This window comes from Paraflavitalea pollutisoli (assembly GCF_029360705.1).
GTDB lineage: Bacteria > Bacteroidota > Bacteroidia > Chitinophagales > Chitinophagaceae > Paraflavitalea > Paraflavitalea pollutisoli.
Genome location: NZ_JARKMX010000008.1, coordinates 1,271,647 through 1,329,317, shown reverse-complemented (window position 1 = coordinate 1,329,317; position 57,671 = coordinate 1,271,647). Strand labels below are relative to the sequence as shown.

General features: G+C 50.7%; 42 protein-coding genes and 1 tRNA gene (2 of these 43 only partly in view). 27 read left to right on the top strand and 16 right to left on the bottom strand.

Features of this window, described 5'->3' with window-relative positions:
* The 4 genes from P2W70_RS19095 to P2W70_RS19080 form a co-directional block, all read left to right on the top strand.
* On the top strand, positions 1 to 1,602 hold the 3' portion of the coding sequence (locus tag P2W70_RS19095; protein WP_276483109.1) for a T9SS type A sorting domain-containing protein. The gene continues 723 nt to the left of window position 1, outside the view; only the last 1,602 of its 2,325 coding nucleotides appear in the window; its start codon lies off the left edge, out of view; its stop codon occupies positions 1,600 to 1,602.
* Between the two features lie 86 nt (positions 1,603 to 1,688).
* Positions 1,689 to 2,447 carry a helix-turn-helix domain-containing protein gene (locus tag P2W70_RS19090; protein WP_276483108.1) on the top strand — a complete coding sequence of 253 codons (759 nt, stop codon included), beginning with the start codon at positions 1,689 to 1,691 and terminating at the stop codon, positions 2,445 to 2,447.
* A gap of 24 nt (positions 2,448 to 2,471) precedes the next feature.
* A complete protein-coding gene (locus P2W70_RS19085; RefSeq protein ID WP_276483107.1) occupies positions 2,472 to 3,635 on the top strand; it encodes an FAD-dependent oxidoreductase in 1,164 nt (387 codons plus the stop codon).
* Between the two features lie 98 nt (positions 3,636 to 3,733).
* Positions 3,734 to 4,300 (top strand): dihydrofolate reductase family protein, encoded by a 567-nt coding sequence (locus P2W70_RS19080; RefSeq protein ID WP_276483106.1) that lies wholly within the window; start codon positions 3,734 to 3,736, stop codon positions 4,298 to 4,300.
* 305 nt (positions 4,301 to 4,605) lie between these two features.
* On the opposite strand, the gene P2W70_RS19075 is transcribed toward P2W70_RS19080, so the two are convergent.
* Positions 4,606 to 5,034, bottom strand: coding sequence for a cupin domain-containing protein (locus P2W70_RS19075; RefSeq protein WP_276483105.1), 429 nt, complete (start codon positions 5,032 to 5,034; stop codon positions 4,606 to 4,608).
* 349 nt (positions 5,035 to 5,383) lie between these two features.
* On the opposite strand from P2W70_RS19075, the gene P2W70_RS19070 reads away from it, so the two are divergent.
* A complete protein-coding gene (locus tag P2W70_RS19070; RefSeq protein WP_276483104.1) occupies positions 5,384 to 6,268 on the top strand; it encodes a hypothetical protein in 885 nt (294 codons plus the stop codon).
* A gap of 140 nt (positions 6,269 to 6,408) precedes the next feature.
* Positions 6,409 to 6,482 (top strand) — tRNA-Pro (locus P2W70_RS19065).
* A gap of 95 nt (positions 6,483 to 6,577) precedes the next feature.
* On the opposite strand, the gene P2W70_RS19060 is transcribed toward P2W70_RS19065, so the two are convergent.
* Entirely contained in the window at positions 6,578 to 7,126 is a 549-nt protein-coding gene (locus P2W70_RS19060; protein WP_276485381.1) for a PIG-L deacetylase family protein, read from the bottom strand.
* Between the two features lie 406 nt (positions 7,127 to 7,532).
* On the opposite strand from P2W70_RS19060, the gene P2W70_RS19055 reads away from it, so the two are divergent.
* Positions 7,533 to 7,793, top strand: a complete 261-nt coding sequence (locus tag P2W70_RS19055) for a cupin domain-containing protein (protein WP_276483103.1) — start codon at positions 7,533 to 7,535, stop codon at positions 7,791 to 7,793.
* Between the two features lie 215 nt (positions 7,794 to 8,008).
* Complete coding sequence (locus P2W70_RS19050) at positions 8,009 to 8,908, top strand: FecR family protein (protein WP_276483102.1); 900 nt, start codon at positions 8,009 to 8,011, stop codon at positions 8,906 to 8,908.
* Positions 8,909 to 9,040: 132 nt separating this feature from the next.
* Here P2W70_RS19050 and P2W70_RS19045 read toward each other — a convergent pair whose 3' ends face one another.
* A complete protein-coding gene (locus P2W70_RS19045) occupies positions 9,041 to 10,456 on the bottom strand; it encodes an aldehyde dehydrogenase family protein (protein WP_276483101.1) in 1,416 nt (471 codons plus the stop codon).
* A gap of 331 nt (positions 10,457 to 10,787) precedes the next feature.
* Here P2W70_RS19045 and P2W70_RS19040 point away from each other — a divergent pair, with 331 nt between their 5' ends.
* Together P2W70_RS19040 and rluF are read left to right on the top strand one after the other, a co-directional pair.
* A complete protein-coding gene (locus tag P2W70_RS19040; protein WP_276483100.1) occupies positions 10,788 to 12,476 on the top strand; it encodes an RluA family pseudouridine synthase in 1,689 nt (562 codons plus the stop codon).
* A gap of 125 nt (positions 12,477 to 12,601) precedes the next feature.
* The gene (gene rluF, locus P2W70_RS19035) at positions 12,602 to 13,744 is read left to right on the top strand and encodes a 23S rRNA pseudouridine(2604) synthase RluF (RefSeq protein ID WP_276483099.1); all 1,143 of its coding nucleotides are present in this window, start codon (positions 12,602 to 12,604) and stop codon (positions 13,742 to 13,744) included.
* A 1-nt stretch (position 13,745) separates the two neighbouring features.
* Here the strand turns inward: rluF and P2W70_RS19030 are convergent, their stop codons facing one another.
* Positions 13,746 to 16,235 (bottom strand): tetratricopeptide repeat protein, encoded by a 2,490-nt coding sequence (locus tag P2W70_RS19030; protein WP_276483098.1) that lies wholly within the window; start codon positions 16,233 to 16,235, stop codon positions 13,746 to 13,748.
* Positions 16,236 to 16,362: 127 nt separating this feature from the next.
* Here P2W70_RS19030 and P2W70_RS19025 point away from each other — a divergent pair, with 127 nt between their 5' ends.
* Positions 16,363 to 18,228, top strand: a complete 1,866-nt coding sequence (locus P2W70_RS19025; RefSeq protein ID WP_276483097.1) for a vWA domain-containing protein — start codon at positions 16,363 to 16,365, stop codon at positions 18,226 to 18,228.
* A 153-nt stretch (positions 18,229 to 18,381) separates the two neighbouring features.
* Here P2W70_RS19025 and P2W70_RS19020 read toward each other — a convergent pair whose 3' ends face one another.
* The 3 genes from P2W70_RS19020 to P2W70_RS19010 all read right to left on the bottom strand — a co-directional run bounded on the left by P2W70_RS19020 (position 18,382) and on the right by P2W70_RS19010 (position 20,887).
* Positions 18,382 to 19,203 (bottom strand): alpha/beta fold hydrolase, encoded by an 822-nt coding sequence (locus tag P2W70_RS19020; protein WP_276483096.1) that lies wholly within the window; start codon positions 19,201 to 19,203, stop codon positions 18,382 to 18,384.
* Positions 19,204 to 19,769: 566 nt separating this feature from the next.
* Complete coding sequence (locus P2W70_RS19015; protein ID WP_276483095.1) at positions 19,770 to 20,327, bottom strand: hypothetical protein; 558 nt, start codon at positions 20,325 to 20,327, stop codon at positions 19,770 to 19,772.
* A gap of 107 nt (positions 20,328 to 20,434) precedes the next feature.
* Positions 20,435 to 20,887 carry an rRNA adenine methyltransferase gene (locus tag P2W70_RS19010; protein WP_276483094.1) on the bottom strand — a complete coding sequence of 151 codons (453 nt, stop codon included), beginning with the start codon at positions 20,885 to 20,887 and terminating at the stop codon, positions 20,435 to 20,437.
* Between the two features lie 316 nt (positions 20,888 to 21,203).
* Between P2W70_RS19010 and P2W70_RS19005 the strand changes: the two genes are divergently transcribed.
* Positions 21,204 to 21,452 carry a hypothetical protein gene (locus P2W70_RS19005; protein WP_276483093.1) on the top strand — a complete coding sequence of 83 codons (249 nt, stop codon included), beginning with the start codon at positions 21,204 to 21,206 and terminating at the stop codon, positions 21,450 to 21,452.
* 217 nt (positions 21,453 to 21,669) lie between these two features.
* Complete coding sequence (locus tag P2W70_RS19000) at positions 21,670 to 22,026, top strand: RNA recognition motif domain-containing protein (RefSeq protein ID WP_276483092.1); 357 nt, start codon at positions 21,670 to 21,672, stop codon at positions 22,024 to 22,026.
* 89 nt (positions 22,027 to 22,115) lie between these two features.
* Here P2W70_RS19000 and P2W70_RS18995 read toward each other — a convergent pair whose 3' ends face one another.
* A complete protein-coding gene (locus P2W70_RS18995) occupies positions 22,116 to 22,325 on the bottom strand; it encodes a hypothetical protein (protein WP_276483091.1) in 210 nt (69 codons plus the stop codon).
* A gap of 26 nt (positions 22,326 to 22,351) precedes the next feature.
* On the opposite strand from P2W70_RS18995, the gene P2W70_RS18990 reads away from it, so the two are divergent.
* Both P2W70_RS18990 and hxpB read left to right on the top strand, forming a co-directional pair.
* Positions 22,352 to 22,990 (top strand): aminotransferase-like domain-containing protein, encoded by a 639-nt coding sequence (locus tag P2W70_RS18990; RefSeq protein WP_276485380.1) that lies wholly within the window; start codon positions 22,352 to 22,354, stop codon positions 22,988 to 22,990.
* A gap of 18 nt (positions 22,991 to 23,008) precedes the next feature.
* Complete coding sequence (gene hxpB / locus P2W70_RS18985; RefSeq protein WP_276483090.1) at positions 23,009 to 23,686, top strand: hexitol phosphatase HxpB; 678 nt, start codon at positions 23,009 to 23,011, stop codon at positions 23,684 to 23,686.
* Positions 23,687 to 23,707: 21 nt separating this feature from the next.
* On the opposite strand, the gene P2W70_RS18980 is transcribed toward hxpB, so the two are convergent.
* The 6 genes from P2W70_RS18980 to P2W70_RS18955 all read right to left on the bottom strand — a co-directional run bounded on the left by P2W70_RS18980 (position 23,708) and on the right by P2W70_RS18955 (position 34,046).
* Positions 23,708 to 24,592, bottom strand: coding sequence for a helix-turn-helix domain-containing protein (locus P2W70_RS18980; RefSeq protein WP_276483089.1), 885 nt, complete (start codon positions 24,590 to 24,592; stop codon positions 23,708 to 23,710).
* Positions 24,593 to 24,668: 76 nt separating this feature from the next.
* The gene (locus tag P2W70_RS18975; RefSeq protein ID WP_276483088.1) at positions 24,669 to 26,297 is read right to left on the bottom strand and encodes an alpha-L-fucosidase; all 1,629 of its coding nucleotides are present in this window, start codon (positions 26,295 to 26,297) and stop codon (positions 24,669 to 24,671) included.
* 145 nt (positions 26,298 to 26,442) lie between these two features.
* Entirely contained in the window at positions 26,443 to 27,786 is a 1,344-nt protein-coding gene (locus P2W70_RS18970; RefSeq protein WP_276483087.1) for a family 43 glycosylhydrolase, read from the bottom strand.
* A gap of 13 nt (positions 27,787 to 27,799) precedes the next feature.
* Positions 27,800 to 28,981 (bottom strand): alpha/beta hydrolase-fold protein, encoded by a 1,182-nt coding sequence (locus tag P2W70_RS18965; RefSeq protein WP_276483086.1) that lies wholly within the window; start codon positions 28,979 to 28,981, stop codon positions 27,800 to 27,802.
* Between the two features lie 76 nt (positions 28,982 to 29,057).
* Complete coding sequence (locus P2W70_RS18960) at positions 29,058 to 30,845, bottom strand: RagB/SusD family nutrient uptake outer membrane protein (protein WP_276483085.1); 1,788 nt, start codon at positions 30,843 to 30,845, stop codon at positions 29,058 to 29,060.
* A gap of 18 nt (positions 30,846 to 30,863) precedes the next feature.
* Positions 30,864 to 34,046 (bottom strand): SusC/RagA family TonB-linked outer membrane protein, encoded by a 3,183-nt coding sequence (locus P2W70_RS18955; RefSeq protein WP_276483084.1) that lies wholly within the window; start codon positions 34,044 to 34,046, stop codon positions 30,864 to 30,866.
* 394 nt (positions 34,047 to 34,440) lie between these two features.
* Between P2W70_RS18955 and P2W70_RS18950 the strand changes: the two genes are divergently transcribed.
* From P2W70_RS18950 to P2W70_RS18925, 6 genes are all read left to right on the top strand, one after another.
* Positions 34,441 to 38,547 carry a hybrid sensor histidine kinase/response regulator transcription factor gene (locus P2W70_RS18950; protein WP_276483083.1) on the top strand — a complete coding sequence of 1,369 codons (4,107 nt, stop codon included), beginning with the start codon at positions 34,441 to 34,443 and terminating at the stop codon, positions 38,545 to 38,547.
* A gap of 170 nt (positions 38,548 to 38,717) precedes the next feature.
* Complete coding sequence (locus P2W70_RS18945) at positions 38,718 to 39,878, top strand: esterase (protein WP_276483082.1); 1,161 nt, start codon at positions 38,718 to 38,720, stop codon at positions 39,876 to 39,878.
* Positions 39,879 to 39,886: 8 nt separating this feature from the next.
* Positions 39,887 to 40,966: an esterase gene (locus tag P2W70_RS18940; RefSeq protein ID WP_276483081.1), complete on the top strand. Its 1,080-nt coding sequence runs from the start codon at positions 39,887 to 39,889 to the stop codon at positions 40,964 to 40,966.
* A gap of 19 nt (positions 40,967 to 40,985) precedes the next feature.
* Entirely contained in the window at positions 40,986 to 41,825 is an 840-nt protein-coding gene (locus P2W70_RS18935; protein WP_276483080.1) for a sialate O-acetylesterase, read from the top strand.
* A gap of 179 nt (positions 41,826 to 42,004) precedes the next feature.
* Positions 42,005 to 43,927, top strand: coding sequence for an alpha/beta hydrolase (locus tag P2W70_RS18930; RefSeq protein WP_276483079.1), 1,923 nt, complete (start codon positions 42,005 to 42,007; stop codon positions 43,925 to 43,927).
* Between the two features lie 99 nt (positions 43,928 to 44,026).
* A complete protein-coding gene (locus tag P2W70_RS18925) occupies positions 44,027 to 46,429 on the top strand; it encodes a glycosyl hydrolase family 95 catalytic domain-containing protein (protein ID WP_276483078.1) in 2,403 nt (800 codons plus the stop codon).
* A gap of 396 nt (positions 46,430 to 46,825) precedes the next feature.
* Here the strand turns inward: P2W70_RS18925 and P2W70_RS18920 are convergent, their stop codons facing one another.
* Together P2W70_RS18920 and P2W70_RS18915 are read right to left on the bottom strand one after the other, a co-directional pair.
* On the bottom strand, positions 46,826 to 48,061 hold the full coding sequence (locus P2W70_RS18920) for a glycoside hydrolase (RefSeq protein WP_276483077.1): 1,236 nt from the start codon (positions 48,059 to 48,061) through the stop codon (positions 46,826 to 46,828).
* 226 nt (positions 48,062 to 48,287) lie between these two features.
* Positions 48,288 to 49,793: an alpha/beta hydrolase gene (locus P2W70_RS18915; RefSeq protein ID WP_276483076.1), complete on the bottom strand. Its 1,506-nt coding sequence runs from the start codon at positions 49,791 to 49,793 to the stop codon at positions 48,288 to 48,290.
* A gap of 502 nt (positions 49,794 to 50,295) precedes the next feature.
* Here P2W70_RS18915 and P2W70_RS18910 point away from each other — a divergent pair.
* The 6 genes from P2W70_RS18910 to P2W70_RS18885 all read left to right on the top strand — a co-directional run.
* Positions 50,296 to 51,213 carry a helix-turn-helix domain-containing protein gene (locus P2W70_RS18910; protein ID WP_276483075.1) on the top strand — a complete coding sequence of 306 codons (918 nt, stop codon included), beginning with the start codon at positions 50,296 to 50,298 and terminating at the stop codon, positions 51,211 to 51,213.
* 4 nt (positions 51,214 to 51,217) lie between these two features.
* Positions 51,218 to 51,553 (top strand): nuclear transport factor 2 family protein, encoded by a 336-nt coding sequence (locus tag P2W70_RS18905; protein WP_276483074.1) that lies wholly within the window; start codon positions 51,218 to 51,220, stop codon positions 51,551 to 51,553.
* 731 nt (positions 51,554 to 52,284) lie between these two features.
* Positions 52,285 to 53,193 (top strand): DUF3347 domain-containing protein, encoded by a 909-nt coding sequence (locus tag P2W70_RS18900; RefSeq protein ID WP_276483073.1) that lies wholly within the window; start codon positions 52,285 to 52,287, stop codon positions 53,191 to 53,193.
* Between the two features lie 41 nt (positions 53,194 to 53,234).
* A complete protein-coding gene (locus tag P2W70_RS18895; protein ID WP_276483072.1) occupies positions 53,235 to 55,544 on the top strand; it encodes a multicopper oxidase domain-containing protein in 2,310 nt (769 codons plus the stop codon).
* Positions 55,545 to 56,171: 627 nt separating this feature from the next.
* On the top strand, positions 56,172 to 56,876 hold the full coding sequence (locus P2W70_RS18890) for a DUF4166 domain-containing protein (RefSeq protein ID WP_276483071.1): 705 nt from the start codon (positions 56,172 to 56,174) through the stop codon (positions 56,874 to 56,876).
* A gap of 225 nt (positions 56,877 to 57,101) precedes the next feature.
* A protein-coding gene (locus tag P2W70_RS18885) for a hypothetical protein (RefSeq protein WP_276483070.1) crosses the window boundary here: on the top strand, positions 57,102 to 57,671 show its 5' portion. 516 nt of this gene lie beyond the right edge of the window; only the first 570 of its 1,086 coding nucleotides appear in the window; its start codon is at positions 57,102 to 57,104; its stop codon lies beyond the right edge, outside the window.

Below are 57,671 nucleotides of genomic sequence, written 5' to 3'. Positions count from 1 at the left end.
ACCGACTTCCAGTATTTCCGGAATACGATGGGCTGGCCTCCGGACCTGCGTGCCAAGAATGGTTACCGCAGTGCGGTGTATCTCTATGGTTCGGGGCTGTGCACCGACAATGCGCCCAATACCGCGTTGGGTGGCTGGCAGAGTGCGATCAGCTACAATGGTACGAACTGGCCGATGGTACTGGCTTCTTATTATCCCATTTACAGTTTCGACCCGGCCTGTACCTATTCGGACCGGGTGGCGCAGCAGGGCGCGATGGTGCACGAGGGTATCCACTCCTTGCTGGCCGATCTGCCTGGTGTGAAACAATCGGCCTGGTTTCATGAAGGGGGTAATGTATGGTTGCAGCAAACGGCGGATGCACGCCGTACGAATAATTTCAGTTCGATGGGTGACCTGAATGGCACCGATTTCATTGCGCCGTTCATGCCGATCGAATGTTATTCGGGCTGGTTGCAAGATGGCAGTTTTGGGGGTCCTTCTGCCGAGGGCGTGAACCGTTATAATTCCAGTGGTCAGCAGTTGTGCACATGGCGTACGTACCTGGGTGGTCACCAGTACAGCAGTTCGTTCCCGACCTTCCTGGGTAATGTATTGGGTGATGGTGCTGTGCCCTGGATCTGGCGCAACTCGCCTACCCGTGTACTGGCAGGTATTGCTTCCGGTATCGGTACGGCGCAAACGCGTCGCCTGATCTCTGAATACCGGGCCAAGCAGGCGCTGGTGGATTTCGGTCCGTGGAAGAATGCGATACTGGCATTGCTGAATGCGCATTTTGGTCAGTCGATCGGTGCGGAATGGCAGCCATCGTGGATGACGCCGGCCGTATGGACGGCTACGCCTTATGTGGCTACGACGAATGCCAGCAACCTGCTGACACCGGAAGCGCGTACACTGCCGGGTTGGTCGGGTGCCAACCAGATACCGCTGACGGTAACCGGTAATATGGTGACGGTGAACTTTGAGCCGATCGGCGCGAATATGACCTGTCAACTGGTGTACCGCACTACAACCGGTGTGCCGGTGTACAGCCAGGTCGTTTCTTCGGGATCGCTGAGCCTGCGCCTCGATCAACCGGCTGCCAGCAATGTAGTGATCGCGGTGATCACCAATACCGATCATATCTACAATGGCGAAAGCAGCCGTACGACGAAGTATGATTATCGCCTGCGCCTGGTGACTGGTATCAGCGGGGCTGCGAATATCAATACCAAATGGTATCAGTCAGCCACCCTGGCTTCTTCGCGGATAGCCGGTGGAGAACAGCCAGGTGAGGTGGGCATCGATATGTCTAAATACTGTAACCATGCTTATCATGCCACCCGCGAGGTAGCAGCGGTTACGAGGATCATCAATCCCGACAAATTCCAGATGTATCCCAACCCGATACAGCCTACGCAACGGTTGTCGCTCGAGTTCATCAACCCTGCCAATGATAAAACGGTGATTACGATCCTGAACCTGCAGGGGGCGAAGGTATTTGAGACGACGACCAACGGTAAGAACTATATCGTTGATCCGCGCAAATTACTGCCCGGCAGTTATATCGTACAGGTGAAGAATACTTCCGGCACCAGTACACAGAAGTTGCTGGTAAAATAGCTCATTGTTTAAAGCAATGATTTGGTTAAACGGCGTGCTTTCGTGCACGCTGTTTTTTTGTGCCATTTCGGCTAATTTGCAGGGCGATGGAAGATCCCGACCTGTTGTACAAGATTGTGCCGCCGCCGGCTGCGCTCGCCCCATATGTGGAGAGTTGCTGGATGCTGGTGAACCGGGCCGGCCACGCGAAGCAGGTGGTGGTATTGCCCGATGGGCGGGTAGACCTGATGTTTGCGCGGTCTGCCAACGAGCCCTTTCATGTTCTTTTGCTGGGTATCGACAGTAACGCCTCCCAAACGGTGCTGGCGCCGGGTGCAACGCTGTTTGCGGTCAGTTTCCGGTTGCCGGCGGTGGAGTATGTGTTGCGTACTTCCATTACGCCGATCCTTCATTCGGCGGCTGTGATGCCGGATGATTATTGGGGGCTGGGCGAGGCGGCGCTGGCCGACTTCGATGGGTTTTGTGAACAGGCATTCGGGTTGATCGGTGATGCCTTACCGGCTACGCCTGATAACCGCAAGCTGGAGCTGTTTGCCTTGCTGTATGCCTCGCAGGGGGCCATCACGGTGCAGGAGCTGGCAGACAAAGTATATTGGAGTGCCCGGCAGATCAATCGCTATTTCAACCAGCAATTCGGGCTATCGCTGAAGGCCTATGCCAGTATTCTCCGTTTCCGTGCATCCTTTCCACAGATCGCCGCCGGTAAATTATTCCCCGAGGACCATTTTGCCGACCAGGCCCATTTTATCCGCGAGGTCAAGAAGTTTGCCGGGGTAACGCCCCGTGCCTTGTACAAGAATCAAAACGGCCGATTTATTCAATTCAGCACCCTGCCACGTTCCTAGCTTTGTGTCATCAATCGAATGATTATGACAGCTATTCGTACTAAACAAATTGCCATCATTGGTGGTGGTCCTGGCGGCCTTACCCTGGCCCGCCTGCTTCAGCAACAAGGTGTATCGGTACAGGTGTATGAACGCGATGCCAGCCGGCAGGTGCGGGTGCAGGGCGCTACGCTCGACCTGCACCAGGAATCGGGACTGCGTGCGTTGGAAGCGGCAGGCCTGCTGGATGCTTTCAAAGCCAATTACCGCCCCGGGGCCGACAGGATGCGTATTGCCAACGCGCAGGGCGAGTTGGTGTTTGATGATCATGCCGTCAAGGAAGATGCGGCCTTTGATTCGGCCCATTTCCGGCCGGAGATCGATCGGGGTCCGTTGCGGGATATCCTGTTGGACTCCCTGCAGCCTGGTACGGTGGTATGGGACTGTAACTTCAAGGCGTTAACGCCTTTTGGAGATGGCTGGATGATCCACTTTCAACAAGGGGAAGCGGTGTATGCCGATATCGTGATCGGGGCAGATGGGGCCAACAGCAAGATCAGGCCGTATGTTACTTCGATTGGTCCCTTCTATTCCGGATATACGGTGGTGGAAGGATCGGTGTATGAGGCTGCCACGCAGGCCCCTTATTGGCACGAGCTGGTGGTGGGTGGTAAATTGTTTGCGATGGGGCACCAGCAAACTTTGATCCTGAGTGCGAAGGGGGATGGTAGCCTATCGTTCTATACCGGTTGCCGTATGCCGGCGGATTGGGTTACGAGATCAGGCATTGACTATAGTAATCGGCACGAAGTGTTGGCCTGGTTTAAGCGGGAGTTCCCTCAGTGGTCGCCGGTATGGTATGAACTGTTTGACAATGACCAGGTGCATTTCGTGGTGAGGCCGCAATACTGTATGCCGCTGGACCAGGTGTGGGACGCTCAAGCGAACATCACCCTGTTGGGCGATGCAGCGCATTTGATGCCGCCTTATGCCGGCGAGGGGGTGAATATGGCGATGCTGGATGCGCTGGAGCTTTGCAACTGCCTGGCGGAGGAACGCTTTTCCGATACCCGTACCGCCATCGAACAATATGAGGTAGCGATGCGCGCCCGTGCGTCTGCTACGGCAGCGCTTACCCTGGCGCAAACGGACGCGTTGCATGCGGAGGGGGCGCTGGCCTACCTGGTGGGTATGATGAAGGGAGCGTAACATCACCGGGGCCGCAATTGCCCCCTGCGAAAGTCGTATTTGGGTGTGTCGTGAATGTTTGTTGCCCTGTATGTTTGTAGCTACGTAAAATGATCCGTATGCGCAAGCTCAAATTACAAATGCAGATCAGCCTGGATGGTTTTGTGGCTGGTCCGAACGGCGAAATGGATTGGATGGTGACGGATTGGTCGGCCGACCTGAACCAGTATGTAGGCCGTATCGTGGCTGACATCGATACGATCGTGCTGGGTCGCAAGCTGGCGGAGGGATTTATTCCTTACTGGGCTGGCGTGGCGGCCGATCCGACGCATGCGGAGCATGAGGGTGGACGCATCTTTACGGATACGCCCAAGGTGGTGTTTACGCACAGTATGGAGCAATCGCCCTGGGCCAATACGACGCTGGCCAAGGGTGGGATTGGTGACGAGGTGAGACAGTTGAAACAGCAGGCAGGTGGATCGATCTATGCCTGTGGCGGGGCGCGATTCGTATCGTCGCTGGTGCGCCATAACCTGATCGATGAGTATTTCCTGCTGGTGAATCCTTCGGCGATCGGGGCGGGGATGCCGATCTTCAAGGAAGCGGGTGGCCAGCGGCCACTGCAGCTGGTAGAGGCGGTGCCTTTCGCTTGCGGCATCGTGGCGATGCATTACCGCCCGAAATGATCTTTTATTAGGAATCGCCTTCCGGAAACTGTATATTGCTATACCGCTCATTCTCAGGGTGGTTTACTGTATGAAATGGCGATTTTCTACTTTCTTCCATTTGATCAAACCCGCCATGGGATTGGTTATGCCGCTGCGGGAGCATCTAAACCCGCGTCCCTCCTGCATTTGATGGTTCCCGACATGGGGTTGACCTGGAGTTGACCCGGGGTTGACCTGGCGTTGACTACCGGCCGGTACGCCCCATCTACCCGGTAGCTATGGAGCAGCTACGGGGTAGACAGGAGGTAGCCATTCGGTTGCTATTATTTGGACTTTTCGGGCACGAGCAGGGGGCTTCCTTTGGCCCCTACGAGGAAAACTGCCAGCTTCACTGCTTTGGTATTGCTCAGGTTCCTGGTTTGGTTGTGGAGGCCGCCTGGTTCTTCCCAGAACACATCTCCCTGGTGGTAGGTCTTTTTTACGCCTTCAAAAGTCACTTCGATATCGCCTTCCAGTACGTAACCGACAACGGCCATGGGATGCCGGTGTGGTTTAGAAATTTCGCCGGGTGCATATACAACATAGGCTACCTCGACCTGCTCTTTGGGCAGGTTGGTGGGGAGTTGTTTGTTGAAGAGGATCTTCGGTGGATTTTTGGTGGGTTCGTGGCCTGCATTGCCACCGTGCTGGGCTTTTGTGGTGAGGGTAAAAGCCGTTAGCAAGGCTGTCAGACTGATTGCAAACTTTTTCATACTACTTTGTTGAGTTGATATTAGCTCCCTGCTGTTGGGAAGGAGCGAAAATGATGTTGACGTGGTGGTCATCCAAAAGCTGTACCCTGTGTGCAGGAGTGATGTGCCTGGTAGAGGGGGGGCGCGGGAAAATGTGTGCTGGTCAGGGTTTCGCGTGGTCGAAATATTTTGGATTGCTGCGTTTTGCGTGGTATTATCCTTCGCATTTGCCACTTTATTTCGTGTAAGCGCGACGTTGGGCACTTGTATTCGTGGGAGGGCTATACGGTGTGGTGGATTTTTATTATTTTTCTGGCGGAGCATGACAATATGAACTGACTAATATTATTTAATGGGAAAAACTGATTGGATGATGACTATCAAGAAGACGATCGTTTGTTTTGTTGGTTGCAGTGCTTTGCTGGCCTTTGGTGGCTGCGCCTCCTCAGACTCCGCTAAGGTGGCCCCTGCTCCGGTGGCAGTTGTTGCCGGTCAGACTTTTCCGGTGCATGATCTGGCTGCTGCCGAGCAATTGCTGATCCGCCAGTACGACAATCTGGCTAATGACAAGGCTATTGATCCGGATAGTCTGGGTTATCCCGCAGGCGTTTTTCGCCAATGGATGGATAGCCTTACGTCGTCGAATGCTGCGAGTATCACTTACCCTTTTAATAGGCTGCAGGATTCGGCACAGGTTTCCATCGTTACTGCTGCTGATGGCCAATTCCGCATCTATTCCTGGGATAACTGGACGGGTGGCACCATGCATAATTTTGACGCCGTGTATCAGTGGAAGGGGAATGACGGTGTACATGCGACGAAGCCTGTGCCTGATGGCGAGGGCGATCCCGGTGGCTGGACTTCGCGCATCTATACCGTCACTATAAACGATAAGCCGCATTACCTGGCGGTGTCACATGGGGTTTATTCCACAAGCCTGCGTGGTCAATTGGTCAAGGCGTTCACGATCGATGAGGGGAAACTGATCGACACGGTACAGGTGTTCAAAACAAGGTCTGGCCGGTTGAACAGTATCGATGTGAGTTATGATATGACGCAATATGATGAGCAGCGCGGCGACGACCAGCAATTGATCGTGTACGATTCTTTGAAGCAAGTTCTATATATACCCGTGGTGCAGGAGGGTGGTATACTAACAACAAAGAACCTGGTCTATGCCTTGAAAGCCGAGTGCCTGCAGTATGTAGGCGTGGAAGAAGCGAGACGTGGGGTGGATAGTATGGTAAGGCCATAGGCCTGAATCAGAGCGTCTTGCGAAAAAATATCGCGAAAAAATTCTCCTATTTTCTTGAAATATAAAAATTTGGGTTACATTTGCACCCCCAATCGTAACTACTTGCTGATTAGGCCAGTAGTTCGGAACTAAATAAGTTTCGGGACGTAGCGCAGCCCGGTAGCGCACTTGCATGGGGTGCAAGGGGTCGCTAGTTCGAATCTAGTCGTCCCGACTTTTAGAAAAGCAGTTTCGTAAGAGGCTGCTTTTTTCTTTTGTAGCAATTCCCTTGTGGAGTCTAAGGGGTGTCTTATTATTCAAAATCGTTCTTCAATCCCCTTTCTTCACTACAAATCTCCTAAAGTAGATCGTATTGGAGCTATCTTTCAACTTATTGGCAGTTTCTTGTTTTAATTCTTCGCCGGTGTATTGGGTTAGGTAACAATTCATCGCTTCTATTGCTTTTTTTTCATCCTCAGCGGTATAACTGACTTTCACATTGAAATACTGATCGCTTACATAACCGCCCTCTTCCACGGATTGTATTCCTTTTTTCCAGGCGAAATGGTATAGCGGATATTTTTCCACCCAGCCTTCTGCAAGTAGCAATTCTGTCACAGTAGCGCCGACGACAATGTGTTCCGAATGATGGGTGTCGCCGTCAGGTCCGGCAGTAATTATTATATCAGGGTTCATTAACGGTATGCTTACTCTTAATGAATCCATGAATCGCTGATGTTCTCTAAAGTATTTACCTGTTCCGATTTTCGTATCTAGTCTTTCAATGCCGAGAAATATTGGAGGCTCTACTCCCAGTTTCTTGCAGCCGCAGATGGTCTCTGCTTGTCTCATCTTGCCTAATGAATCTCCGGCGGGAATTGTCGTAACCCTTGTACCGTCTTTGCGTCGGTTGCAATGATGACAACCACTTTATTCCCCAAACTGGCATATTTGTGCAGTACTTCACTGATGGCTGTTTCATCGTCTGGATGTGCCCCGACAAAAAGGATCGACCCTTGATTGTCCATTCGTTCCGATGGGTAATGTTCCGATGGGAAATTGTGAAAATATAAAATATGTGAAATGTATCCAGGCAGTGTATGAAGAGATCGTTTTATTAAACAGGGATGGGATGAGCATAAGCTTTATTGGCCGGAAATTGTCTATTCCAAAACATCCATACTGCGAATGATAGTCAAGTGCGCAGCAGTAGTTAGCAATCCTGTGTACAATGAAGTAAATCAGGAATACAAAGTAGTCGAATTGTACACTTTTATTGGCAGGTTTGAAGGCGGTTGCTGATAGTCCCTGGGTGCGGGAAATAAGGATAACTTTCAAGGCGGGACAAGAATTGAAGGAGCACACAGCGTCTCAACCCATACCTGTTCAAGTGCTGGCTGGCAGCATTGATTTTGGCGTGGAGGGTAAAAAACACCGGCTTGAGCAAGGAATGCTCATCGCGCTTGTCAAAGGCGTTCCCCACGATCTGAAAGCTATCAGCGATGGTATTGTGCGCTTGTCTTTGCATAATACGGACAATCAATAGCTACACCCGTAAACGTCGGGGGTAAAAATTTAATGTGCGCATTTTGTAGTAATTTTTGTGATTTGCTCGGTATATAGGCAGCGCTAATGCCTATGAACGAAAATGTCTCCCCAAAACGACCGGATGAGCTTGAAATGCTGCGCCCGGATGCCGCTCTTGCTCCAACTCAACGGACAGTTAAACGTTGGCGGTGGCCTGTATTTGTCATACCCGCGGTGCTCTTTGCCATCGCAGGCGTTTTACTATTGGTGTTTTATCGGCCCCATGGTAAGTTGCCCGACAATCATGCGATCGTAGCCGTACAGGTCTTTAAGTCGACCGGCGGAAAAGATACGCTTGTCATGATCGAGTTGGCCAATGGGGTGCATTTGCCTATTGGGAAGTCTGATACGGGTATTCTGGCTCAGCAGGGTAGTTCTGTATTGTATCGCGACGTGCAAGGACAAATTATATACAGCCATTGGGATACAACTACTTACAATACGGAACTGACCAACAAAATTACTACCATGCCCCGCCATCCTGTGCAGGTCGTGTTGCCAGATCACACCACCATTTTGCTGGAGCCCTATGCTACATTGGGCGTTCCTATTGCTCCGGACGCGCACCGAAAAGCCATTGAATTATCCGGGCCCGCCTATTTTTCTGTTGCCAATGACACCACGAGTCAACTCTCTGTCAGCACCAATGGGCTGGTGATCGAGGCTACGGCCGCCGAATTCCTGGTAAAGGTCGAAGGGGATGATAAAACGATCATAGGTCTGGTAGCGGGCAATGCAGCCGTGGCGCACGGCGCCAGGTTTGCCAGGCTGAAAGCCGGGGAGGTCTTGCGCGTCAGTGTGGCTGGACAATTTGAATGGATCCGGGCAAGTTTAAGCAGTTTAATGAGCTTCAGGAAAAATACCTTTTATTTCAGCGAAGCGCCCCTGTCTATCATCAAGACCGAGATCGAGCGTTGGTATGCTGTTCAAATCGTTGACGACAAATTGGCCGATTCGATAAGTACTTACCACTTTGGTCCGGTGTCCCGCGACTTACCTTTGCAAGCTGTCATGAAAAAGCTGACCATGCTGACGGGGCATTCCTTGCAAGCTATTCCGCTTACTGATCGTTGAGCGCCGGGAGTAGGGAAGGTGCGTTGTCTTGTCCCTGGTGTTTATGCCCACCCCGGGTTGCAGCTCAAAACTAGCCTATTCTGCAAGCTCGCGCTTGTACGAACCCCTGAATTTCTTATACTTACAGCAGGTTCACCCAATCACCGTCTTGATCTCCAAAAATTCTTCCAGCCCGATCAAGCCATTCTCCCGGCCGATACCGGAATGTTTATATCCACCAAAGGGTGCGAGCGGGTCATGCTTCAGGGTGTTGATGAGTATGCGCCCTGATTTGAGCTCACGCGCAAGTTCGGTGGCATGGGTGTGGTTACCGGAGCTGATATAGGCCATCAATCCATAGTCGGAATCGTTGGCCATGTCGATGGCTTCCTGTTCGCTGTTATACGTGATGACCGACAGTACGGGTCCGAAGATCTCTTCGCGGGCAATGCGCATCTGGTTGTTTACGCCAATAAAGACGGTAGGTTTTGCGTAATAACCTGCCGAGAGTTCTTCGGGATGCCCCAGGCCGCCTGCCAGTAAGGTGGCACCTTCGTCGATGCCGATCTGTATGTACTGCTGAATGCGGTCGTATTGCCGTTGATTCGCCAGTGGCCCCAGTTTGAAATCGCCTTGCCGGGGATCACCCACCGTGAAGGTGTCGGCTGCCTTGATCAGCAAAGCCTCTATTTCGTCTTTCTTTGATGCGGGGATGAACAACCGGGTGCCGGCTATACAAGCCTGTCCGTTGTTCATGAAGGCGGCTTGCAAGGCCATGGGGATGGCTATGGACAGGTCTGCATCTTCCAGGATAATGTTGGCCGATTTGCCACCGAGCTCCAGCGTCAGCCGCTTCATCGTATCAACGGCTCTTTTGGCCAGTATTTTTCCGACCAGGGTCGATCCGGTAAAGGATATCTTGGTGACGGCAGCACTTTGCATGATCGCTTCTGTGATCACTTCGCCATGGCCATTGACCATGTTGACGACGCCAGCCGGCAAACCTGCCGCATCGATGCATTCCATGATGATCTCCGCTTGCCAGGGACAAAACTCGCTGGGCTTTAAAACAATCGTGCAACCTGCGGCCAGGGCCGCTGCTACCTTTAAGGCGATGGCGCCGGCTGTCGCATTCCAGGGCGTGAACAGGGCCGCTACACCGATTGCTTCTCTGATCACCGTCGATTCGTTGACGGTGGTGGTAAACGCGTATGTTCCCAACACTTTTGCCTGGTCGGCAAAGGTCGTGGCGGCGATGAGGTTGGCCCATTTGGCCCGTTCTCTCGGTGCGCCATACTCGCGTATGGTGACGTCGATGAGGTCATCGATGCGCTTGAGGATCTCGTCGTGGATGGCGATCAAGTATTGGGACCTCTGCGTGGCGGTGGTTTTGCTGTAGGTTACCAATGCCTTGGAGGCTGCCTGGATGGCTTTCTCCGTATCTGTCTGGTCTGCATACACGATGCTGGCGATGGGCTGTCGATCCAGCGGACTGATGATGGCTGCTTTTTCTGTTCCGTGGGGTGTTTCAAATTTCCCGTCGATATAAACGCTATTAACTGTTTTCATAAATGAAATGCTTTATTGTCACTACAAAGGTGACTTGTTGTTGGGTATTGCCTTTTGTTGTACAGCTCAGAATGCTTTGTTGGAAAGCTCATGATTTGCGCGCTGTTGCTGTGCTGTCGTAAAGCTATCGCAAGGTTTGCTGTGTACTTGTGGTGAATAGGGGCAGCCGGACAGATAGCTTGCCGGGGCAGACAAATGGTGGCTGGAATCGGATGGGGGAGATGGCTGGCCTGCGGGCGTTACCTGACCGCCTTGTTTATTGTCGGAATGTGCCTAATTTTGCGGCCGGTTGGCCCCGGATGGGCATTCCGCACCCTAATGGCAACAATCAGTGAGCATAGACAAAAAGCATAGGATCACCTATTTTCCGGAAGCGACCATCGAGGGTATTTCTTTACCTGCCCGATTTACCTTCCCTTTTTATTATGAGCCGCATGCGCTGGCGCATATCGCTGCTAAGGAGCTGCAACAATACCTCGACGCGCAAACTCACCTAGATCATAATTTTGGCTTGCACACCGACCAGGATGGTATGGCGATCGGTAAGATGTTTGGCGTTTTGGTGGTGCAGGATGTCGCCGGCAGACTGGGTTATCTGTCTGCGTTCTCGGGCAAACTGGCGAATTCCAACGACCACCCGCTGTTTGTGCCCCCTGTATTCGATATGCTGGCCGGGAATAGCTTTTTTCTGCAGGGTATTGTACACATCAATAGCGTGAACGACCGCGTGAAGGCCATAGAAGCCGATGATCATTATCGGCAGCTGAAAACGGACCTGGATCGTGGTACTATTCAATCCCGTGAAGAGATCGCTGCTTTCCGAACGCAGTTACAAGTAAACCGGGCCCATCGTAAACAGGTACGCATCGCGCAAAAGCCGTTGCTAACCCCGACGGACTATGATGCGTTGGAAGCCCGTCTTGTGAAGCAAAGCCTGCACGACAAGCACCAATTGAATGTGCTGATCAGCCAGTGGGAGCAGGCGCTTGAAGCATTGCATACCGCGATCGCGCCCTACGAAGTGGAGTTGGAGGCCCTGAAAAATGAACGCAAGGACCGGTCGGCCGATCTACAGCAACAGCTTTTCATACAGTATTCCTTTTTGAACAAAGATGGCATCTTCAAAAGCCTACACGAGATCTTCAGTGAAACGGCTTTCGGTAAACCGCCTGCGGGGGCTGGCGAGTGCGCTACGCCCAAATTGTTGCAATATGCTTTTGTGCATGGCTACAAACCGTTAGCAATGGCAGAGTTTTGGTGGGGCGCGTCGCCCAAATCGGAGATCCGGAAACACCAACAGTATTATCCGGCCTGTACGGGCAAATGCAAGCCCATACTGGCGCATATGCTCGAAGGTATACCGCTCGACGATAATCCATTATTGCGTGTACCGGAAGCGGGCCGCGAACTGGAGATCGTTTATGAAGATGAGAGCCTGGTAGTGGTCAATAAACCAGCCGGCCTGTTGTCGGTGCCCGGCGTAAACATCAAAGAATCGGTCTATACCCGGTTGAAAGACATCTGGACGGCGACAGAGCCGTTGATCGTGCACCGGTTGGATATGGATACTTCCGGACTATTGGTGGTGGCTAAAACGCCGCAGGCGCACCGGCATATTCAGCGACAGTTCCTGAAGGGTACTGTGCGGAAACGCTACCGGGCTTTGTTGTCGAAGGTGCTGGAGTCGTCGGAAGGGGAGATCAGTTTGCCCCTGACAGCCGATCTGTATAACCGCCCGCGGCAGCTGGTGTGTTTCAAGACGGGCAGAAAAAGCATTACCAGGTGGAAAGTGACTACCCGCTACCATGATACGACCAAGGTCGATTTTTGGCCGCTGACGGGGCGCACCCATCAATTGCGCATGCACTCGGCGCATGAGTTGGGGTTGAATGCCCCCATTGTAGGCGATGATCTCTATGGAACGGTGTCGACAAGAATGTGTCTTCACGCGGCTACCCTTGAATTTATACATCCCAAAACAAAAGAAACCGTCAGTTTTACAGCGGGGGAAGATTTTTAGGACCCGGTGAATGCCTGTCCGGAAGCGCCACCAGCCGGGTGGTTGGGCAAGAATTCGCTTTTGTTGCGATCAATTCCGACATTTGCCCCGGAAAGCATCTGTCAACCACGTTAAAAGCTATCTCTTTGGACAATTCTATCAGCCTCAATAAGTTTATCAGCGATACGGGTTATTGTTCACGCCGCGAGGCCGACAACCTGATCACAACCGGACGGGTATTGTTGAATAACCGGCCGGCCCAGCTGGGCAACCGCTATAAACCGGGTGATGTGGTAGAAGTAGATGGCAGCATCGTTACGGCTGCCAAAAAAGATAAACGGGTGTACCTGGCGCTCAACAAGCCAACGGGTATTACCACGACGACCGAGTTGCACATCAAGGACAATATCATCAGTTTCGTCAATTACCCCAAGCGGATATTTCCCATCGGCCGGCTCGACAAAGATTCTGAAGGGCTGATCCTGCTGACCAATGACGGTGATATCATCAATAAGATACTACGGGCCGATAACCACCACGAGAAAGAATACATTGTGCGGGTGAACAAGCCGATCGATCATGGCTTTATACAGCAAATGTCGCAGGGTGTACACATTCTCGATACCGTTACCTTGCCCTGTAAAGTGTTCTCTGTTGGTCGCCAAACGTTTCGGATCATTCTTACACAGGGGCTCAACCGCCAGATCCGCCGCATGTGCGAACAGCTAGGGTACAATGTAGTGGGTTTGCAACGGGTGCGCATCATGAACATCAAGCTCGACAAACTGGCTGTGGGCAAATGGCGTTACCTGAGTGAAGTAGAGTTGGCCCAACTGATGGAGAGTATTGAAGATTCGCAGCAAGAGAAGAGCAAACCCAAGTCGAAACCGGCTTCTCCTAAAGGGAAGAGCGTTGCCGGTGAGGGTGTTTCGCCTGCCGGCAAAAAATCTTCTCAATCGTCGAAGAAAGAAACTGCCTCGCAAAAGACTACGCCCTTCTGGAAGAAAGAAGATTCGGATCCCAAAGGGGCGAAGTCGTGGAAAAAAAATACAACCCAACAAAAGGGGGCCAAACCCTGGAAGAAAGAAGATAAGGATTCCAAAGAGGCAAAGCCCTGGAAGCAGGAAGCGCCCGCACCAAAATCTTCTCCATCCCGGCCCGGCAAAGCCGGTCGTCCGGACAGAAGTGCCGGTAAGGAAAAGCAAAGTACTGACAGCAAGCGAGCCAGCCGGAACGGTGAAAAGGGTTCGTTCAAGAATTACAGGAATAAGGGACGCGGCAAGGGGTAACTTACAAGACCTCTATCACGCAATCGAAGTATCCCGCATTGTTGCTGTAATCTGCGTCATTGATCGCAATCTGCAAGGCCCCGTCTTCTGATGCCGTATAAATATTTTCGGTGCCAAAGAATACCCATTTCTTGTTGACGCCACCAATGATCGCCGCATGCGGTATGGATTGGATCAGGCTGTAAGACTGGAATCCGTAAATTCCGTTGGGTGTACTGACACCTGCAAAGGTTCCCAGGTTTACCGTGCCGTAGGAATTCACTTTTACCTGTTGACCTTTTTTCAACGTGATATCGGTGGTCAGCGTGGAAGTTAACGTGCCGCCGTAAATTTTTTTGCCTCCTTTTGTATAGATGTATTCCAATCCATTGATCACTTTCTGTTGACTCATCCTGCGGCTAAGTGCTGTGCCAATCGTTGAGGCAAACAATGATCCCAGTGGATCAGATCCTTCGTTTACTCCTACAATATCGCCATCGGAAGTTCTGTATAAGCTATAGTGATCGCTAAAATCAATACCGCTGATGATATTGCTCATTTCCTGCTCCCTGATCCTTTCTGCATTGTTGTCACGTTGACCTACACCATTGTTATAGGCCTGGTTGGTCCAGAACCTGGCTTTGATCGTATTCTTCTCAATTACTTTTCCCTCTTCATACATATTGCCGAGCAGGGCCATCGCTTCCGCGCCTCCTGACTCAGCTGCTTTTTTGGCCCAGAAGAAGGATGTTTTATCGTCTTTGGGTATGGCGTCGTTGACACCGCCAAGGTAGAGGTAAGCGATCGTCGTCATGGCTGTCTGGTCTCCGAGGCCGGCTGCCTGCTTTAGCAATTCAAGTGCTTTAGTCGGATTTTTAGGAACTCCTTCTTTTCCGCGTAAATAAACACCTGCCATAAAATTCAGCGCATCGGGATAGTTCATGTCGGCCGCTTTTTTGGCATACTGCATGGCTTTGAGGGCATTCGGTTCTATGTCTTCTCCGTCGGTATACATGAATGCCAGTTGCATCAGGTTGGCAGGATCTCCAAATGCTTCTCCTTTTTTGTACCATTCGATCGCTTTTTCACTATCCCTGTCTCCTACGAATCCTTTGCGGTGCGAGAAGCCGATGTTCAGAGCGGCCTTCTGGAGGCCTTTTGCATAGCAAGACTCCAATAGCTTGAGTCCTTCTTCGTATTGTTTGGCTTTTTGCTGAAACAAGCCGTAATCATACATTGCGGGGAGAAAGCCTGCATCGGCTGCCCGTTGCAGAAAATCTTTGGCGGCTTCCTTGTTGGGTACGCCTGCTATCCCCATTCCAATCGCGTAAAACATCAGGTATTGACATTCTGCATCACCAGCCCGGGCGGCTTCCTGCACGGCAGGAAATGCCTGTTTGGCGATCTTTACTCCCTCATTTTCGTTCGGTGGATATCCGCCCCATCCCAGCGTGGTAAATACCGCTTTCCACATCAGCGCCGGCTTGTTGCCGGTGGCAGCCAATGCATTCAATGGTGTCACTACCGTTGCCCAGGTTTTTTTTCCAAAGCCGTAATAACCTGCCAGGGCGTTCAGGGTAATATCGGAGCTTTTGCCGACCGTAGTGGTTTTGGCGGTGAAAAAGGGTTTGGTGGCCAGGGCAAAGTCACGGGTGAATAGGGCTGCCCCTTTGTACATGCCTTCGATGGTAAAATGAATACTATCGCTGATGAGGTTGTAGCCGGTAACCAGGTAGATGCCCCCTTTATCAGTTTTGAATTTTGGTAGTGACATGGTACCGACTTTTCCTTCCGTGCCCTGGATGCCAGTATTTTCTTCCTTGATATTGAACAGGATATCGAAACTGGCCAGGTTTACTTCGCTGTTGTTGGTGAAGGTAAAGGCGAGCGTGCCTTTATCGTTGAACAGGATATCGCTGGAGCCTGCGCTGTTGGTGAAGATGACACTGTCTAATGAAACCAGGGCTGGTTTTGCAGCCGCTGCAGTACGCGATGCACCAGCGCCACTTGCCTGCGGGCTGTTGGAGCCCGATCCAGGTTCCGGTTTGGTGGCAGCGGCATATTGCGGCGGGTAGTCCGAGCTTTTCTTCACCAGGTCGCCGTTGTACCCGGATGTGATGTAGAGTTGTTCATTACCACTATTGGTACTGTGTCTGAAACTGAGTAGCTCCAGTCTCCATCTGCGTGGACCATCTTTTTCTACGATCTCTTCTTCTTTTACCTGGAGCTGACCGTTGCTGAGCGTCGCTGTCAGGTTGATGGTAGCGCTGGATTTTTTCTCCAGTACTTTAGGAATATTAAGCCTGCCGTTGCCGGTGATCTTGATGGGCTTTTTTTCTTTTATCTGCACGGCTCCTTTGTAAATATCGCCGGCTATTTGTACCAGGTAAATAGTGACAGAGAAGTCGTTGTCGCCCTGCGCCAAACTTCCCTCCCAGGTGCCGGTAAGATCCTGCGCATAAGAATTGATCAATAATAGCTGCACCAGCAGGAAAACAAGAAGGCGTCGCATGGGTGGTAGTTGATGGGTGAGGCCGTAAACTATCAATTTAATAGGTGTATCCCTACCGTGTTTTCACCTTTTCTACCCAATGTTTGTGTAATCCACCTTTTCGGGGCATCTATTCTCAAAAGCGCCCATGAAATATCTTTTGACACTATTCGTATGGTGTGCGGGCATCTTTGTGCTTGCCGCTCAATCTACCATTACCGGAAAAATTACCGATGTGCGGGGAGCCCCGATTCAGGGCGTCAGTATCACCTGTAAAGGAACGAGCATGGGCACGACCAGCGACGCCAAAGGTGCTTACTCTATCCAGGTGGCAGATAAGCAGGCCATCCTTGTCTTTGCCATGGTGGGATATAATAAACAGGAAATAAGAGTAGGCGCTCAGACCGTTATCAATATAAGGCTCAAAACATCGGAGCATCAGTTGCAGGAAGTGGTGGTGACTCGCCTTGGTGCTCCGTTGAGAAAGGCTATGAATAATAGTAGCGCATACTCGGGGCGTGTTTACGGCATGAGTTTCAATAACCAGGGATATATTTCCGGCGGGGACAAAGGCGACTTAAACCGGGAAGGCTATGATCATATCAAAGAGAACGAATTTCAGCGGGTAACCAACCAGCCTGTCTCTACCTTTTCCATCGATGTCGATGCGGCCTCCTACAGCAATGTACGTCGCCTGATCAATGAAGGTCGGCTGCCTGAACCAGGCGCTGTGCGGATTGAAGAAATGATCAATTACTTCTCCTACAACTATCCGCAGCCCAAGGCCGATCAGCCATTTAGTGTTATTACAGAATCAATGGCCTGTCCCTGGAACGAACAACATCAATTGGTGATGATCGGTTTGCAGGGTAAGAAAATTGAAGCTGATCAACTACCTCCTTCGAACCTGGTCTTCCTCATCGATGTAAGTGGTAGCATGCAAGCTGCCAATAAATTGCCGCTGGTGAGGTCGTCGCTGAAATTGCTGGCCGATCAATTGCGTCCGCAGGATAAGATATCCATTGTTGTCTACGCAGGTAGTGCAGGCCTGGTATTACCAGCTACCAACGATAAAAACAAGATCCGGGAAGCCATTGATGAGTTGGAGGCCGGCGGCTCCACCGCAGGTGGTGCTGGTATTCAACTCGCCTATAAAACGGCGCAGCAACATTTTTTGAAGGGCGGCAACAACCGGGTTATTCTTTGCACCGATGGCGACTTCAACGTAGGTGCCAGTAGTGATGATGCCCTGGAAAACCTCATCGAGGAAAAACGGGCATCTGGCGTATACCTTACTGTGCTTGGCTTTGGAACCGGCAATTACCAGGATGGTAAAATGCAAAAGCTGGCTGGTAAAGGCAACGGGAATCATGCCTATATCGATGATCTCCCTGAGGCGAAGAAAGTGTTGATCAGCGAATTCGGGGGTACCCTGTTTACCATTGCCAAAGACGTAAAGTTGCAGGTAGAGTTCAATCCGCAACAAATAAAAGGCTACCGATTGATCGGTTATGAAAACAGGTTGCTGGCTACCGAAAATTTCAATAACGATAAGAAGGATGCCGGCGATATGGGCAGCAATCATACGGTAACTGCGTTGTACGAAGTTATTCCCGCCTCCTTAGCGAGTGATCAGTGGCTGGCGCCGGTAGATATGCTGCGATATCAAACTGCTCCGGGTAAAGCTCCCGGTACATCCTTCTCGCGAGAATGGATGTTTGTCAAGCTACGGTACAAAAAGCCGGATGAAGACAAGAGCCATTTACTGGAAGTGGCTGTGAAAGAAAATGGTCAGGTTGCCAGCAACAATATCCGTTTTGCCTCGGCGGTAGCTGCCTTTGGCATGGTGCTCAGGAACTCTACCTTCAAAGGCAGCAGCAGTTACAAGCTGGTGCGGTCCCTGGCAGGCAACAGCATTCAAAACAATAACGATCCGTATAAGAAGGAGTTTCTTGATCTCGTGAAGCGGGCAGAAAACCTGAAAGCAACTGCGCGGCAGGAGGAGGAAGAATAGGGAGACAGTTTAACGCTGTAGATCGTTCAGTTGCAATAACACCTGTAGGCCGTCGGGGGATTGGCCTGCAGGTTTGGTAGACAAAAAACACCATGCCCTCCGGGCAAGTATCTACATACTTACCGGGAGGGCATGGAAAATAGAATGGCTGATTTAGCCTTTGATGAAGGCGAGGATGTCTTTGTTGATCGTCTCGGCTTCGGTGGTAGGCATACCATGCGGGAAGCCAGGATAGGTGATCAGCTTTCCGTTCTTCAGCAGTTTGGCGGCTGCTAAGGCAGTGATCTTGTATGGAACGATCTGGTCGTCTTCTCCGTGTAATATGAGCACGGGAACGTCGACATTCTTCAGGTCTTCCGTAAAATCTGTTTCAGAGAATGCTTTGATACACTCATAATGGGCCAGGATGCTGCCCATCATGCCCTGGCGCCACCAGTTGTCGCGGATGCCTTGCTTGGGCTCCGCGCCTGGGCGGTTATAGCCGTAGAATGCCTCCGAAAAATCTTTGAAGTATTGCTGCCTGTTGGTAGCGGTTTGCTGGCGGATCTCGTCGAAAATGCTCTCGGGAACGCCATCGGGGTTGTTGGCATTCTTTACCATAATGGGCGTTACTGCACTAACGAGTATTGCTTTGGCAACACGGCCTTTACCGTACTTGTTGACGTAACGGATCACTTCACCTCCGCCGGTAGAGTGACCGATGTGAATGGCGTTCTGCAGGTCCAGTGCTTCTACCAGTTGTGCTACATCGGCAGCATAGGTTTCCATTTCATGGCCGGTGGCAGTTTGTGTAGAGCGACCGTGACCGCGGCGATCATGAGCGATTACCCGGAATCCCTGCTGTTGGAAAAATATCATCTGTGCATCCCAATCATCGCTGGAAAGGGGCCAGCCATGGTGGAATACGATGGGCTGACCAGCGCCCCAATCTTTGTAATACAGTTCTGCTCCGTCTTTAAGTTTTACAGTACTCATGATTCTTGCTTTATGGTGTGAAGGAATTTACTGACCGCTATTTATAGACCAAAGCCGTGCCGGCTTATATCTTTTTGATTTGCAATACAGTATCGGGAAGAGGGGAGTGGCGCCATTACGGCATTTCGTAAATTTATGAAAGGTTTTCATAAGGCTATCAGCTTGTTTATTAAATCATAGTAGTATTCGGCAGAAATTGATCTGGCCAGCTTCAGTGGCTGTAAAAAGCGAAACCCTCCGGTATTACCAGAGGGTGGCTACTATTTCACGATCAGGGAGAGGGGCGATAACCAATGGAGCGATGATTAATCAGCCGTCATTGGTTGACGTTTTCTACCGTGGGGTACTTGGTCGGGGTTTTTTGGGTCTGTCTAGGATATTGCCAGTGCTGATGGCATGTTGGACTTCAAATCGGATTACGGGGCAAAGGTGCCCCTTTCCAGGCAGGCATCCAGCTGCTGCGACTGGTAATTGCCGCTTTACCGTAGTTCGACTTAGTGCCGCTAATGTGAAACACCTAGTGTTAATTTGTTTTTAATGTGCTCTGTGACTTGCATGCGCGTAGGTCAGAATGGCTGATTGTACTTGCCGGTCAGTGCTTTGTTTTCAATGCTTTTGGCGAAATTGGGTGTTTCTTCCCGGTTGTGTGCATCGGAGGCTGCCTGACGGGCGGCCGCCGCGCCCTCCAGGTGAAGGCCACGCTCCTTCAAGTAGCTGAACATTTCCGGCGTCGCCGTCGCATGGATCTCGTTCGTGTACAAGGTGGTTTTGTCATCGATCCTGGTGGCCTTCAATTCCCATAATACCTGCACTTTCGTCCGGCCGTTTGAAGTGATGGAATCTGAGATCGATAGCATTCGACAGTAATCGGGTCGATGAACAACAGCCACGTAATGTTGCACCATCAGGGCGTCTCCAATGGTTTCTACATTGATTGACACGGGTTCTCCTTCGAAGGTAGTTGTGATGCCTGCGCCGATGTGCTGGGTGGAGCATCGTTGATACTCTGCATCTGGCAGGTTCAACAGCCAATCGGCAATATTTACTTTCTCTATGGGTGCTTTTATGATCGCGCTTACTGTTGAATGCGATAATGCATTGGCGGGTGTTTGAATAATTTCCATGATGGTTGACTTTTAAATGATTGGTTTATTAGTCAAACCTAGTTGTATTCAACCCTGTTGGTAGTGGCCACTCAACGAGCAGGCAAAAGCTGTCGACGAATTCCAATTTAAGAACGTTCTGAAGTATCCTTTGTGAAAAGCAATGTCCGTTTCAATCCCTGTTCAATGCCGGCCCTGATCATATTGCCGTAGCCATCGTGGTTCAGGTAGGCAGTAAATTCGGAGGCATCCTGGTAGCGAAGCTGTGCTGTCGATATCTCTCCCAGGTCCTCATAACATTTGGCGATATTCAGGTATAGCGACGGCAGGTATTGTTTGATGCCTTCGTCGGAATGGTTCAAGGCGTGTTGCAGGGCGATTTCATCCCAATGCAGTTTTTCCGCAACGCTGTCCTGCTGCCGGGCGAGGTAGTGGGCGGCCGTAAACTTTTCAAAATCGTTTACAGCCAGGCGCCAGGCCTGTTCGTAACAGGTTTTGGCGGTCGCCGGCCTGCCTTCGCCTTCTTCCGTGATGCCCTTTATACAGAGGCGAACGACTTCATTGTCTGGGTTGAACTCCATGGCGGCTTGATGCTATTGCCACCGAAGGTAGTTTTTTATTCTAAAATGGGTGCAACTGGCTGGAATAGAATATATTGTTAAAATCAGGCCAAGTTGGCCTCATCTGCCGGGTAGCATTGGCGGTACGGAAAATTGTACCTATATTTATAATGCCTCACGCGGATAATCGCTCAATACTGTCTCATTGCCTCTTCGACAGGGATTTTCCGGTTCTATCGTTTTCAGTCAGTTATCAGCTAGTATTTCAGTTTTCGTATTTCAGTTCAGTTTACAGGATTGGTAAGTCTTTATTAGTTAACACTTAAAAATTAACGGTATGAAGCTTTCTGAGTTTATCGTAATGAATGAAGCGGAGAAAAAGCGTGCTGTATCCACCAATGCCGTTGCCATTGCTAAAAGAACCTCTCCCGGCCTGGTGATCTTCTTGTTTCAGATCGACAATTTTTATGTAGAGGCCTACTGTAATACCAGCGCCAACCGGATAGAGGAGTATTGTGTGTTACCTGACACCAACGCTATCGGGCATTACCTGGAATCAATTCCCATCGATGGACTTTTTGGTTGACGATTTTTGCGGTATTTTTGCTGTGCGAGGGAAGAAGTGGAGTTCCGAAAGGAAACTAACTTAGAATTTATCTGAGGAAGTATGAAAAAAATACTATCTTTATGCCGATATTTTGAGTCGCATTAGTATTTTTAATTACATTGCTTAGTACCACTGCATTATAGTTAGTTACTTCATGCTTTCCTCAGAAATTATTCAATCAATTTAATTTCACGGAATGAACATTTATGTTTCAAATCTGAGCTTCAACGTACAGGATGAAGACTTGCAAGAATTTTTCGCTCCCTATGGAGAAGTTACTTCAGCTAAAGTAATCACAGACCGCGAAACCGGCCGTTCAAGAGGCTTCGGTTTTGTTGAAATGCCTGATGATACTGCCGCTCAAAAAGCGATCGCAGAATTGGATGGTGCGTCTGTAGAAAACAGAACTATCAGCGTAACTGTAGCTAAGCCTAGAGAAGATCGTAATTCTGGCGGCGGCGGTCGTGGTGGTTTTGGTGGTGGCAACCGCGGTGGCGGTGGCTACGGTGGCAATCGCGGCGGTGGCGGCGGTGGTTACAACAAGCGCTACTAAAATTTTCGCTAGTAATACGAAAAAAGCCCCTTTTGGGGCTTTTTTTGTGTGCCTACCTGATTAAGAAGCTGGCAGGATAACTTCCCTGCTTACCGCTGTTGCCGGAATACACGCATGGCCAGCAATGCCCCGCCAGCCGCCAGGATGCCAAATAACTGAAAGGTTTCGTTTAACCCCAGATCGATGAGCAGGCTGAACGCGAGACTTCCCCAGCCATACCCCATAAACATGACAAAGGCAAAAAGATCTATGGCGACTCCTTTCTTCGGTGAGAGTGTAGTAACGATTGCCGCAAACAAAGGATGCGTAAGATCGAAAGCCAGCGATAACTTACCAAGCCACCCTCGACAAAGAAGAGTTGCTGATCACCGATGGCGCGCTGCAGGCGCTGTACATCGCCCTCGCAGCAGTATGTGAGGCAGGTGATATTGTAGCTGTAGAAAGTCCCTGCGTGTTCTCTGTGCTCGAGGTGATCCGGGTGCTACGCCTTAAAGTGATCGAAATTCCGGTTGATACGCAGACAGGATTCGATGTCGATGTGTTTACCCATGCTTGTGCACACAACCCGATAAAGGCGGTCATCGTAACGCCTAGCTTCCACAACCCAACAGGTATATTTTTATCGGACGAACAAAAACTGGCCTTGCTGAACATCGCGCAACATCACCACGTAGCGATCATTGAAAACGATATTTACGGTGATCTTCACTTTCATGGTCAGCGACCTTCCACCATCAAAGGTTTCGACCACAGCGGGCTGGTGCTGTATTATTCGTCTTTTGCCAAAACGCTGGCGCCCGGTATCAGGCTAGGTTACCTGTCAGCGGGCAAATTTCTGCAAAGGGCAGAACAGATCAAGAAAGGCTTCATCCGGCAGGAGGAGGCAGGCCAGCTCGATGAACTGTCCTTGCCATCGGTGTACCTGGTGTTCGGTAATCATCCCAAGGCACCCCATTACCGATAGAATCAATATCTTGCCAGCATGTTGGAAGCTGTACTATTCGACATGGATGGGTTACTGATCGACTCGGAACCGTTCTGGAAAGATGCCGAAAAAGAAGTATTTGGCGCTGTAGGCGTGGATGTAACCCCCGAGTTGGCACTACAAACCTGTCAAATGACCACGAAGGAGGTTACCGCTTTCTGGTATCGTCATCAACCATGGCCGCAAAAAGGGTTGGACGAAATCGAGCTGGCCGTGATCAACCGGGTAGCTGAGTTGATCGAAGCTGGTGGCAACCAGTTGCCTGGTGTAGTGGCAATATTACAATTGATCAGTAAAGCTGGTTATAAGATTGGTCTGGCTACCAATGCACCACTGGCGCTGGTGCCAACCGTTTTGCGCAGACTGGCTATTGAACATTATTTTCACAGTACCTCGTCGGCCGAGTTGGAGGAAAATGGCAAACCCGCTCCTGATGTATACCTCACCGCCGCCCGCAAATTGCAGGTATCCCCGGCTCATTGCCTCGTTTTTGAAGACTCGACATCGGGCGTGTTGGCGGCGAAAGCTGCGGGCATGAAAGTGATCGCTGTACCGGCCAAACAACAATACGATGATCCAGGTTTTGCTATTGCCGACCTGAAGCTCCCATCGCTCGAAGTATTTAGCGAGGAACATATCCTGCAATTATGGCCTGGTAGCAACGCGGTTGTTTAAAACCGACGAACCGGCGTACCCTTACACGGTGTCGATGGATTGGTTTTGCTGCCGGTATTTATTCGGCGGTATTCCCGTTATCTTCTTGAACAGTCTCGAAAAATAGGGGAGGTTCTCAAAGCCTGTTTCGCTCGCGATGGCTGCATACGATAGATTGGTCGTCGTGATCAGGTACTGTGCCCGCTCAATCCTTTTGATGTGTATGTATTGCAGCGGCCGCTCTCCGGTCGACTGCAGAAATTGCCGGGAGAAATAATCCGGATGCTGGTTGACACGACTGGCCAGCAACGCAATCGTCAGTGGCTGCTTGAGGTGTAGTTGTATATAGCTGATGGTATCGAGTATCTTGGATGGGATAGCTACGGCGTCTGTTGCAGCCGATTGGGCAGTACTGACGAACCGGGACAGCAACTGTAGCAATATGCCCTGCGTTTCGAAGTACACGGCATCGCTCTGCCGGTTGTTCAATTCCTGGTATTCGCGGTAGAAGGCGTTTTTTTCGTATACTTTGGGATTGTCTGACCGGTTGATCCCTCTTCCCGGATTGATCTCCAGTAAACGTTTGATGTTGGCCATGTCGGTCTCCCCAGCCTTTATCGTCAGCAGGTTCCTGTTGTTTTGAAACAGGGACATGCCATCCGGTGTTTCTTCGAAGAACTGGATGAAATACTGACTGAGGTAGTGGCCGCAATAGAGGTCGCACAACGTGAAACTGGGGATCAGGTACAGGTGACCCGGCTCCAGGTTGATCGTTTGTTGTGCATTGGCAATCCTGCCTTCCCCTTCGTCGATATAATACAACCTGTAATAGGGACTCAGCACCTGTTTGTAATTCCAGGTATGATTCAGGTATACATGGTCGATGTGCAACAGGGAAAAAGTATGTCTCAGCAGCCGTGTGTTCATAAGGAAAACAATCCCCTTAAAAGTACAAAACCAGCAGCGATTCTTAGCGGCTCTCCCGCTTTTCCTGGCTGTGCCGTTAAACGGCCCCTGTTATCCTGTAAACGGCCGCTATCGTCTCGGGTTGGTTCTCCGGCTGTTTGATCAATAAGCCCTGGTCGGTATTTTGCCATTGTAAACTGGCCGAACTACCCAGTAGTGCCACCTGTGTAATGGGTTTGCCCTTGAGTGTTTTGATCAGTATTTCCTGGTGTGGATTACCCATGGTGGTAGCATACAGGGTTTTCTCTTTTTGGGTAAAGCGTATATCTGCTGCGGTAAATGGCTTGCCCTTGCCTTCATTGAAACCTTGCGCGCTGAGCGCGGGTGCGTTCTCCATGGCTGGTCCTTCACCATATACCTGGTAGGGAAGTGTATCGTAGATCGCTTCGCTGTTTACTTTCATCCAGGCGGTAATGCCTGCAATGATGGCTTTCTCATCACTATCGATGGTGCCATTGCCTTTTACCGGCACACTCAACAACAGGTTGCCATTCTTGCTGACAACATCTACCAGTGTATGTACCACAGTGGTGGCGGTTTTATAGCGGTGGCGTTCCAATACGCGCTGGTCGTAATGCCAGTTGCCGATGCAGGTATCCGTTTGCCAGGTGTAGGGCAGTATTTCATTGCTTTGTCCGCGTTCTATATCCCATACCAGGCATTTGCGCTGCTGTTCGTTCAGGATCTTACCGTTGATGACAGCCTGTAACTGGCCATGCCGCCTGATACTGGTGTTGTAAAAGTGGGCTGCAATCTTCAGCCCTACATCACTGGCGGGCCATAGGGGCAGCGCCGTATCATCGAAGTACAGCAGGTCGGGATGGTATTGATCGATCAGGTCGATCGTTCGCTTATAAAAGGTATCGCAGTATTGTTTGGAAGGCGGCGTAACGCCATTGCCCCAATCCCATTGCCGGTGGATCATGCCGTTGTCCTGGCTGTTTTGGCTCAGTGGATGATCTTGTGCGTAGAGGTCCTGCGGATCATATCCGTTCCACCACTGGCCTTTGCCGTCGGCTTTGCGCAGTTTACCATCGTAGGCGATGCCTGCCAAGGGACCTTTGGTATCAGATCGTTGGGCTACCTCCATCCAGCTCCAGGCATGGGCTGCGTGTACGCTCACGCCGAAATGAAGTCCATGCGCCCGGGCGGCTTTTGCCCACCCCGCGATCAGGTCTTTTCTGGGTCCCACCCTCACCGAGTTCCAGGGTTGGTATTTACTATTGTACAGATCCAGGTTGTCGTGGTGGTTAGCTAGCGCTACAAAATATTTGGCGCCGGCTTCTTTGTACCATCCTACCAGCTCATCGGGATTCCACTGATCGGCTTTCCAGGCGTTGATGACCTCTTTGAATCCGAATTGGGAGGGATGCCCGTATTTTTTTACATGGTAGTTGTATTGATCGCTCCCTTCCTGGTACATGCCGCGTGCATACCAATCGCCGTACTCCGGTTCGCATTGAGGCCCCCAATGGGCCCAGATGCCAAACTTGGCATTCCGGTACCAATCGGGGGTCTTGTATTGTTCCAGCGATGGCCAATCGGGTTGGAAGGGTCCTTTCGCGATGGACAGGTCGTCGAGGGCAAATGTGCTCAGCGGATGATTGACGAGGTAAGCAGCCGGTGCCAGGCCCAGCATATTTTTCAAGAGGGATCTTCTGTTCATGCGTTCATTTTTCAAATTCAAGCAATGAACAAAAATAGGGTGGACCCCAACACCCGGCTTGCATAGAGCCGACTTTATGTTATTCAAATCCGACCTGGCGTACCCTGCGCAGGTCGACGGGGCAATCCAGGTCAAGTGCACTTATCTATTCAAACTTAATCCAATCTATCGCCACGGGCGTATTTCCCTTCGAGACCAACACTATGTTCTGTATACCGGAAGTGTGCTTTGATACCCTGGCTTTGATGGTCTTCCAGTCGCCGTTTGCCGCTACCCTGACGGTCGCGATAAGCGGGCCTGTGGCGCTGCCGCTGTGTATTTCGAGCTCGCCGGGGCCTTCCGCCGTCGCTTGTATCAAAACCGATTTGAAGGGCTTATTTCCAAAATCGACCGTGTTGTATTGTACCCAGGCATCTGCCGCCGACAACACGGTTTTCCATCCTTTGAACCTGTTGCCGGTATCCAGAAAGGCGATGGCAGCCCCGCGGCTGCTGATGGCCGAATACCGGTCTGGCTGTATTTCGCTATTGACAGGGGTGACGCCAATGCCTCTCAAACTGGGTATTACCTTCCGGATGGTGCCATCACCGTTGAACGAGAGGCTGTCCGCCCGTATTGAGCGTGCTTTATCGAACCCCGGCGAATAATCGTTGTGGTGGTAAAAAAGGTACCACTGCTGTTTAACTGGTAGAATGGAATGGTGATTCGTCCAGCAGCCGGTAGCTGATTCGTCCATGATCACCCCTGTCATCTTAAAAGGACCCAGGGGGCTTTGGCCCATGGCATACTCCAATCTTTCTGTTTTATTTTCCACATGCGGGAAGGTGAGGTAATAAATGCCCTCGCGCTCGAATACATAAGGCCCTTCTTTCAGTCCCTTTGCCGGCAGATCCTGGAAGATGACCGGTTCCGATGCCAGCTCCAGCATATTGTCCTGTAGTTTGGCGCCATAAATATTTCCCTGCGACCAATAGAGGTAGGCCTGGCCATCTTTGTCGATGAACACATTGGGATCGATGCCATGCACTTTTTTGATCGGCGTGGGCTGTGGTACGTATGGCCCCCAGGGATGATCGGCTACTGCCACCCCAATGGCAAAGCCCCTCCCATAAAGTGAATCCGGGGTGGCCGGAAAGTAGAAGTAATATTTACCATTGCGGTAAATACAGTCCGGCGCCCACATACTGTAGCCATCCGGCTTTGCCCAGGGCACGTTGGTTTGCGTTAGTATGGGGCCATGGTCTTTCCACTCGGTCAGGTCTTTCGATGCGAATACATGGTAGTCTTCCATGCAAAACCAACCTACGCGTCCATGTCCGGGCGTGGCCAGTATATCATGCGAGGGGAATACATATACACTATCGCCAAACACCCTGGCGGAAGGGTCTGCTGAATACATATTCCTGATCAGCGGATTCTGTGCCATCGCACTTTGCAGGCATAGCAGCAGGCAGATAACACCTACTTGTCGTAAACGGATCTTTTTCATACGGGTAATGCTATTATTTGAATAACCGGGGTGCAAAATCATTGAGGGCCCTGCGCCAGGTAAGCCATTCATGCGCCGTGCCGGCTGATTCGTGGTATACCAGGTTGCTGATGCCATGGTTCTTTAAGCTGTCATAGGTTTGCCTGGCGCCCTGACCTTCTTCGGTGCCAATGCTGATAAACAACAGCTTCATCTTTTTATTGAAAGCGGCTGCATCCTTGAAGGCCCCATTGTATCCTGTTTCAATGGTGGTGGGTGGGGCATTGCGGTTGAAGGGATTGGGACCAAAGCGGCCTGATCCACTGAAGCCGCCCATCCAGGCAAACTTGTCCATGTTGTTGAGTACGGCATTCCAGGTCTGTGCACCGCCCCTTGACAAGCCAGCCATCGCGCGGTGGTCACGGTCTGTGTAGGTGCGGAAGGTTTTGTCGACATAAGGAATCAGGTCTTTGATCAGGATATCCGTGATATCGCCCGATGCCTTGCGTACATCCGAATTGGTTTTGATGTCTCCACTGGGCATCACGATGATCATTGGCACGGATTTGCCGGCGGCGATCAGGCCATCCATGATATTGGCCAACTGACCTTGCACCGACCAGCCGTTTTCATCTTCTCCCCATCCATGTACCAGGTAAAGTACCGGGTATTTCTTTTTCGGATTCTTTTCATATTCGGCCGGCACATACACGTTGATGTGACGCTCGAGTCCATTGACATCAGACCAATGGTACAGGGAGCGGATCTCGCCATGCGGAATATTCCTGTTGAAGCGGTAATAGTCTCCTTCGGAGCCCTCGGGAATTTCAATACCGGCAGATTCCCAATTACTGCCGAAATAGGCTTCGCTGCCCCTGTCCATGACCGGCACACTGTCGATCATCACAGCATAGTAATGGAAGCCAACGACCAGTGGCGTTGTCGTGTACCACCACACGCCCTTGTCGTCTTTGGTCATGGCGTGTTTGCCCCCCAACTGCAGGGTCACATTTTGCGCGTATGGGGCCACGACCCTAAAGGTGGCCTGGCGGGTGGACGCGTTGACGGCAGGATACTGCGATAAAAAGGTGTTGGTCGAAGCCGGCTTGAAGCCTTCCGGCAGCGGCTGTTCGGCGTTGTTCTGAATGCCTGCAAATTGGGCTGTGAGGCCTCCGTAGGACAGGGCGGCTACCAGCAATAAAGCGATCTTTTTCATAATGGATCAATTTTGAAAGAGAGCCCACCGCACCATCGGTGGATGGGCTCCTTGTACTATGAGCTGAAGTGAATAATCAATAGCCAGGTGTCTGTACCAGTTTAGCATTTTGCGCCAACGCCGTTTGTGGGATCGGGTGCATATACTGCCTCAGTTTGAACGCGTGCGGATGGTTCAAGCCTACTGGCGTGTATACCCAGGTACCACTGTTGTCGGCCTTGGTATTTTCGATCTTCATGCCATGCAGATCGACGGTCAATACCTGGTCGGCGATCTTCCAGCGAATGATGTCCTGGAAGCGTTTGTTTTCGAAGCACAATTCTATTCTTCTTTCCTGGCGGATGGCCTCCCGCATCTGGCTTTGGCTTAATCCGACAGGCAGGTCTGGCAGGTTGACGCGGGCCCTGATGGCATTCATCGCACTGTATACCGAAGCATCCGGGCCTACCGCTTCGTTTTGCGCTTCGGCATATCCCAGTAACACCTCTGCATAGCGGAAATAGATGTAGTTGGCGCCACTCAATCCCGTTGCAGGGCGGTTCCTGGGATTGAGCTTTTTCCGGAAGTAATAACCGGTATTGCTGACGTCTGTGCTGGCAAAGTCGATCTGGTTGGGCGAGGGACGTACCTTGTCGATGCGTGTGTAGATGGTATCCTGTGCCGACATCCAGTCCAATTTGTAAGGAGCGCCATCGTACACGATCCATTTGTAGAACCTGCGTTCGCGGCCTACATAAGGACGTTGGGGGTCGTAACCGGAACCAGGATCGGTGATGGGTTTTCCATTGGCCATGAAGAACTGATCGACCAGTTCCTGTGTGGGATTGTAGTTACCCCAGGTATAGTAGGAGCCAAGCACGTATACCGGACCCCCATACTGTTCGTAATTGGATCCCTTTACATTGGCCACATGCTGCCGGTCCCAGATCACCTCCGCGTTGTATTCGTTTTCCTCCTGCCACAAGGTGGAGTCTTCCGGGAAAAGTCCATAGGTTTTTCCGCCGCCCCAGTCGTCGATGAATTTTTTGAAGGAGCCAGCCGCCGTCGCCCAACGCGATACATCTGCATTGCCAAACCCGGCTATTTTGTTGGGATCGGCACCGCCCACATAGGAGGCTGCGTTGTAGGTGGGACTGGCTGCCACCAACTGCAGGTATGCCTTTAACATCAGCGCCGCTCCAAGCGTAGCTCTTCCTGCATCGGGATTTCCTTTGTTGTATTTAACAGCCAGGTATTTGTTGTTCAGCACCGTATCCAATGTTTTGGTCAGAAAGTCGAGTGTTTCTGCGTACGTGCTTCGTTTTACAAACAAATTGAGGGTGTCTGCCCTGACCTGTGGGTCGAGGATAATGGGCACACCACCCCAGTGCAGGAAAAGGATGCTGTAGTGAAACGCCCTGTTGAACCTGGCTTCGTCGATACGTTTATTGAACCAGGCCGATCCATAATTGGTTTTGTGTGCATTGACCTGTTGTATAAAGGTGTTGCATTTGCGAATGGAGGTGTAGAGCGCGGGCCAGTTGTACCGGCTTACCGTTTGCACGCCGGTAGCGCCGCCGCCAAACAAGGTGTAATTGGTAGATGCCGGATCCAGGTTGCCGTCTTTGTACTTCCACGAGTTGTAATAGAAACCCGCGTCGTTGTCATCGGTGAAGTTGTCAAGGTTTTCCGGTTGGGAATACATATCCGGTAGCTGGTCGTACACATCATTCAGGAAAATATCGGCATTGGATTCGGTGGCCCATTGTGTATTATCATCCAGGCTCACTTTCTGCTGGTTGTCGAGGTCTCTGTCGCAAGCTGATAAACCCAGCAGTACTGTTACCAGGCACGCGTATACGAGCGTATTGTTAACTGATCTCATCTTGTAAGTTTTTAATGGTTAGAACGTGGTGTTGAAGCCAACCAGGAAGGTTTTCTGAATAGGATACCCCTGTTCGCCGGTTGTTTCGGGATCGGTGAATTTCAGCTTACCGAATGTGAAAATGTTCTGACCAGTTACATATATCCGCAGACTCTTCATTTTTACTTTTGAGCTGATGCTGGTTGGAACGGTATAGCCCAGTGACGCGGTTTTCAGGCGCAGGTAGGAGCTGTTGATGAACCAGAAATCAGATGTCTGTCCATTGTTGTTGGTAGGCGCTGAATAAGCTCTGGGATATTTCGAATTTTGATTGTCGGGCGTCCACCGGTTGTTGTAATACTCGTACGAAGAGTTGCTGTTGTTGTTGAAATGGGCTACGGTCATAAAGCCGTATACATTGAAGCTCGACAGGCCCGAACCCTGGAACAAGGCTGACAGATCAAATCCTTTCCAGCTCGCATTGACCCCAATACCGTAAATGATAGCGGGTGTTTGCGGACGGGCAATGACGGTTTCATCGTAAGAGTCGATCTTTCCATCTGGAACGCCATTGGGGCCTCCGAGGTCGGCATACCGGATATCCCCCGGGCGCAGCGTGCCGAATTGAGCGATGTTGTAACCATCCGTACCATTGATGATACCATCTCCGTTTTTGTCATCGGCGGAGGAGAAGAGGCCGAGGGATTTATACCCAAACACGGTATTGAACTGACGGCCCGTTCTGCTTCGCCGGGGATCGTTTTTCGTGATGGGTGACTCGTACAGCTGCACGACCTTGTTTTGGGCATAGGTAAAGTTCCCATCAACAGATAACTGCAGACCATTCTTGAATTTCTTCGTGGTTCCGATCGATAATTCAATGCCATGGTTTTCCATGATACCGGCATTTTCCTGTGCCAGCTGTAGCCCGTATTCCTGTGGTACCACCACATTGGGCGACAGCAGCATGCCTTCCCTTCTTTCATGGAAATATCCTGCTTCGAGTCGTACCAGACCTTTCCATAAATTAGCCTCTACCGCGACATCGGTTTTCTTGCTGATCTCCCAGGTTATATTGGGGTTGTTCTCTATAGATACATACGAGCCTTGTACCAGCGTACCATCGCCATAGGCATAAGCATTACCACGTAGCGGATAGCTGCTCAGGAACTGGAATCCGGTACTGGTGAGGTTGCCTGATTTACCCCAGGAACCCCTGACCTTGAGATAATCCACAAAGGTGACGGAGCGGAAGAAATTTTCATTGGAGATGATCCAGCCTGCAGAAAAGGCGGGGAGGTATACCCATCTTTTGCCGGGCGCAAAATAATAATGCCCGTCATACCTGCCGGAGGCCTCGAGGAGGTATCGCCTGTCGTACGCATAACTGGCGCGGTACACATAACCCACCTGGCTACCTGTGCCAGAACCGCCGGCAATGTCAAAGTCATTTTTATTGGAACTGCCCAATGACAGTTCGTCGATATTGACCGCATAGTTGTTGATGCGCGCTCTGAAGTCATTTTGCTTATTGTTTCTCTTTTCTGCCACCACCAGGCCGGTGATATCATGTTTGCCAAACGTGTTGTGGTAATTCAGGTAAGCCTGCCAGGTGTTGGTGTTGTTTTGCCAGTATTGCTGGTTCAGCCACGAGAAAATAGTGGCACTGGTTTCCTGGGTTGAGTAAGCAGGGGTATACGTATAGGGAGGAGCTGCCCCGCTTTGTGTCCAGTAGATAAAGGGGCGGTGCCATTGCTTTTGGGTGTAATAGTAAGGGTCGTAGCTAAACGATCCCTTTATACTCAGTCCTCTTACAAACGGAAGTTTTTGTTCGAGGGTGACGGTGCTCAGCAAATTGTTGGTGTTTTGGCGGAAGTACCCTTCGGAGTTGATGACGCCAAGCGGTGCATTGCCCGAACTTTCTCCCCATAAGCCATTGCTGAACCGTAGTGGCGCCACCGGGATAAATTTATACACCCCCCTGAACAACTGGCCGGTGCCGCCGTCGACATCCGTTGTTTTTTGAACCGCGCCGTTGAAGGACACTGCAGCGGTGGTGGTAGGCGTTATGTTGATATCGAGGTTCACCGTATAGTTGAACCGATCATAACCCGACCGGTCAAACATACCTTCCTGTTTAAAATAACCCAGGCCGGCATAATACTTAATGGTGGGCGACCCTCCACGGATGGAGAAGTTGGTCTGGTAAATGGGCGAGTGCTTTCTGACCACATCATTCAGCGCATCGGATATGGGGTAAAGATCCGGGTCTTTCGCGTGGTTGTCGGCATAGGCGTCGATATAGGCCTGGCTATAGGTGGGGTTGGTGCCGGTGGGGTTTTCCGTTTTGTAAGCCTCCAGTTTCAGCTTCATATAATCTGTTGCGCTCAGCATTTTGGGCAAATACGTGGGTTGCTGATCGCCATAATATCCTCCGAGACTCAGTACCGGAGCTCCGGTGACGCCTCTTTTAGTCGTGATCAATACGACCCCATTGGCACCGCCCAGCCCGTAGGCGGCTACGGCAGCCGCATCTTTCAACACAGATACGTTTTCGATGTTATTGGGGTCTACTTCATTGATATTATTCCGGATCACCCCATCTACCACAATCAGGGGCGTGGTATTATAGGTGACTCCGTTAACGGTGGTACCCGTGGTGGCTATGCCTCGTACATATATAGTAGCATTGTCTGCCCCGGGGCGGCCGCCGTTGGCACGGGTAATGACGCCGGTAGCCCGGCCGGCTAGCGAATTGGAAATGTTGGCAGCGGGAACTACCGCCAGTTGTTCTCCTTTTACCCTGGCTACGGAGGCGGTAGACAATTGCTTTTTCTGGGTGCCGTAGCCAATCACGATGACGTCTTCCAGTGAATTGAGTCCCGGGCTCAGGCTGATCATCAGATCGGTCGTTTCCGCTTTGACGGTTACCTCTTTCGACTGGAAACCGACATAGGTGATGACCAATACGGCAGATCGTTCCTGGATAGTAAGGCTAAAACTGCCGTCGGCGGTAGTCGTGGTCGCATTGGTGTGGCCCTTTTGCGCTACGGAGGCGCCTACCAGTCCATTCCCTTTTTCATCCAGCACTTTTCCGCTCACCGTAAAGGCAAACAGGGGCGGGTGATTGCCGTAGCCGGCATCATTGGCCAGGGTGGCTGCGCGGCATAATATACACGCAAGAAAAAACCATAATCTGATGTGGCAATCAATTCGTTTCATACAATGCTTGTTTTTGGTTATTAATGAAGGGTTCTCATCAGGTACGGCGCCGGTAACTGATTGTGCAGAATGGCATGTAGGTAACAATGCGGGGAAATAATACCGGAGTACAAAGTGGGATGGTTAGGAGGCAATGCTCCCGGGTGGGCAATCTTGTTCATAATGGCAGCAGTTTGGCAGTTACAATCACTGCGCTTGGTGAAGCAGTGTAATGCAATCAGTTAGTAATAATACAGCCAGTAATATTTTGAACTGGCACGTGCATAAAATTCGATAAATTGACTATCGATGCATGGGACATTTGTTGGATATTATGTCATAAATGTTCGGCATTACTTGTCAATTTTACTATTAATCTGATCTTGCACACCGGGCTTTCCATATACTGCTTGTCATGAAATATTTATACCTACTGCTGCTGTTGCTGCTGGCCATCACGGGTTATGCACAGCCAAAGCATATTAATTTTACCTCCATCACGGTCAAAGACGGGTTGCTGTCGAATTCCATTTTTGCCATCTTAAAAGACCGGCACGGACTGATGTGGTTGGCGACGACCGATGGACTCAATAAATATGACGGCACCAATTTCACGGTGTATCGGAATATCCCCGACGATAGCAACAGCCTGCGGGCCAACGAAGTATTGGCTTTACACGAAGACAAGGCGGGCAATTTGTGGATCGGCACGGGTGGGGGAGGGCTGAGCCTTTACAACCGACGCAAAAACACTTTCGAGCATATTACCATTAACAATACGGGGTTGACGGGTAATGCGGTCATCAAGAGCATTTGTAGTGACAATCGTGGTAAACTCTGGATCGCAGCATACGCGCGGCTATACGTCATGGATATTGCTACCCGTTCTGTTTCAGAAGTTTACCTGCCGGATGCAGACGGCAACGCCGTAAAGACAGTGGTGGAAACGGTCGTTGAAGACAGCCAGCACCGCATATGGATCGGTACGTACGATGGCCTGTTTTGCTATACGATCGCCACCAATACCTTCAAACGGTTCGTGAACCGGGAAGGTGACCCCGCCAGTTTAGCCAATAACCATGTACGGGCGGTGGCGCAGGATGGCACCGGAACGATCTGGGTGGGCACGCGAAATGGTCTCAGCCGGCTGTTGCCTGGCGACCAGGCCTTCCAGACCTACTGGCATGTGCCTGGCGACGAAGCGTCTTTGAGCGATAATGCTGTGACTTGTATCACGGCCGACAATGAAGGGCTTTTATGGGTGGGTACCAGGAACGGACTGAACGCCCTGGATATCGCTACCGGAAAACTGACGACCTACCGCGCCGAAGACGGCAATATCTTCAGCCTGACCGGCAAAGCGATCAGTTGTGCCTGGTTTGACAAAGACGGTATTTACTGGTTCGGCACCTTTATGCGTGGTATCAACAAGTATGATAAGAATATCAACCTGTTTGGCCTAAAACTGAGCAGTTCCTTTAAGAATAATGGTGGCGTACCCCTCATCGTGACCAGTTTGGCCGAAAAGCCTTCCGGTAACACGTATGTCTCCACCTACGATGGCGGTCTGTATGCATTCAACCACAGGAACGGCCAGGTAGCTCCCCTCCCGATCCGGTTGCAGGGACAGCCCCTGCCGCCTCTCCCCATCATGGCCATCCATTTATCACAGACCAGCAAATTATACCTAGGTACTTATGGAAAGGGGGTGATCGTATGGGACAGCCATACGGGCCAGGCCCGGCAAATACCAATTGAAAACCCCTCTGGTAACCTGTACAGCCAGGATATTCATTGTTTTGGTGAAGACAGCCGTGGTAACACCTGGGTAGGCACCAACGGCGCCGGCGTGTATGTTATCCGTGATGACAAGGTGGTGGAAACATATAGCCCGTCACCCAAAGGTGCCGGGGAACGTTTTTTGCCTATCAATGGTTATATCCGGGCGATCGTAGAAGATGCGGATAAAAATATCTGGATCGGCACCCACGGCGGTGGGCTGGCCGTCTATGAACCCGACAAAGATGGCTGGACGATCTATACCCAAAGCAATAGCCGGCTACCGAGCAATAAGATACAATCTCTGCTTTGCGATAGCCATGGCAGGATGTGGGTGGGGACCGATGGCGGGGGCTTATCGCTTTTTAACAAGCCGCAAAAACAGTTTACGCGCTTCACGGAAAAAGACGGGTTGCAGAATACGACCATTTACCAGATCGTGGAAGACCTCGCCGGTCAACTCTGGCTCAGTACCAATACGGGCATCAGCAGCATGGACCCGACCGCTCAAAAGTTCAGGAATTTTACCTATCACAATGGTGTGCAGAACAGCAACTTTTTTCATGGGGCTGGCATACGGTTATCCGGTGGGGATATCCTTTTCGGTGGCCTGGATGGGATCAATTATTTCAACCCGGCTGCACTTACGGTAAACCGCAATGTACCCAAGGTGCTGTTAACCGATCTCAAAGTGTCGAACAAGTCGGTTGTTGCCGATAGCGATGCGCCAATTCATGAACATATTTCCATTGCGGAGGAGATTACGCTCGATTACAAACAAAATTTTGCGTTGAGTTTTGTGGCATTGAATTATACACTGGCCAAACAAAACCTCTACGCCTATCACCTGGAAGGACTGGATAAGGACTGGAATTATACCGGGACCAACAATACGGCTTCTTATACCAACCTCGATCCGGGTACGTATGTATTTCACGTAAAAGCCAGTAACAACGATGGTATCTGGAATACCGCGGAATCGCGGATAAAAATAGTCGTGCGGCCACCGTTTTGGCGTACCACGGCTGCCTATGTTTTTTACGGGCTGTTCATTGTTGGCCTGGTGCTGTACAGTCGCTACCGGGTGCTGTTGGCGCTTCGACGAAAATTGGCCCGCGAACAGGAGCAGCAACAGGCGAAACGTTTGCTGGAACTGGATCGGCTGAAGTTGAAGTTCCTGACCAACCTGAGCCATGATTTCCGAACGCCGATCTCCCTGATCGCAGGTCCTGTTGAACAACTGATCGATGGCGAAAAAGCCACTGGCAAGCTCGATAAACTATTTATCGTGCGGCGAAATGCTAAAAGATTGCTCAACCTGGTGAATCAATTGCTTGATTTCAGGAAGCTGGAAGAACAGGAACCGACCTTGCAGCCATCAAAAGGAGATTTTATTGCTTTTGTAAAAGATACGTCGGAATCGTTCCGGGACCTGTCTGAAAGAAAGCATATCAATTTTTCGTTCAGCAGCACGATCGATCACCTGGTCACCTTTTTTGATCATGATAAAGTAGAGCGTATTCTATTCAATTTATTGTCCAACGCTTTTAAGTTTACCCTGGAAGCAGGACAGATCAGCGTGGTGGTAGACCATGCTCCTGAGAGGCAGGATGGTAACCATGCCTGGGTAAAATTGCAGGTGATCGATTCAGGCATCGGCATTCCGAAAGAAACATTCGACAGGATCTATGATCGCTTCTTTCAACATGATGCTTCTTCGGCTATTCTGAATTACGGCACGGGGATCGGCCTGTCGATCACCAAAGAATTCGTGAAGGCGCATGGCGGAACCATTCAGGTGGACAGTGAGAAGGATAACGGCAGTACGTTTACGATCTATTTACCGCTTGGTGTTGACGCCGGGGTGGCTGATGAGATCGCGCACGCTATACCGGAGGTCGGGAAAACAGGAGCAGCTAAAAAGGTGAACGGGAAAGAACACAAGAAGGCCTTACCCATCCTGCTTTTGGTGGAAGACAATGACGATTTCAGGTTTTACCTCAAAGACAACCTGGGAAACGACTATATGGTCATTGAAGCGGTCAATGGAAAAGAAGGTTGGCAGAAGGCGCTGGCGCATCATCCACAGCTGATCATCAGCGATATCAGTATGCCGGAAGTGAACGGGATTGATATGGTCCATAAATTAAAGGCCGATAAACGGACGAGTCATATTCCGGTCATTTTGCTGACGGCCCTGAACGATCAGCAAGAACAGATCAAAGGCCTGGCTACCGGGGCCAATGATTATATCACCAAACCATTTGATTTCGAAGTGCTACAAGCCAAGGTGAAGAGCCTGCTCGAATTGAATAGCGCTATGAAGAGCACGTATGTTAAACAGATCACCATTACACCAGAGGTTAGGATCGATTCGTCTGATGAAAAACTACTGCAGGAAATAGCCGCTTTTTTGGAACAAAATATTACCAATCCCCAGCTCTCGGTAGAATGGATGAGCAAGCAGTTTGGCATGAGCAGGAGTACTTTATACACGAAATTGTTTGAGATCACCGGACAAACGCCGGTCGAATACATCCGTTCTTTCAGGCTGGAGAAGGCGACTTTGTTACTGGATAAAAGCAATATGACGATTGCGGAGATTGGTTATCATGTAGGTTTTGCCACGCCCAATTATTTTGCCCGGTCCTTTAAACAGAAGTTCGGCATGCTGCCTTCCGAATACATGGCTGGTCAGCGCAAAGACAATGCAGGGCAGCGGGGGGAAATGAAACATACATAATGGAGATAACGTTGAAGGGCATGATGCCTGTGGGTTTGATTGTATCAATTGTCTCAAAATGATTGGCGAGCCGATCTGCAGCACGGGAAAGTTTATATTTAATGCTGCTGAATGGCAACCTCGTTGCCTGTTTTAATCGGGTAGCCCATTATTATTGAACCAACTGCCATATGACACTACACACGATCTGCCGGCTGCTAGTTACGACCACGTTGTTTTTCTCCGTTGCACCAGCCAAGGCCCAGCCGCCAAGAGGGCCGCTGGTGATCTCTCCGCAAGTGAACGCCGACAAATCAGTTACCTTTTGCTACCTGGCCCCTAAGGCCCGGGAAGTAAAGCTTAGCGGCCAATTTATTAAGGCCCCCGTTTCGATGTTGAAGGATACGGCAGGTATCTGGCAGGTTACTACCGCGCCCATACCGCCCGATATCTATCCCTATAGTTTTATCGTGGATGGCGTCAATGTGATGGACCCGGCCAATGTCGCTTTCTTTCCCAATGAGCGATTCAAGGCGAGCCTCGTCGATATTCCCGGCGACACACCTTTGGTGCATTCCCTGCAAAATGTGCCACATGGCGCAGTTTCCTATACCTATTATCCATCCCTTTCCGGTACCACCGGTTCGTTGGTTGTTTATACCCCACCAGGGTATGATAATGATACCAACATAAAATACCCTGTATTTTATCTCATCAGCGGTACTACCGACACGGAAGAGACCTGGTACAAAGTGGGTAAAACTAATTTCATTCTTGATAACCTGATCGCTGCCGGCAAAGCCAAGCCGATGATCGTGGTGATGCCTTATGGCAACCTGGAGGCGAGGGTCGCCGAACAAAAAGGTGGCATCAAGCCAGGTGATCCCAGCTCCCGGGAAGGCGCGGATGCGCTGATGCGGGCGAAGAACTTCGACAATGACCTGCTCAAATACGTAATACCTTATGTGGATGCGAATTACCGGACCATCCCTTCACGGAACAGCCGCGCTGTAGGCGGATTTTCCCGTGGTGGCGGTCAAACGCTTCGGGCGGCCTTTGGTCATATGGATAGCTTTGCCTGGGTATGTTGCTACAGCGCTTATCTCTCAACCCAGGAAATGGAACGCAGCTATCCCTTCATCTATGAAAAGGCAGATAATACCAACAAACAGTTCAAGCTGCTGTGGGTGAGTGTCGGAACGGATGACTTCCTCTACAAACCAACGGTGGAGTTTTTGGACTTCCTGAAAGCCAAACAGGTGAATTACAAAAGCCTCATCACCGATGGTGGCCATACGTGGATGAACACCAGGAAATACCTGGCTGCTACCGTTCAATTGTTGTTTCAATAACAGTCTGTATGATAAAAAGATTGCTGATCCTGTTGCCGGTGCTGACACTGGCGTTGCAAGAAGGCCTGGCACAACGCCCACCCGCTATTCAATCGCCTGAAGTGCACACCGATCATAGCATTACCTTTCGTTATTATTCACGCGTCGCGCAGACCGTTACCGTCAAAGGTGAGTTTGCCAATACGTCTTTTTCACTGGTGAAGGATACATCGGGTATCTGGAGCGTGAGGGTGCCGCCTGTGCAACCTGATATTTATCCGTATAGTTTTGTCGTTGACAATGTAGAGCTGGCGGACCCCAACAACACCTATATCTTCGCCAATGAGCGTTTCAAGCGAAGTATTGTAGATATCCCTGGCGATACACCGCTCGTTCATGTGCTGCAACAAGTGCCGCATGGGCAGGTAAGCTACCGCTACTACCATTCCACTACGCTGGGTGTTACGCGTACGCTGCTGGTGTACACGCCACCCGGGTTTGCTGCCGGAACCGGTAAAAAGTATCCGGTGTTGTACCTGATCCACGGTGGTTCCGATACGGAAGAAACCTGGACCAAGGTAGGGCGAGCCAACTTCATTGCGGATAACCTGATCGCGCAGCGGTCGGCTACGCCAATGATCATCGTAATGCCCTATGGAAATGTACGGCCCAGGCCCATGGCAGATTTTACAAAAGATGTAGTGAATGATATCATTCCCTTTATCGAGTCCAACTATCCGGTATTGCAAGATAGTAAGCATCGCGCGGTTGCCGGTTTTTCGGTAGGCGGCGGACAAACCCTCAATATCGGCCTTACCAATACGGATAAGTTTGCCTGGATCGCTTCGTACGCACCGTACACCGCTACCGAAGAATTTCAAAAGAATTTTTCCAATTGGACTCCCGATGCCAATGTCCTCAACCAGCAACTGAAATTATTTACCATCAGTGTGGGTACAGAAGATTTCCTGTACGAACCTGTCAAAAAAAATATTGCGTTCTTCACAGAGAAGAAAGTCCGCGTGAAACCCTATATCGTTGCAGGTGGACACACCTGGATGAACTGTAAGCAATTCCTGCGCACTACGCTGCAGGAGATTTTTAAATAGTGTAAGTAATTACTACATCATGTCGAAAAAGTGTGTATCCGTTCTGTTGGCAGCTCTCCTGCTATTGGGGTCTGGCACGTATGCCCAGGACCCCAATTTTTATGTTTTCCTCAGTTTTGGTCAGTCGAATATGGAGGGCAATGCGCGGTTTGAGCCGCAGGATACCGTGTCGGTCGACCCGCGGTTCCGGGTGCTGGAAGCCGTGGATTGTCCCAATCTCAACCGCACGATGGGTAACTGGTATACGGCGCTACCTCCTTTGTGCCGTTGCCGCACGGGATTGACCCCGGTAGATTATTTCGGCCGCAGGCTGGTAGCCTCCTTGCCGGCCAATGTAAAGGTCGGCGTGATCAACGTGGCGGTTGGCGGCTGTAAGATCGAGTTATTCGATAAAGACCACTATGAATCTTACGTGTCTACAGCACCTGATTGGCTGAAGAATATGGCGCGTGAATATGGCGGCAATCCGTATGGGCGGTTGCTGGAGATGGCGAAGCTCGCGCAACGGGATGGCGTTATCAAAGGTATACTGCTGCACCAGGGCGAGTCGAATACGGGTGATACTACCTGGCCATCAAAAGTGAAGCTGGTCTATGACAACCTGCTGAAAGAACTCGGCCTCAATGCAGCCGCCGTGCCACTGCTGGCCGGCGAGGTCGTCCACGCCGACCAGGGCGGTGTATGTGCCAGCATGAACAAGATCATTGCTTCCTTGCCCCAAACGATTACCAACGCTCATGTTATTTCGGCTGCCGGGTGTCCAGATGCGGCAGATAACCTGCACTTCAATGCGGCAGGCTACCGGATGCTGGGAGACCGGTATGCGGAAAAAATGCTGGCGTTGCTTGGCGTTAAGTAGAAGATGTCGGTGAGTGGCATCGACACGGGGAACTTGTTGACGAAATGGTGCTAAAATGTTCTAATCTTCTCAAAACCATGCCGGCAGGGGCGGGGTGACGGGCGATGTCCCGCGCTTTTGGTACTTTCATACCTTACAAAAGGATCATTCCTGCTAACCTATTCCAATCATTCGCCATTATGAAGAAAACGCTATTCCTGCTATGGAGCGCCGGCCTGATCGCCGTAACGACGCTGGCACAGCCTGCTGTTAAAGAAGCACCTGCTGGTTTCGATTTCGTACGTGACGGCATTGCACACGGTACGATCGATACCATCACCTATGCCTCCAAAACGGTAGGCAGCAACCGCCGTGCACTGATCTATACGCCTCCGGGGTTCTCGAAAAAGAAAAAGTATCCTGTCCTGTACCTGTTGCATGGTATCGGCGGTGATGAAAAAGAATGGTATACGCACGGTAAACCACAGATCATTTTAGATAACCTGTATGCCGAAGGTAAGCTGGAGCCGATGATTGTGGTATTGCCCAATGGTCGTGCCATGAAAGATGACCGGGCTACCGGCAATATCATGGCGGCTGATAAGGTGCAGGCTTTTGCCACCTTCGAGCAAGACCTGCTCAATGACCTCATTCCTTTCGTCGAAAAGAAATACCCGGTCTTGAAAGACCGGGAGCACCGGGCTATTGCCGGCCTGTCGATGGGCGGTGGTCAATCGCTCAACTTCGGATTGGGTAACCTGGATCGATTTGCCTGGGTAGGTGGATTCTCTTCTGCCCCCAATACCAAACTGCCGCAGCAACTGGTACCCGATCCGGAAGCCGCAAAACGTCAACTCAAACTGTTGTGGATCTCTTGCGGCGATAAGGACGGACTCATTACCTTCAGCAAGCGTACGCATGATTACCTCTACGAAAAAGGTGTGCCGCATGTGTACTATATCGAGCCGGGTGTGCACGATTTCAAAGTGTGGAAGAATGGCCTGTACATGTTCTCTCAATTCCTGTTCAAACCAGTTGATACAACGACCTTGACCTCCTATACGTTGTTGGGCACGGCCGCAGCTACCAATGTGCGGTCGGCGGGTTATCCGCAAGTGATGCCCGATAGCCGGGTGGCTTTTCGCATCAAGGCGCCCGATGCTCAAAAAGTGCAGGTAGACCTGGGCCGTAAGTATGACCTGGCGCGTGATACCGGCGGTTACTGGAAGGTAACCACCGATTCGATCAGCGAGGGTTTTCATTATTATTCCCTGTTGATCGATGGGGTGCCACTGGCCGATCCTGCCAGTGAAACATTCTACGGCATGGGGCGTATGGCCAGCGGTATCGAGATTCCCTTCAAAGGGGGCAGCTATTATGCCTTGAAGGAGGTGCCGCATGGCGATGTACGCATCAAACGCTATTTCTCGACCGTCACCAACAACTGGCGCCGGTTCTACATCTATACACCACCGGGGTATGATCAAAGCACGGCTGCTTTGCCGGTATTGTACCTCTTGCACGGTGGTGGAGAGGACGAACGTGGATGGGCCACACAAGGCAAAACGGATCTGATACTCGACAACCTGATCGCTGCCGGTGCGGCGAAACCTATGCTGGTCGTGATGATGGATGGCAATCTGGGAGGTGGCGCAGGCGGCGGAATGGCCGAACAGGCGTTGCGGAGCTTTGAAAACGAACTGAAGCAGGTGGTGATCCCCTTTGTGGAGTCCAATTACCGTGCAGCGAAAGATGCCAAACAGCGGGCCCTGGCGGGTTTGTCGATGGGCGGTATTCAAACGTTGTATGCAGGTATCAAAAATACTGACCTCTTCGGCTACCTGGGGGTGTTCAGTTCCGGATGGCTGCCGATGCAGCAAACGATCTCCGATGCACAATACAAGTACATCAGTGATAACCTGCCTACAGTGAGCAATAACCTGCAACTGCTCTGGATTGCCATGGGTGGTAAAGAAGATATCGCATTCAATAATTGCCAGGCAATGATGAAACGCTTCGATGACCTGAAACTGAAGTACACCTACAGCGAATATCCCGGTGGCCATACCTGGCCTGTATGGCGTAATAACCTGTATACTTTTGCTCCACTGTTGTTTAAATAAGATACCTTTTGCTGTAAATAGTTTCGCATGTACAAATTGTCGTTGTGCTTACTTGCTTTTTGTTTAGTGCAAACCGGCCGGGGCCAGGGGCCAACCGGTTTGAAATTGTGGTATGATCAGCCTGCCGGTCGGGTATGGGAGCAGGCTTTGCCGGTGGGCAATGGCCGGCTGGGTGGTATGGTGTATGGCAATGTACCGCTGGAAACGATTCAACTCAATGAACACACGGTATGGAGCGGCAGTCCCAACCGCAATGACAATACGGCCGCCCTGGCGGCGCTGCCCGAAATGAGGCAGCTTATTTTCAACAATCAGCACAAGGAGGCGGAAAAGCTGGCGCAGCAGACGATCATCAGCAAAAAATCACATGGACAGATGTTTGAGCCCGTCGGTAACCTGCAACTGGCCTTCCCGGGGCATGCATCGTATAGTCATTATCACCGCGACCTCGACCTGGAACAGGCTGTGGCAAAAACGGCTTACCAGGTAGATGGTGTGACGTACACCCGCGAGGTGATCGCTTCCCTGGCGCAACGGGTCATCGCCATACGGCTGACGGCTTCGCAACCGGGCAAGCTCTCCTTTCAGGCATATTGGTCCACCTTACAGCCCCGGGCATCGCGTAGCGTCACAAAAAACAACACGCTGGCCCTGACGGGCACCACCATCGATCATGAAGGCGTACAGGGGATGGTGCAGTTTACGGGTTTGGTATCCATTAAACCGGAAGGTGGCCAGCTGCTGCGCAATGATACGGCGATCACGGTGCAGAACGCCAACGCAGCCACCCTGTATATTTCCATTGCTACCAATTTCAATCATTATGCAGACCTCAGCGGTGACGATAGCGCGCGGGCAGACAACTATCTTCGACAGGCGGCAGCATTGCCGTTCGCCTCGATCAGGAAGGCGCATATAGTTGCGTACCAGCGTTACTTCAACCGCGTCAAGCTGGACCTCGGCACTACCGCTGCTGCACAACTGCCGACCGATCAGCGATTGAAAAACTTTGCTGCTACGCAGGATCCGCAGCTGGCTGCCCTGTATTACCAATATGGCCGTTACCTGTTGATCTCTTCGTCGCAGCCAGGCGGGCAACCGGCCAACCTGCAGGGTATCTGGAACCACCAGATGCGGCCACCGTGGGACAGCAAGTATACCATCAACATCAATGCAGAAATGAATTACTGGCCGGCCGAGCGCACCAACCTGGCCGAGCTACACCAACCATTTATTCAAATGGTGCGCGAGCTCGCGGTAACGGGACGTGAAACGGCTCGGACTATGTATGGTGCCCGTGGTTGGATGGCCCACCATAACACCGATATCTGGCGGGCTACCGGCGCCGTGGATGGCGCGCTGTGGGGTGTGTGGAGTGCCGGCGGGGGCTGGATGATCCAGCATTTGTGGGAGCATTACCTCTACAGTGGCGATCGCCGGTTCCTCGATTCGGTCTACCCTGTGTTGCACGATGCGGCGTTGTTCTATGTAGATTACCTCGTCGAACATCCCACTAAAAAATGGCTGGTCGTGAACCCGGGTATGTCACCGGAAAACTCGCCGGCGGGTCGCCAGGGTGCTTCGGTCGATGCGGGTGTTACGATGGATAACCAGATCGTATTCGATGTATTTACGACCGTGATCCGCGCGGCGAAAGTGCTGGGCAGGGATGGAGCGTTTGCCGACACATTGCGCGCCATGCGTAAACGCCTGCCACCGATGCAGGTGGGCAAGCATGGTCAGTTGCAGGAATGGCTCGAAGACCTCGACGATCCCAACGATCACCACCGGCATATCTCGCACCTGTACGGGTTGTTTCCGGCCAATCAAATATCAGCCTATCGTACACCGGAACTGTACAGTGGCGCCCGGAATACCCTGGTACAACGTACCGATATCTCTACCGGCTGGAGCATGGGCTGGAAGGTAAACTGGTGGGCACGTATGCGTGATGGCAACCATGCCTACCAGTTGATCCAAAACCAGCTGACACCGGTGGGGACTAACCGCGAGGGTGGGGGCACTTACCCCAATCTGTTCGATGCACATCCCCCGTTCCAGATCGATGGTAATTTCGGCTGCACGGCGGGGATCACAGAAATGTTGTTGCAATGCGCCGATGGTGCCCTCGACCTGTTGCCTGCGTTGCCGGATGCCTGGCCATCGGGCAGTGTAACCGGACTACGTGCCTGGGGAGGTTTTGAAGTGGTGGAACTGGTGTGGAAGGAGGGCAAAGTGGTCAAGGCGGTTATCCGCTCCAAACTGGGGGGCAACCTGCGTGTGCGAACGCCCAATGCCCTGAAGATGGGCGGTAGCCACCTCCGGGAGGCGCAAGGTGAAAACGTTAATCCCTTCTATTATGTAGAGCCGGTCGCCAACCCCGTGGTATCGCCGCAGACGACCATCAGCACCCCCGAACTGAAAGCGACGGTGGTGTATGATATCCCGACCAAGGCGGGAGGGGTGTACACGTTGGTGCCTGGCGCCAGCGCTGGCCAATAACAACCTGTTTGATTGAAACTTATTGATGACTCCCGGTTCAGCAACGAGCCGGGAGTTCTTTTTAGGCGGACATGAAAAAAGCCCGATGTGGAAACATCCGGGCCTATATTGCTAAAATAAAACTACTGCTGTAAGCTGCCTGTTACCCTGCCGTTGCTTGCTTACGGACTATGCTGTTTCGGAGTAACAGACAGTTACAAAGTTGCCGCTACTTAACAGCTTTTGCTGGCTGAATTGTTGCCAATCCTAGCACAAATGTTCGACAGTACGGTTCGTGATCTAAAAAGTCCGGTGTAGCAACTTGCGGATCATTGGCTACAACAAAGCCAGTTGCCCGCAGCGGGGACACAAAAGTGGTTGCCCCGTACAGGCAACCATTTTTTTTGATTGTATGCGCTAGTACGAAACCAGTGTTGTTACACTTGAAGCGGGCAGGTTAATGCCAAAAGCGCCGCCAGTGATGGTAAAGCTATCGCTGGTGAGGTTGCTGGTACTGGTGGTGCGGTACCGGTTGAAGCCGGGCACGGTGACGCCGCTAATGGTGAAAGGCTGATAAGTGATGGCCGTATTTTGGTTGACGGCTACGATCACGATCTTCGACCCGCTTTTATAGGCGGTGGTGTACACGCCGGAGGTCGGGTTGGCGGTGCAGGAGATCTTGTTGTAACCCGGTCGCACCCATTTGGCCCAATGAGCGGCTACATATCCCCGCTTGGTGATGTTGCCGCTTTCATCGAGGAAGCCGTAGCTGCGGCGCAGGTACCACCATACGTACATGCTATAACCGGCATTCATGCAGTCGTGTATCTCTTTCGCGACGCCCAGTGCATCGTTCCAGTTGTTGGCATCGTTGGTGTTGGTGTAGTGTTCCGTCATCCATACTTCCTTACCGGGTGAATACACATACGGTGTTTTGCCATAGATATGACCACATACATACGTTGTTTTGCTGGCAGCGGTGGCATTGGCCAGATAAGTATCCATATAGGTCTTATCCATGTTAAACGTCTCTGGGGCCATGACCGGGGCACCCAGGTTGCTGCCTTCGGCAGCAACAAAGGCGGCTACTTCGGCGGCTGTGAGCAACATTGACTCATAGGTTACCGTGATATTGGGCTCATTGATGGGGCTGATGGCTGATACGCCTCCCACGGTGGTGCAGAAATTACGCAGGTGCGTAGCATATGCGGCGTAAGACGCCGTATTGAGTTTGCCCCCAACGATGTTGTTGTTGTTCTTCATAGATGCCGGCGCAGTCCATGCAGAAGCAATGACGGTAGCGCCAAATGATTTGGCGGCATCGATGGTGGGTTTCTCCGCTGCGAAATCGGCGCTGTTGGGTGATACACGCACCCGTAGAACACTCAGGCCAATGCCGCTGGAAGGGGAGAAGGCGGTGGTGCGTTGGGCGGTCGTGAGATCGGCGATCCATCCGCGGATGCTGGCGCCGCCATAGCCGCGGATATACTGTTGTACAGTGCCGGCATTAACGACGGCGGTGGCTTCTTCCCGGGGCTGGCGGCCCGGCGTTTCGTCCTGATCGATGTTGGTAGGCGGTTCGATGGTTGTCTGTTTGTCGCAGGCGGCAAACAGTACCGTGATGGCAAGTAAACCCGTTAGCATTCTTTTCATAGATGGGCTATTTTTGATGGTTATAAAATGACATGGAAATGGTGCCTGGATGGCGACCAGCAAACGGGGAGTTGCATCAAAAAAAAGCAGTGGAAGTAGTACTTGACTAAGTTATCGAATGTTTGGTAGGTTGATCAGGAGGGGGGGTGGTCCATTCGTCTCAAATTGAGTTGGAAAATTTCCTTATTTCAGTCGGTGACCGGGGAAATTTTAGCGACTCATCACATTACTCATAACCATACTTCCGTAAGAAATCACTCCTGAGCTTTGCCACCTGTTTGCTGAACCGCCTGTCGAACCAAATATAATGTGGAGCGCCTTCGAGGGTATGAAACTCGAAATCATTACCCAGCTTCGTCAGACTGTCGGCCAGTTCTTTGGCAAATGCATAATTGACACTCTGGTCGTTGGTGCCATGAATAATGAGGATAGGAGGGGGTCCCGGTCTCAATAGGTGCAGTGGTGATATTTTTTTGACGAGGCTTTTATCTTTCAGGTCGCGGGATATCCAGTCTGTATGCTCGTCTGCCACCAGGTTGTAAGCCCCTGCATTGACCAGGGCGATATTGGGCGAAGCACTGTATTGACGGTGGTCGGTTTTTTCATTCCAATCGTCGGCCAGTACGGTGGTCAGTACGAGGTGGCCACCTGCAGAATTGCCGGAAGCCACGATGCGGTGGGTGTCGATGTTGTACTCGCCGGCATGCGTCCTCAGCCAGCGAATGGCCGACCGGGCATCTTTTACCGCTTCAAAGGGTGTGGTCTCATAACGATCTGCCACCCGGTACTCGACCGACACGGACACCCATCCCTTTTTCGCATAAGCGGCACAATTATAAAAATCCCATTCCGGGTTGCCTTGCGTCCAACTGCCGCCGGAGAAGTAAACCATTACCGGATATTTTTTAGACTTGTCAATGCTATCCGGCAAAAACAGGTGCAGGTCCAGGTTGAAGCCATCTACCGTTTTATAGGTCATTATCAAATGTCCTTTTCTGGCTGCCGTGCTTTCTGTATATAAAGAATCTACCTCCCGCTTGTATCGTTCATTGGTGCAGGTAGCCTTGAAGGAGGCAATTACCGGCGCCAGGTTTTTGCTGCCCCAATTGTCGAGGTGTGTAGTGATGTAATGATGTTGCCAGTACTCCCTGCAGGTTGGGTTGGTAAAATAAACCGGTATCAGGTTCAGATAGGCATCGAGCCTTTTATTGTCTGACCGTTGGTAGGTCTTCTTCTTTACTTCCAGGGTCGTCTGGTGACGCAGGAATGCTTCGATGTAGCCACGTACATCCCGGCTATTTAGATACACCGGATTGTTGAAGTCTTGCCGGTGCCTGTCCAGCCTGCTTTGTGTGGCTTTCGATAAGACCACCTTTTTGCCTGCGTGCGTATCGTGGAAGTAGGGGTAGTCCAGGAGCATCCTGTCGAAGAAATAGTCGATGTCTCTTTGCTCTGTGGATAGAAAGGGGGTGTCGGCTTGCAGGCTGCTTTCCTTATACCTGGTCAGGTTGTGTTCGAAAACAGCGCGCAGGGAATCGATGGTCGCCAGGAATGCGGGCTCCGGTAACGCGTATATTTTAGCCCGGTTTGGGTAGTAGTAGGCTGCAAACTGGTTGCTGATCGATTTTTGGGCAGTCATATAATTTTTGCGTAAGGAGTCTGCCGCAGCTGGTTGCTGGGAATGGGCAGACAGGGAGACTGCTAACAGGAATACAATAGAGGTTCGTGCCATGGTCGACAGTTAGTTGGTAGGTGCAGTAAGGTTTAGTCGTAAGATAGCGGATTGTGGCCATTTACAGAAAGAATGCTGCAAACGCGTCGCCCCACAATTGTATTCACTCGTTCTCCAGAATAGGTATAAACACGGTATTTTTGTAGCCGCTCTGTCGTAAACTCGCGTTGGACAATACCCTTCTTTTTTTACTGTATGCTATCATCTTACACCTCAGCGTGGTGGGCTTCCGGCGCCATTTGCCTGCCGCCCGGCCGTTTTTAATCGTCCATATAGTTGTAGTCGTCAGCATGTTGGCGATCCCGCTCTATCACTTGCTGACCGATTTCAATGGTATGGGCGATCGTAGACAGTTTGTTGACACGTGTTTTTGTGATCCATAGCGGCCTGCTATTGGTGGCTAAAAAGCTACTGGTAGCAGGCTGTTCGTCATTTTGGCTACAACAAAAGTCAAACGGGCAACCTGTAATTGGTCGATCCTGCCGATCTTTGGTCAACAAATATGAAATCGGACCCTAGCATACCGCATTCATTCGATTCGATCTCTGCCTTGCACGAGGTATTGGGGTTTCCCAAGCCACTGCATCCGTTGATCAGCCTGGTCAATTATGCTGATATCGTAACGCCCTTCGACGAATTGCCGACTACGTTGTTGCTGAACTTTTATAAGATATCCTATAAGAAAAGCCTGACCGGTAAGGTCCGGTATGGACAAGGTTATTATGATTTCGATGAAGGGCATCTTTCCTTTGTATCGCCCCATCAGCTCATATCGGGGGGAGAGGAAGGCAATGACTATGCAGGGTATACCTTGCTTTTTCACCGGGATCTGCTGCGTAATTACTCGTTGGACGCAAAGATTAAAAACTATGGTTTTTTCACCTATGCTTCCAATGAGGCATTGTTCCTGTCTGATAAGGAGAAACAGGTGATCTTCCGGGTGTTTGAAAATATTAAGGAAGAACTAAACAATCCGATCGATGACACCACCCAAGAGGTGTTGGTGGCCCACCTGGAAGTGTTGCTGAACTACAGCAACCGCTTCTACAAGCGGCAGTTTATTACGCGCCAGGTCGTCAATAGTGAAGTGCTGACGCGGCTGGAACAATTGCTCCATGACTATTTCAATACGGACGAGCCTTTGCAAAACGGGATACCTACCGTAGAGTATCTCGCGCAGCAGCTTAACGTATCTCCGCGCTACCTCAGCGATATGCTGCGCTTGCTCACCGGTCAAAATGCCCAGCAGCACATACATCATGCCTTGATCGAAAAGGCCAAGGAGTACCTGGCCAATACACAACTCTCGGTAGGTGAGATCGCTTATCAGTTGGGCTTTCAACAGCCTCAGTCGTTCAATAAGCTGTTTAAGAAGAAGACCCATCTTACCCCGATCGCCTTCAAGGAATCATTCAAATAACAGTATGAATATTCGTGCATTTGTAAATGACTGGCTGTCGGCAGCCAATGCCTACGATATGGATCGATGGGTAGCTTATTTCCATCCGGATGCTACACTCGACGATCCTTCGGTGGGTAGCTCATTTATTGGTCATGAGGGCATCCGCCGGTATTTCGAAGATTACTTTATTGGGTATAATACCCAAACGAAATTGGTGAAGCTGACCGTGTCGGGTGAAACCGGAGCCCATGTGCTGGTCGATTTTACGGGTGGTTTTCCCGGGGGGCAGGTAGGGGGCACGTTTGAGTTGACGTTTCGCCATAACAAGATCGTGCTGGCGAAGGCGGAGTTGGTGTAGGGTTAGTAGCTGCTACGCTTCTATGTTGCCTCATTGAGTTATGTTGTAGCCAAAATAGCGGTTGGTAGCAGGTGGCCTGGCCTGGATGTTATAACTTTTTATTGTATACCGGCAAGAGGGAAAGTTATATCTTTGTGCCGTTGAAAAACTGGAAACTTCATATTGCATGTACTTTTCTGATTTGCCTGGGCTCCTTGTTGCTGCCCGGAAAAGGGGTCGCTTGCGACCATATGAAGGGTTCAGTGTCTACAGTCGCTACGCATAGTTCCCATGCAAGGGTTGCCGGCAAGGATATCAAACTACAGCCATGCGCTAAAAGCAGCCAAGCTTGCAACGGCAAAGAAAAATGCCAGGGAAAATGTGGCCATCAATCCTGCACCTGCACAGGTAGTTCCGCCTCTGCCATTCAAGTGTTACTCCATGCCAGGAGTATTGCACCGTTTGATATAGCGCGCCCACTGCGCTTCCAGGCCGGTATCGATGCCATCTCCCCTGGTTTCTGCTCCACCTGGCTCCTTCCTAAAATAAGCTAAACTTCAAGCCCCGACAGCCATCAGTGTGTCTATTCGTAGCTATTGGATGCTACGCGATCACGGTGAGGCTGTCCACAAGCTTCCTCTAGCTTCGCCCTTTACAACACGAGGATGGTATAGCCGTGCTTTTGAGTCTGGCAATATCTTCCCATGGGGGCCATGGTATCTAAATTATTGAACTTTCTATATACAGACAATATGAAAACATTTGTAAATAGCATGCTGTTGCCGCTGGCTATGCTGGTAACTGCCAACAGCTTCGCCCAACTCAGCAACGCAAAGACGCAGACCATAAAGATCAATGGAAACTGCGGTAGCTGCGAGAAGATAATTGAAAAAGCCGGGAATCAAAAAAAAGCAGCCATACTCGATTGGAACAAGGATACTAAAATCGCTACCATCACCTGGGATAGCACCAGTACCCAACTGGATGAAGTGCTACAACGGGTAGCCCTCGCCGGGTACGACAATGAACAATTCCTGGCGCCTGATGATGTGTATGCCAAATTACCAGCGTGCTGTCAATACCAGCGTGAACTCAAACCTGCTGAGGCAAAAATCGCCCACAGTGGTGTTGATACGTCTGGTGGTCATCAGTCGCACGGTGGTCATCAACAGCAGGGTGAGCAGGATAAGTCGCACGATGTACACAACGCTGGCAAACCACAATCGGTATCCTCACTGCAAGCAGTGTTTGACGGCTATTTTTTACTAAAGGATGCATTGGTCAAGTCTGATGCTACAACGGCAGCAACGGCGGCGAATGGCCTGCTTAAAGCCATAGCCGCGGTAGATATGAATAAGTTGGAACATCAGCAACACCTGGCCTGGATGAAGGTCGTCAAGGAGATCGAGGCCGCCGCAAATCGTATCGCGCAAACGAAAGACCTGGCTAAACAGCGGGATAGCTTTGCCCAGATGGCCGCGCCATTCGCAGCCCTGGCGAAAGTGGCCAAGCTGGCTAATACGATCTATTACCAGCATTGCCCGATGTATGGCAATGGCAAAGGCGCCAACTGGCTAGGCCGTGAAAACACGATCAGGAACCCCTACTACGGTAGCCAGATGCTGACCTGCGGCAGCACGGTGGAAACAATTACCAACTAGTAAGTTCCTTGATTGGGCTTGAAACTTTTATTTCGATTACCATGAAGAAAGCAAACGAGAAAAGGAAATTATATATTACCACTGCCTGGCTGTTGCTGCTTAGCGTGGGGGCTTTTTCGCAAAAGGTGATTCACTACGATCTGTACATGAAAGACACGGTGGTTAGGTATGGGGGCAAGGATAAAAGAGCCATTGCGGTCAACGGCCAGATCCCGATGCCAACACTGACCTTCACGGAAGGCGATACGGCGGAGATCGTGGTGCACAACCAACTGAAAGAAAGTACTTCCCTGCATTGGCACGGTATATTTTTACCCAATAAAGAAGACGGGGTTCCCTTCCTGACACAAATGCCGATTCCACCGGGTGCCGTTTATACTTACCGGTTCCCCATCATTCAGTCGGGCACCCACTGGTACCACTCGCATTCCGGGTTGCAGGAGCAGATCGGTATGTATGGTAGTTTTATTATGCATAAGAAGTCTGGCGACAAAACCTTCAGAAAGGGAATTGACGATCTGCCCGGGATACCGATTATCCTTAGTGAGTGGACCAATCTAAACCCCAATAACGTGCACCGTATGTTGCATGCGGCCAATGACTGGTTTGCCATTCAGAAGGGCGCCACACAGAGTTATGTTGAGGCGATCCGTGCCGGTAAATTCAAGACCAAAGTGACCAATGAGTGGAAGCGTATGATGGCGATGGATGTCAGCGATGTGTATTACGACAAAGTGTTAATGAATGGAGCCCATAGTACCCATCTCAAAAGCATCGATGGCAAAGCGCTCAAAGCCGGTGATAAAGTGCGTCTGCGTGTGTCGAATGGCGGCGCTTCTTCTTATTTCTGGCTGCGCTACGGCGGCGGGAAAATGACGGTGGTGGCCAGTGATGGCAATGATGTAGTACCGGTAGAAGTTGACCGGCTGATCATCGCCGTTTCCGAAACCTATGATATCGTGGTGACTATTCCGGCAGATGGCCTTTCGTATGAGTTTTCGGCAACGACCGAAGATCGTACACAATCTACCTCCTATTTCATTGGAGGTGGCCTGCGCCAGACCCTTTCGCCGATGCCACGCCTGAAATATTTTGAAGGCATGCAGATGATGAACGATATGATGAAGATGAATGGCGACCTGGACGATATGGGGATGAAAATGAGTTGGAACCAGATGGACATGAATGTGGTCATGTACCCGGAGATCACTGGCGAGGCAAAGAAGAAAGGTAAAGGTATGGCAGCGGAGATAGACCACAGCAAGATGGATCACAACAAGATGGATCACCATAACATGGTGGATACCGCCAATCGGTACAACGCCAATGCGCTCAGCGATATCGTTACGCTTAACTACGCCATGCTGCAATCACCACAAGGTACGCAGTTGCCGGCCGGAGCACCCGTCAGAGACATTCAATTTACCCTTACCGGTAACATGAACCGCTACGTGTGGAGTATGGACAATCGCGTGCTGACCGAGGCCGACAAGATCCCGGTAAAAAGGGGCGAAGTGCTCCGGATCACCTTGTACAACAACTCCATGATGCGTCATCCCATTCACTTGCATGGTTTTGATTTCCGGTTACTGAATGGCAAGGGTGGCCAGGCGCCCCTGAAAAACATCATTGATATCATGCCCATGGAAAAGGAAACCATCGAGTTCCTGGCCAATGAAGAAGGGGATTGGTTTTTTCATTGTCATATTCTATACCATATGATGGCAGGCATGAACCGTGTGTTTGCGGTGGGGGACTATAAGAATCCCGCCTTGCCTGATAAAGCCAAAGCCTACGGCATGCTGCAGCATGAAAGCAATATGCCGCACCTGATGGCGCAGAATGATTTCGCCACCAATGGAAATGATGGCGAGGCCATGCTGATGAATGCGCGGTGGAACCTGGGTACAGAATGGCGCCTTGGATACAATGACATGCACGGCTATGAGGTAGAGACACACCTGGGCCGATTTATTGGTAAAATGCAATGGCTGATGCCTTTTATCGGCTTTGATTGGCGATACCGTAAAATGGGGATCGATGAGCACGAAAAAAACCTGTTTGGTCAGGTCAATAAAAAGGACAACCGGGCGGCGGTCAGCCTGGGCGTCCTATATACCTTGCCGATGTTGGTGAACGTGCAGGCAGAGGTGTACCATGATGGTATTGTACGCCTGTCGATGATGCGCGAGGATATCCCGGTATCGAAAAGGCTGCGTGCAGGATTTATGGTCAATACCGACCTGGAATACATGGGTGACCTGCGCTATATTTTTACCCGTAACCTGGGCGTACGTGCGCATTATGATTCCGATATGGGCTTCGGTGCTGGGGTGGTGCTGACGTATTAAGTTGAAACCTGGCAAGGATGCCGCTGGAGCCTTTCTGCACCGGGCTATCCATTATCGGAAACTTGTCGAGGCCTGGAAAAAGTAAATGCCGTATAAATGGTATTTAGCCCTGAGCCTGTGTAAGGCATTGAAAACTGCGAAAATGACCAAAAAACGCCCGATTATCGGGCGTTTTTTTATGCCATGTTGCAAAAAAAAGCAGGCATTTAGTAAATGTCATACCAATTGATCCGGCGGTTGAAAAGCAGTTGTTTTGCTTATCTAAAATGATTGATATGGCAAGATGCATGCACTTAGCTGATCTCTTTACTGCCGGAATTCCGGGCCTGATCTGGTGGCTGATGGTCTGCTTTATGCCTGCAGATTGCCTACGCTCCTTAGTAAAATGGCCCCCGCTTCATAGAGCGTTCAGGCAATCCGTAGGCAATCCGGTGGCCATGCGGAGGCTTTATGGTGGCATACGGCAACCAGCAAGTGGTACTGATGCGTTCTGTGCGACAGGCTTTAACGGCTGCACTTACCTGCCGAGGTCGAATGAGGTACTGGCGATTGTAAGAAAACTGCCACGGCGTTTTTTCTATCTCGTTAGGTTTTAGTAATATAGAGCCTGTTTTACAACCAACCCCAATGAGCCATCCACCTGTTGACATAAAGCATATTTCGCCCTACCGCCGGCAAATGGGGCCAGCTTACGAGCAATTGCACCCGGAAATTCAAAAGCGATTTGATTTTTCAACGGCCAATAACATAGCCTTTATTGGGAGGGGGACCATGGATAGGATCTGGAACGGCAATAAGCTGGCTGTCTTTATTCTCAAGCTTTTGTCCAAAAGCAATATCCTCTTCCCGAGAGTAGGGAAAGACATTGCATACGAGATTCACAATTATCCGTACGTCGACAGATTTGGGAGAGAGGTGCATTCTATGAACCGGGTGTTTTATTTTTCGGACAGTGAACAGCGATTTGACGGGACGGCGACCTATAGCGAAACCAAACACCATATTGTGGAGTATTTGGGACTGGACCACCGGATGGTATTTGAAATGGGTTTGTCGGCTGAAAATGGAGCGATCCGGTTTACTTCAGGCAGACAATTTGCCTTTGTGGCAGGACTTAAGCTGCCGATACCAAGACTCATCAGGGGTAATATTGAGTTGTTGGAATGGTATGATGATGACAAGCAAAAGTTCTATCTCGACCTGAAAGTGACGAGCAAGCTATTTGGTCCGCTATTCGGGTTTACCGGGTGGTTCGATGCAGCCTACATAGACTTCCGTGGAAAGTCGATCCCTGAAAAGTTCAGGCCAACCAGACAGGAGAGCAGGGAGTGATCAACGAGAAATGAATGCCTGCTGTCAAACTACAGTAGGGCCACGACTTATAGAAGCGCTGTCGATCACACATCGGATTCAAATACTTGAACTGAAATACCATGTTATGACATGTGAAAGTTGTAAAACACGAGCCGCTTCCCTAGTTAGTTTTCAATAATATAGGTTCTGTATGGTTTTTCCAAATCTGCATAAAATAATGTTTGTTGTACATCTGTATAAAACATGATTCACCAAGAAGAAATATACGCAAAGCAGCTATACCGGGAATTGAAATCTGAATTCCGGGACAAAAGGAATAGTCTTTGGAGGTTTTTCGGGCTGAATGCCAGGCTGACAAAATCAGACATCGGAATCGTGCTAACCGCAGCTGGAACGCAATCTAACTGCTATGTTGCCAAAGAAGACAGGCAATGCACGGTTCATTGTTTTGACGTTAGCTTGTTGACTTTAGGTTATAAGGGTCCGGAGTTCTACATCAGCTTCAAGGAGCATGATGAAATTTTTGCGAGTGGGAGAACGTTTGATAAGCGAGTTGCTATCGAATCCATTAAAAATTGGATAGGAAATGAAACGCTTGAGGAGCTATATGGTAAATATCATTTCATTAATGAAGAAAAGAGGCGTTTAGAAAAGTTGCGATCTGACATAAACGCATCAAATGCTGAGTTGCTGAAGATTTCACAAAATGAGGTCATGGGAGAGCCCCATTGGTCTTACAAACTTTGGTTCAAGCATGAAAACAGAAGTTGCTGCGTTGACTATTATGGCTACGATGCAAATCCAAGGTATGTC

Bases quoted from the DNA above. Each gene is read 5' to 3' on its own strand.
- P2W70_RS19090 (WP_276483108.1), top strand. From the start codon at position 1,689: ATGGAAGATCCCGACCTGTTGTACAAGATTGTGCCGCCGCCGGCTGCG.
- P2W70_RS19085 (WP_276483107.1), top strand. From the start codon at position 2,472: ATGACAGCTATTCGTACTAAACAAATTGCCATCATTGGTGGTGGTCCT.
- P2W70_RS19080 (WP_276483106.1), top strand. From the start codon at position 3,734: ATGCGCAAGCTCAAATTACAAATGCAGATCAGCCTGGATGGTTTTGTG.
- P2W70_RS19075 (WP_276483105.1), bottom strand. From the start codon at position 5,034: ATGAAAAAGTTTGCAATCAGTCTGACAGCCTTGCTAACGGCTTTTACC.
- P2W70_RS19070 (WP_276483104.1), top strand. From the start codon at position 5,384: ATGATGACTATCAAGAAGACGATCGTTTGTTTTGTTGGTTGCAGTGCT.
- P2W70_RS19045 (WP_276483101.1), bottom strand. From the start codon at position 10,456: ATGAAAACAGTTAATAGCGTTTATATCGACGGGAAATTTGAAACACCC.
- P2W70_RS19030 (WP_276483098.1), bottom strand. From the start codon at position 16,235: ATGCGACGCCTTCTTGTTTTCCTGCTGGTGCAGCTATTATTGATCAAT.
- P2W70_RS19025 (WP_276483097.1), top strand. From the start codon at position 16,363: ATGAAATATCTTTTGACACTATTCGTATGGTGTGCGGGCATCTTTGTG.
- P2W70_RS19020 (WP_276483096.1), bottom strand. From the start codon at position 19,203: ATGAGTACTGTAAAACTTAAAGACGGAGCAGAACTGTATTACAAAGAT.
- P2W70_RS19015 (WP_276483095.1), bottom strand. From the start codon at position 20,327: ATGGAAATTATTCAAACACCCGCCAATGCATTATCGCATTCAACAGTA.
- P2W70_RS19010 (WP_276483094.1), bottom strand. From the start codon at position 20,887: ATGGAGTTCAACCCAGACAATGAAGTCGTTCGCCTCTGTATAAAGGGC.
- P2W70_RS19005 (WP_276483093.1), top strand. From the start codon at position 21,204: ATGAAGCTTTCTGAGTTTATCGTAATGAATGAAGCGGAGAAAAAGCGT.
- P2W70_RS19000 (WP_276483092.1), top strand. From the start codon at position 21,670: ATGAACATTTATGTTTCAAATCTGAGCTTCAACGTACAGGATGAAGAC.
- hxpB (WP_276483090.1), top strand. From the start codon at position 23,009: ATGTTGGAAGCTGTACTATTCGACATGGATGGGTTACTGATCGACTCG.
- P2W70_RS18980 (WP_276483089.1), bottom strand. From the start codon at position 24,592: ATGAACACACGGCTGCTGAGACATACTTTTTCCCTGTTGCACATCGAC.
- P2W70_RS18975 (WP_276483088.1), bottom strand. From the start codon at position 26,297: ATGAACAGAAGATCCCTCTTGAAAAATATGCTGGGCCTGGCACCGGCT.
- P2W70_RS18970 (WP_276483087.1), bottom strand. From the start codon at position 27,786: ATGAAAAAGATCCGTTTACGACAAGTAGGTGTTATCTGCCTGCTGCTA.
- P2W70_RS18965 (WP_276483086.1), bottom strand. From the start codon at position 28,981: ATGAAAAAGATCGCTTTATTGCTGGTAGCCGCCCTGTCCTACGGAGGC.
- P2W70_RS18960 (WP_276483085.1), bottom strand. From the start codon at position 30,845: ATGAGATCAGTTAACAATACGCTCGTATACGCGTGCCTGGTAACAGTA.
- P2W70_RS18955 (WP_276483084.1), bottom strand. From the start codon at position 34,046: ATGAAACGAATTGATTGCCACATCAGATTATGGTTTTTTCTTGCGTGT.
- P2W70_RS18950 (WP_276483083.1), top strand. From the start codon at position 34,441: ATGAAATATTTATACCTACTGCTGCTGTTGCTGCTGGCCATCACGGGT.
- P2W70_RS18945 (WP_276483082.1), top strand. From the start codon at position 38,718: ATGACACTACACACGATCTGCCGGCTGCTAGTTACGACCACGTTGTTT.
- P2W70_RS18940 (WP_276483081.1), top strand. From the start codon at position 39,887: ATGATAAAAAGATTGCTGATCCTGTTGCCGGTGCTGACACTGGCGTTG.
- P2W70_RS18935 (WP_276483080.1), top strand. From the start codon at position 40,986: ATGTCGAAAAAGTGTGTATCCGTTCTGTTGGCAGCTCTCCTGCTATTG.
- P2W70_RS18930 (WP_276483079.1), top strand. From the start codon at position 42,005: ATGAAGAAAACGCTATTCCTGCTATGGAGCGCCGGCCTGATCGCCGTA.
- P2W70_RS18920 (WP_276483077.1), bottom strand. From the start codon at position 48,061: ATGAAAAGAATGCTAACGGGTTTACTTGCCATCACGGTACTGTTTGCC.
- P2W70_RS18915 (WP_276483076.1), bottom strand. From the start codon at position 49,793: ATGGCACGAACCTCTATTGTATTCCTGTTAGCAGTCTCCCTGTCTGCC.
- P2W70_RS18910 (WP_276483075.1), top strand. From the start codon at position 50,296: ATGAAATCGGACCCTAGCATACCGCATTCATTCGATTCGATCTCTGCC.
- P2W70_RS18905 (WP_276483074.1), top strand. From the start codon at position 51,218: ATGAATATTCGTGCATTTGTAAATGACTGGCTGTCGGCAGCCAATGCC.
- P2W70_RS18900 (WP_276483073.1), top strand. From the start codon at position 52,285: ATGAAAACATTTGTAAATAGCATGCTGTTGCCGCTGGCTATGCTGGTA.
- P2W70_RS18895 (WP_276483072.1), top strand. From the start codon at position 53,235: ATGAAGAAAGCAAACGAGAAAAGGAAATTATATATTACCACTGCCTGG.
- P2W70_RS18890 (WP_276483071.1), top strand. From the start codon at position 56,172: ATGAGCCATCCACCTGTTGACATAAAGCATATTTCGCCCTACCGCCGG.